The following is a 57671-nucleotide window of genomic DNA, read 5'->3' as shown; positions in this document are numbered from 1 at the left end:
ATTGGTGACAGACTGCACGGTAATGGCAATGAATCGACGCCCAATTTACAGCTCACCTCATGTTACTTAAACTTTATCTGCCCAGTCACCCATCAAGATAAGGTGTTTGAGCTACCACAAGCTTATCGACCTCACTTTAAAACAAGTTGATAAAACTAAGGCCACGGCTATTAAGCAGTGGCCTTTCTATAATAAAAAACTTAGTGAATTATCATTGATGGACAACAGTTAATCGTTATTCATTTCCGTCTTCACACTTGCCTGCTATACGTTTCTTGCCTGAAAACATCGCTGAAATAATCCCTGGTTGATGACGCAACTCAGCACGTACCACACCGATGATATGCATGAGTATCAGCAGCATTAACAGATAAACGCTGTACAGGTGAATGTCGCCAGCAAGACTTTTATAAGGCTTGATGTTGGCCTTTTTATCTAAATTCACCCCAGTATCGTCGTATGCTTTTATGGTAGTCGGATCAACAGTATCCGCAGCGATATAACGAGTGACAGCGCCACCAAATGGCGGGTAATAGATATCCGTGCCAGCGCGCATTAACCCAGTTATCATGATAACAACCAACAAAGCCATTATAGCAACCACGGCAAACTTGCCGATAGGATTATGCCCAAGGTACTGAGGATTTTCACCGACTTTTAAGCGTTGATTATAAGCGGCAACCTCGTTGATTTTTGGACACATACTGGCGAACTTGGCAAAACGGCTGCCAACAAAACCCCACACCAACCGTACGAGAAGGTTAATGGCAAACAAATAGCCAATGACTGTGTGTAACTCTTTCAGTTTTATCTTTGCAGTTAAGCCGCTGATCCCAAGCTCAGACTTAAACAGCATAATTAATCCAACAAACATGAGCGCTGTAATAAGAATGACATTGACCCAATGGAAAATTCTTACCGGTTTGTCCCAAACTCGATACTCTACGACTCCATTTTCTGCTTTTTTATTACTAGTTTTATGACTCATATTATCGTCCATAGTACTTGTCAACTCCCTGGCCTGTTTAAACGATCATAAAGGTAACTCAACCGCTAGATGACTCGCGCCTAAACACCACTCTTTTTGTGGCCTTATTGCTAACAAATTGATCCAGATTGCTATCAAATAGCTAATTGTAAAAAAACCATTATAAACTTAAGGGTTTAAGTTTCAGTTAATATTCATTAATTTTTTATATAGCCGTATTTTTACTAAAAACAACTCATAAATCGCTACAACCCTTGCTGGAATGGGATTTCACGCTCAACAAAATACAAAACCCATTAAGTTTGTCAGGTGATAGTACTCACACTATTTATCATTCACCCGTTCAAGCGCTCATATAACAACCACTTACAGTTGATATTGATATCAATTCTCATTAGCATTCACACCAAGAAAGAAAACCTCCACAACATATTTAAATTAACTTTAGCCTGCGCTTAACATTTGATACGGAATATCGAGATTAGCTTATGTAAGAGCTGTCGTCGCAAAGAGCTATTAAAGGCATGACTACATGAATACTCAAGTAAAGCTAATTTCCGCGCTAGTAACAGGCATTCTTTACTCAAGTGCAGCATTCGCAACCACTGTTGATGATGCCAATATCGAAGTTATCACCGTGACCGGGCACCAACAGCATTACAAAACAGATCAAGCTCATGGCGCGATGCGCTCTGATGTATCTCTACTGGATACGCCGCAGTCTGTAGTCGTCATTCCTAAAGAGGTGATGGATGACCAGTTAGTGCGCACACTCGGTGATGCGCTCAAGAACGATGCGAGTATTTCAATTGGTCGAGTGACCACCGACAGAGAACGCTTTAGCTTGCGTGGCTTTAGTTTGGATGAAAGTACCAATTTACTTAAAGATGGCCACCAGCACTTTTCTAAGTACCGCTTACCGATGGCATTAGTTGAAAATGTTGAGGTGTTAAAAGGACCGTCAAGTTTACTCTACGGCCAGTCAACGCCGGGAGGTCTCGTTAACTTGGTCACTAAAAAGCCGACTTACGACTCATTTTTAACTGTTGGTGTTAAAGGCGATGAGCATGGCTCGGTTAGAGGCTCACTGGATGCCGGGGGCAGTTTGAATGAAGCCCAAACGATTCGTTATCGCGCCGTGCTTGAGAAAGAGCAAAATAAAAACTGGCGTGAATATCAAGATGGTAGTGCACAAGATAGTGACTTTTTTGTTGGCAGCTTAATGACTGATTTTGATATTAGCGATGATCTCACGCTGTCCTTACATTATGACAAATCTGATGAACTTGCAGGCCAAGACAGTGGCGCCTTAGTCGATGACAATGGCGACGTTGTTGGTGGCAACGAGATGATATGGGATATGCCTTGGACTAAAATTGATGCCCAAAGTGAAAACTATGGCGCTGATCTGCGCTATCAACTGAGTGACGATTGGGAGTTTGCTGCCGGTTACAATAAACAGCACAATGAACGCGAACGCTGGGAAAGTAAGCCTCAAACTGGCAGCTACGATCCGGATACAGGTAGTTATAAAAACAAGCCGTACAATAAGCTTGAAGATTGGCAGCAGCAGGCATTTTACTTCGACTTTGTTGGCTCTATCGAGCTTGCCGGTATGCAACATGACCTGCTATTTGGCGGTAACTATGTTGACCACCAATACAGTTCACTCAAAGTGAAAGGAAAAATGGACAACGGTAATATCAACACCGGTGTTATTGTGCCTCAGCCAGACTTAGACTATGCCGATGCAAAAGCCTCCAGCAAAGACTACCAATACTATGGTGTGTTTGCTCAAGATCTAATTTCACTCACCGATGAATGGCAAGTGTTACTGGGTGTGCGCTACGATCAGCAAGACAAAACCGATGCCGACAGCAATTCAGTGTTACCTAAATTTGGAGTTATTTACCACCCGGTCGACAATGCTGCTATTTATGCCAACTACAGTGAGAGTTTTGAACCACAAGGCAGCGTACTTGACGATGAAGATGGCAGCTATGGTTTAGAGCTCGACCCAATTAAAGGTAAAATGGTTGAATTGGGCACTAAATGGGAACTGCTATCAGGGAGAATCCGCTTAAACGCCGCAGTGTTTAACATCGAACGTGAGAACATTCTGACTAATGCTGGCACTTCTGATAGCCCTATTACCACTCAAGGCGGCGTGCAACGCCATCGTGGTTTTGAATTTGGCGGCATGGGACAAATTAACGACGATCTGTCTTTAATCACCTCGTTAATGTATCTCGATGCAGAATATAGCTCCCACGATGAATTCCAAGGAAATCGACCTGAAGATGTACCTGAGTGGACAGCTTCTATTTGGGCTAAATATTCACTAACCGACAGACTGGCGGTTAACTTAGGTGCATTCTACGAGGGCGAGCGCTTTGGTGACGCCGCGAATACCTTCGAAAAAGATGCTTATACTCGTGTTGACACCGGAATTAGTTACGCTATTCCTGTGGCGGGGCAAGATCTACAACTAAGAGTGAATGTCGAAAACCTATTTGACACTGACTACTTAGGTGGCGGTGAAAATGGAGAAGTCAACGTAGGTAAACCAAGAACGGTAAAGTTTGGTGTAAGTTACACTTTCTAAATATTATGTTTTCCATTTAGAAAGTATAAAGCCCAGACTCAAGTCTGGGCTTTTTCGTTGCGTCGGTAAACTGGAGTTTTTGCTACTTTCCACCGGCTAAATCTATAAATGACCCTGTCACATAAGAAGCCGCATCTGATAATAACCATGCGATAGCTTCAGCAACCTCTTCAGGTGTCCCACCCCGCTGCAGCGGTATTTGTGGACTTAACCTTTCAACGCGATTGGGCTCGCCGCCATCGGCATGCATATCGGTATGAATAAAGCCTGGTCTAACCGCATTAACCCGAATCCCGTCGGCTGCCACTTCAAGCGACAAACCTTTAGTCAATGAATCCATTGCTCCTTTTGATGCGGCATAATCGACGTACTCATTGGGTGCGCCGCTTCTAGATGCTGCCGAGGAGACATTAACGATAGCGCTGCCCGCTTGCATTTGCTTAATGGCCTCACGGCAACATAAGAAACAGCTACTGACATTGGTATTCATCACGCGATTAAACCGCGCTAGACTCATGTCGACCAGCTTTGACTGAGTAAACAACACGCCAACGTTATTCACTAAATGCCTCACTACGCCCAGCTGCTGCGCCGTTTCAGCAAAGAGCCTGACAACATCCACCTCTTTTGATACATCAGCTTGAATGGCAATAGCGTGTCCACCCGCTGACTTTATATCGGTGACAACCTGCTCTGCAGCTTGTAATTGCTTATGGTAATTCACGCACACACTATATCCTTGTGCGCCCAATAACTTAGCGGTTGCAGCGCCAATGCCTCTGCTCGCGCCAGTCACTATCACCACTTTATGTTGACTGGTACTAATATTGGTATTGGTATTGGTATTGGTATTGGTATTGGTATTGGTATTGGTATTGGTATGAATCATCAGCGCTCCTCAGTGTCAGTCAAAGCAAGCACATTTGCAGCCATTACCGCTTTTGACATCATGCTGTAAGCCTGAGGTTTGCCATCTATACGAAACATATCTGCTATTTCAGCGCACTTACTAAAGCCAGTGCGCTCATAGAGCCGGCACGCTACTTGGTTATTGGATAATACCCATAAGTCGATATACTCAATATCTGTATGGGTTGCCGTCCAGTTAAAAATGGACCCAATAAGCGCATTACCGAGTCCTTTACCACGAGCAGTGGCATCAACCCCCATACCCAATAAAGCTCGGTGAACGGTATGCGCTTCAGCATGAGCGCGTATATCGATATGACCGACGATATTACCGTCAATCAATGCCAATAACATTTTACGCCAACCTTGCTCACCTAATTCAGTCGCGATCCCGTGATTGAAACGAGATTTCATGGCGTCGCTCAAGTGAGACTCAGTTCGAGACATAGGCTGAAAAACCGGTGCACCGTCGACACCGTTTTCAGCAAGTTGACGCGAGAGGTAGCTAAAAAATGCTTGCATGTCCTTTTGTTCAGCTAATCTAATTTGCAAGGTGTTACTCCCTAGATACACATTCCATTTAATCTTTTTTATTACGGTTTATTACTGTTCATTGATGACACTGATGTGTTAATTAACTCCGGCCTGGCTCAAAGCCATCATATCGGGGCAGAGCTGCATCCAACTCATCCCAATTGGCTTTAGATGTCACAAAGTTGTGCGATATCGGCCGCTCAGAAATATCTGATTCAATAATCCCCAGCCGAACCCTTACTCGGCTAGCGTCCTCAGCATTGGTGCTATATACCGGCGAACCACAATGCTGGCAAAAATGACGCTGACGGCCAGGTTTAAATGAGAAGCGACTTAATGAACTCGCGCCCTTGGTAATGGCAAAGTCACTCGCCGCAACAAAACCATTGGTTGCATAAGCAGTGCCGCTATTTTTACGACAAAGTGAACAGTGGCAGTGAATGATCTCGCTAATCTCGCCACTAATTTTAACGTTAACTTCACCGCACAAACATTGTCCTGAGTACATACTCTTTTCTTATCCTTGATAAACGAGTTTAAATATCTGTTGGTTATTTTGCTTGCTGTAGCGCGGTAATATCAGCACCAACTATCGCCTCTAAGTTGGCCGTGATCTTCTCTGCAGTCCAATCCCACCAAGCAATATCGACCAGTTGCTTAATAATGTCTTGCTCAAATCTAAGCTTAATGAGTTCAGCGGGATTACCGCCTACCACGCCATAAGCAGGCACATCTTTAGTCACTACCGACTTACTGGCGATAATGGCGCCATGACCCACTGTGACCCCAGGCATAATCGTCGCGTCGTAGCCTATCCACACATCATGGCCAATGTGTGTATCACCTTTAAAAGGTAAATCGCCCTCTTTTGGCATCACCTTTTCCCAACCGTTGGAGAAGATTTGAAACGGATAGCTAGAAAAGCCAGACACCTTATGGTTGGCACCATTCATAATGAATTTAACGTCTTTAGCAATTGCACAAAACTTGCCGATAATCAGTTTATCGCCAATAAAGGGGAAGTGATAAAGCACGTTACTCTCGAAATTTTCAGGGCCATTGGGATCATCATAATAAGTGTAATCACCGACAATAATGTTATCGCCCTTTATGTAGTTTTTTAAATATCCCACTTGCGGGAAGCCTTTCATCGGCGATTTCTCATCGGGATTTGGACCAAACATAATGACTCCTGTTTTCGATTGTTTAACCGTTATCAATGGCGCACATTGATAAGTAATATGCGTTAAGTTGTGCGACTAAAAACAATGTCTTGCTTTGTATCTAACCACATCGGGTATTGTGTCATCACCTTACTAAACATTCGGCTCTGTAAGTAGCTATTTAACCACTGCCTTAGCTTTGGGTAAGGGGCTTGCAAATACCATTGCCGCTCTACTCGACCAAACTGACGAATAAAAGGCACCAGAGCCAAGTCGGCTAAGCTTGGCTTGTCTGACATTAGATATTGATGCAGAGTTAATCGCGACTCAAGCTCAACAAGGTAGCGTTCACATTGCTGCCTATCTTCCGTAAGCGATGGTTCATGGTAGCGCTTTGAGCTGCGATACTTTTCTAAATGCCCTTTAAACTCACTATCAAATAAGTTAATTAATTTCAGCATGTCATCCAATGCTGCAGGCTTTGAAGCGTCGAGATAATGTTGCGGATCGGACTGCGTAAATGCCCACAACATCACCGCCAAGCTCTCATCTATCACCTTTTCGTCAGCGGTAATCAGTACAGGCACCGTTCCCTTAGGTGAAGCCTGTAGCATTTCTGCAGGCTTATCGCTAAGCACTAAGTCTCGTAGGTGTACTTGCTGACCTGAGGCGTAAATCGCCATTCTAGCCCGCATTGCATAGGGGCAGTTTCTTAAGGAATAGAGTACAGGTAATGTCATGATTTCACTCATTGTTGCTCTGGCTTCTCAATTAGCAAATGCGAATAATTTACTTTAACGATATTCATTAGCAAAATATACGGGTAACATCCCCCCATTAAATTTCTAACAACAAGTGGTAACCATGGATCCAAAGATAGAATTATTAGCACCAGGCGGAGATATTGATGCGATTAAAGCGGCAATTATTGCTGGAGCCGACGCAGTTTATTGCGGCTTAGACACCTTTAATGCGCGCAACCGTGCAGCTAATATTTCCTTTGAGGAACTGGTTGGCATCATTCGCCTCGCTCACCAATATCAGTGCGAGATATTTCTCACATTGAACATTGTCATATTAGAAAATGAATTTAAAACCCTTGCCAAGCTTCTGAGCAAACTGGTTAACACCACCTTAGATGGTGTGATTGTGCAAGACATTGGTATGTTCCAGCTAATTAAAAAGCACTTCCCTACGTTAGATGTGCATGCCTCAACTCAGTTAACCACTCATAACGCTGGTCAGATCCCGTTTCTTAAAAAGCTTGGCGCATCGCGAGTTAACCTTTCAAGAGAGCTTAATTTACGTGAGATTACTTCGCTAACGGCAACCGGTCGTGAACATGACATCACCACCGAGGTGTTTGTTCATGGTTCGCTTTGCATCGCTTTCTCGGGTCTATGCTATTCAACCTCTGCCAGTGTCGGTAATTCAGGCAACCGTGGTCGCTGCAGCCAAGCCTGCCGTGAAGAGTACGAAACGACTGAGTCTGGGCACAACTTCCCGCTAAATATTAAAGATAACTCGGCCTTTTTCGATCTACCCGCATTAATAGAAGCTGGCGTACACTCTTTTAAAGTGGAAGGTCGTATCAAAGGTGCAAGTTACGTTCACACCGTTATTGATAGCTTCCGTAAACAGATAGATGGTTACCTAAAAACCGGTGAACTACTTGAAGATGGCGAGCGCCTTTATAAAGTATTCAACCGTGATTTAACGAACTCTTTTCTAAAGGGTGACTTAAATCAATCGATGTTTATCGATAACCCACGTGATAATTCAAAGAATCATCTCAAAGACAAACTGACTCAAAACGGCACTCAGTCTATTTCCGTGGTGCAAATTCATGATGCAGAGCAAACACTGCAACAGGAAAAAAGCCAAATCCAAGCAACAGTCGATGACAAGATTAAACACTTAAGTATCGCTAAATTGCCACTAACGTTGGCATTCTCTGGTCAAATAGACGAGCCGCTATCAATCACAGTAAGCACCGAGGATTTTGTTGTCGGCCAAACTCAGTTAGTCGACAAAGTCTTTACTGTTCAATCTCGTAGCTTACTCAGTAGCAGTGATGATGCCAGCATCGATATTAGTGCGATTGAAAAACGCTTCAAGAGCTTAAACAATGCAGAGTTTGAACTGACACTACAAACTGACGCGCTAGCACCAGGCTTAAGTGTTCCATTCAAAGAATTAACCTCCTTGAAAAAGCAGGTGTTGTTAACGCTTAATCACGGCGAGGCTGTATTACCAGTAATAGAACTACCAAAATTAGAGAAACATCCAAAGCCTGCAGCTGAAGCCCCTAAGTTATCATTGCTTATCTGTGATGAAGCCGATATTGCCCTTGCCGACATCACAGAGGCAGACATTTACTTCAAGCTGCCTGACGCCTATAAGCGTGGCTGCACTAAATATGTCAGCTTCTTTAAGCAAAACCCAAGACTGATCCCTTGGTTTCCATCGGTATTAATTGGTAAAGACTATGACGCTGCGTTGAACATTTTGGAGCAAGTACAACCGCCGCTAATTGTGACCAATAACACCGGTATTGCTAATCGCGCCTATGAGTTAGGGATAAAATGGATTGCCGGGCCGTTTTTAAATACCACCAACTCCTACGCGCTACTGGCGATGCAGGAGCAGTTTGATTGCCACGGCGCATTTATCTCCAACGAGATAAATCAGAGCCAGATAAAGCACATTGCCCGCCCTGCAAACTTCAAGATGATGTATAGCATCTATCACCCTATCTTGTTGATGGCCAGCAGACAGTGTTTTTTCCAGCAAAGTGTCGGCTGTGAAAAACCGCGTATCGACAATGGTTGTATGCTCTCTTGTGATAAATCCACCAGCATCACTAACCTTAAAGGCGATGAATTTGCCATTGATAAACAAAAGGCTGGTTACCCAAGTATCTACAATCAAGATCAGTTCTTAAATACTGAGATTATTAACGATTTAGCCCACCTGTTTGACGGCTTTATGGTTGATCTCACCAACATAGGTGCTGGCGACAAACCTTCTCCAGATAAAGCGCAGTTAATTAGCCAGTTTGAACAACTGCTTGCTGGTAATCACAGTGCTATTGCTACGCTTGATAGCATGGTGACGCAATCAACAGTATTGCAGTACCACAACGGGTTATAAATTAACGGACAATTGCAAAAAAGCCAGGAATAATACGTTGTTCAACTCTGGCTTTTTTGCAAGCTCTCTATCCTTGAACATAGACCTAAAGCAATTCTTAAGTCTTTATTAAGCACCTTGTTTTATCCTCACATTCCTCATAGAGTAATCAGATAGTTATATCTCATTCGCACAAACAATAAAGGTAGCCATTTTTGTGGACAAGATAACGTTAGTCGTCGACTTCTTTCTCGAGCATAAGCTCTTATTAACCGTGTTAATCATCATGCTTATCTCGCTAGTGAAGCGTTTTATCATTTCACGGATTAGAGGCGACGTCGCATTCCTGTCTGATGTACAACGTAAATGGATGTCACGCACCAAAAACAGCACCTTTTTTATCATCGTCATGATCTTATTCATGCTGTGGCAAACCGAAATCAGCAAGTTTGCCCTGTCAGTTACCGCGATTGCTATCGCATTTGTGGTCGCTTCTAAAGAGATTATCCTTTGTTTTACCGGTTCGATTCAGCGTGCAAGTTCTCGCTCATTTGTAATCGGCGATTGGATTGAAGTTGGTAAGATTTGCGGTGAAGTCATAGAGCACAACTTAATGGCGACGGTGATTCAAGAGATTGACTTGCACCATGGTCAGTACCATTTCACAGGAAAGACTGCGACCTTGCCTAACAGCATGTTTTTTACCTACGCCGTAAAAAACCTAAACTTTATGAAGCGCTATGTTTATCACAGTTTTAACATCACAGTGGTTGAGTTTGTTAACCTTTACCCGTTATTTCCAGCGCTTACCAGCCAAATAGAGCAGCATTGCGAAGACTTTAATGAAGTCGCAAAGCGTTACAACAATATAATTGAAAAACATGCTGGCGTGGACTTGCCTGGCAGCGAACCCCATATCCACATTAACAGTGGTCCTGCAGGCGAGCAGATTGTGCATATCATGATTTTCTGCCCGACTGAGCGCGCCATTCATTTAGAGCAACAGATTAGAGAAGATTTCATGGTTGCCTACCATCAAGCTTTTTGCCCAAAAGAACCACATACTGAACTATCAACGACTGTTGAATAGCCTTTATTACTATTGCCATCTTATTCAATAAAGATATATTGATCAGTCTTTATACTTACAAAATAGCTGGGAACTCGACTGATTTACTCAGTTCATTCAGCAGCACCAAAGGATAGCAAGGGATTCAATTATCGCTGCTCAAATACTTAAAAGATAAAACAAAGGAATGGATATAAGATATTTGCTGCTTGTCGCGTTAGCGATGATGACAATATCAACAACCAGTTTCGCTAGGAGTAAGAATGTTTACGGGGAGGTGCTAGTAACAAACATCAGCCCAGCCGATAATGCTCTTTGGAAACGCGAAAAAACAGCCCCCCTCATTATCCGATGGAGCTGGCACGTGAAGGACTTCAAGGCTGCACGGTGTTATCTTTTGATATTTCAGAATCTGGTAAAGCTAAGAATATAGAGGCTATTCAATCAGTACCGCACAGAAGCCTCGGAAAATATTCTAGAAAAATGCTAAAGAAGTGGAAATGGATTCCAGTTTCAACAGCGGGTGAAGCTAAGACAGAAAAAAGAACATTACGACTCGACTTCTGTATAGATGATCAATCATCCGAACAAACACTACAAATGTGCCAACAGCGAACTCAACTTGCCTGTAACAGTAATTAAAAATATCAAATCAACATAAGCACACCAAGTCTTGTAGCGCTCCCTTTAAAGCTAAGCATCTAAAAGGGAGCAAAGCTAACGTTACCTGCACCATAAATGCCTTGATTAAAGTCCATTAAACTCCCACTGAACCCTGCATCTTCATATAGAACGGGTATACTACTGTTTATACATTCTATTTATCATCAACATCGAGTACCTAATGGAAGCCGAGCTACTTGAAATTAGAAATTTCATTCGCCAATACCCACCGTTTGATCAGCTGCCAGAAGAGGCATTAATCGAAGTATCGAAAAGTGTCGAGATATCCTATTACCGCGCAGATAACATGATCATCGAGTTTGGTGATGAGATCCATGACTTGTTTATGATCCGCAGTGGTGTTGTTGAAATATATCGTCGTACTGGCGAGCTCTATAACCGACATGATCAAGGCGGCTTATTTGGGCAGATGGGACTGTTGACCCGTAACAAAGTGCGCTTTCCCGCAAAGTCAGTAAAAGACACTTTGCTGTACTGCATACCTGAAAGTGTCTTTGGTGAGCTTTGTGAACAATACGACGCCTTTGCAGACTTTGTCGAAGTAGAAGGCAGTATTCGATTACAGCAAGCTGTTGAAGATAATAGTGATGATGCCAACTCACTGACCACCTCGAAAGTAAAAACCTTACTCAGTGGGGCGCCAGTCATGCTGCCGATTAACACCACGGTTCAAGGTGTGGCGAGCATCATGTCAGAAGAGAATGTATCGGCTGCGATTATCCATGATCCTAATCTTGCTGATGAGGGCGGTAACAGCTTTGTAGGCATTATTACGCAGCGAGATCTCTGCGCTAAAGTGATTGCTGAAGGCTTAGACGTTGATACGCCGGTAGTTGAAGTGATGTCGACTGAACTTATCTCTTTAGATCACAACGCCTATATTTTCGAAGCAATGCTATTAATGCTTAGGTATAACGTCCATCACTTGCCGATATTAAAAAACAAGCAACCTATTGGCTTGATAGAAGTCACCGATATTATTCGTTATGAATCTCAAAACAGTTTATTGATTGTCAGTAGTATATTTCAGCAAAACAGTATTGATGACCTCATCGTGCTCTCCAGTCAGATCAAAGATTGCTTCGTGCGCATGGTAAACGAAGATGCCAACTCACACATGGTTGGACGCGCGATGTCAGAGATTGGCAGAAGCTTTAAGCAGCGGTTGTTAGAGTTAGCCGAAGAAAAATTAGGCGCACCTCCAGTCCCTTACTGCTTCTTGGCTTTAGGCTCGATGGCTCGCGACGAGCAGCTGATTGTAACCGATCAAGATAATGCCATTATTCTCGATAACGACTACTCAGAATCGCTGCATGGTGAATACTTTAGAGAGCTTGCTACCTTTGTATGTGATGGATTAGCCGCATGCGGCTATACCTATTGTACCGGTGATATCATGGCCACCAACCCTGAATATCGGAAAACACAATCGCAATGGGAGGAGTGTTTCGCCGATTGGATTGAAAACCCAAATCCACAAGCTTTGCTTAATAGCTCAATCTTTTTCGACCTTTACGGCGTCTACGGCAGGCCTAAATGGGCTGAACAGTTAAACGCCTTTATCTTGAGAAAAGCGAAGAAGAATAACCGCTTTTTAGCCTGCCTTGCTAGAAATGCGATTAACCGCACGCCACCACTGGGATTTTTCAAAGATTTTGTGATGGAAAAAGATGGTAGACACAACAACTCCATTAACTTAAAAAGGCGCGGTACAGCGCCATTAGCGGATCTCATTCGTGTGCATGCACTTGCTATTGGCTCTCAGTCACAAAATTCTTTTGATCGGCTGGAAGACATCATTGAAGCAGGCATTTTGCCGCCACTGAAGGGCAAAGATCTACAGCATGCAATGGAGTTTATTTCGTTAGTGCGTATCCGCCATCAAGCACTCGATATTGAGTCAGAACAAGAGCCTGATAACAATATTGAACCTGAAAACATGTCCGACTTTGAAAGACGAAATCTAAAGGATGCTTTTTTGGTATTAAGCAGCGCGCAAAACTTTTTAAAGTTCCGCTACAGTGCCAACAGTATGCAGGGGTAAATGATGCAAAATTTCACCAACCAAGAGGTATTGAACTGGAAAGCATTCCTGCAAATTAAAGCACAAGAAAGTAAAGATAGTCGCCTGACCCATTTTTACAATGTCAGCACCTATCATGGTGAAACCGAACTGAAAGATATTGAGTTTGTCGCCTTAGACTTTGAAACAACCGGTCTCGATGCCAATGAAAATAGCATCATCAGTATAGGTTTAGTGCCATTTACTTTGCGCCGTATTGCCTGTCGCCAAGCTAAACACTGGTTCATAACTCCAGAAGATAAGCTCAAGGAAGACTCTATCATCATCCACGGGATCACCCATTCCGACCTGAAAGGCGCGCCGGATCTGCTGCGTATATTGGAGCAACTCTTAGACGAGCTAGCGGGTAAAATAGTCGTGGTGCATTACCGCAGAATTGAGCGAGACTTTTTTGATGCAGCATTGCGAAGTCTAATCAATGAAGGCATTGTTTTCCCCGTTATCGATACTATGCAAATTGAAGCAGATGTTCAACAGGCTAAACCAAAAAGCTTTTTAGATTGGTTTAAAAAAGGTCGTCCCGAATCCATTCGTCTGGCCAATAGCCGTACCCGTTATAACCTGCCGACCTATCCACCACACGATGCGCTAACCGATGCAATTGCCACCGCTGAGTTACTGCAGGCGCAGATCTATCATCATTTCAGCCCTGAGACTCCTATCAAAAAGCTTTGGCTATAATACCAATTGCATTAAAAGTTTGACTATTCAGCGGGTCAAATACTTAACACAACGGGTATAACAACTCGATATTAAGCCTATAAAAAACAAAAAGGCCGTGTGATTAATCACACGGCCTTTTTCATGAATCTGCGTTCAGGTTAATGAAAGCGTTTCTCTGTACGTAGTCCCAAGATCAAACTGACACACATCACCAACAAAATAATAGTAAATGGTAAGGCCGTTGAAATGGCTCCAGCTTGTAAAGCTTCAATGGCTTCTGTACCACCAACCCAAACAAGACCTGCAGCAATTGCTCCTTCAATAAAGGCCCAAAATACGCGCTGAGGCACTGGTGCATCGACTTTACCACCGGAAGTAATACTATCAATCACTAGTGAGCCTGAGTCCGATGAGGTCACAAAAAAGACCAATACCAATACCACAGCAAGTAAAGACAAGATATTACCCATAGGCAAAGCATCAAACATTTGGAACATCGCCAGTGGTACTTCAGTTAAGCCTTTCTCGCCTAAGGTGCCAACTTTATTCGTGATCTGATCAATCGCAACACCACCAAACACAGACATCCAAAGTGTGGTCACCACGGTAGGAACAATCAGCACTGCCGTCATAAATTCACGTATTGTACGTCCACGTGAAATACGTGCGATAAACATACCAACAAAAGGAGACCATGAGATCCACCAAGCCCAGTAGAATACTGTCCAGCCATGCATCCAAGCTTCATCTTCTCGGCCGCTTGGGTTACTCAATGGAATAATATTTTCAATGTAGCCCATTACTGTTGTCGGAATGGTGCCCATAGAGACAGCAAATGTCACCAAGGCGACAAACAGCACTAAGGCCGCAGCTAATAGCATATTGACATTACTGATGATTTTTACACCACCATCAATACCACGAATAACCGATACAACAGCCAGCAAGGTCACAATAAAGATAATTGCGATTTGCAACATTAGGCCGTTATCTATGCCAAACACATGATGGAATCCACTTGCAGCTTGTTGAGCCCCAAGCCCTAAAGATGTTGCTAAACCAAACAGGGTCGCAAGCACCGCTAGAATATCGACAACATGTCCAGGCCAACCCCATGTACGGTCACCCAAAATCGGGTAAAACACCGAGCGCATAGAGAGTGGCAAGCCTTTGTTGTAAGCAAAAAATGCTAACGACAATGACACAACACCGTATATGGCCCATGGGTGCAGTCCCCAATGGTACATGGTGGCACCGAGTGCTAATTTAGCGGCTTCTGGCGTATTTGGAGTGACATTCAGTGGTGTTTCATACCAACCGGTAAAATAAGCTGCAGGCTCTGCAACCCCCCAAAACATGAGGCCAATACCCATACCAGCAGCAAATAACATCGCTACCCAGGACATCATCGAATAATCCGTTTTAGCTTCGTCGCCACCTAAGCGGATTTTACCAAATGGAGAAACAATCATGGCTAAACAGAACACCACGAAAATATTGGCTGACCACATAAACAAACCATCAAAGGCGCCAATAATTTTCCATTTGATGCCATCTAATGCTGCTTTAGAGGTTTCTGGATCAACCACTAATATCGCAATTAAGAACAGTCCAATTAAGGAAGCGCTGATCCCGAAAACAGGGTTGTGAACATCGAATCCCCACTTTTGAATGTTATCTTGTCCGACTGTGTAATCGGTATTATCAATACTATATTTATCTTTTTTAATATTCATTGATCCTCGTTTAGAACGAATTTCATTCGAAAAATGTAGGTTTATTTTACTTTATTTGACGATAACTTGCAGCTTATTGCTTCCTAACAAACGCGTCACATGTCACTTTACAGACTATAGCTTAGCAGTTGTGAGTTAATTGATTTAGTTTGATTTAGTTTGATTTAGTTTGAAATACTAAAATATTTTACTTTAAGACATGTTAAATCGGTGTATATACGCTAAGTCATACTTAGCTAAACCGACAAGTATGCCTATCAGTAATACTAAAATTGCGGTTTAGATAGTCTTAACAACAAACCGTTGAACGACCAACCCAGCTTCGGTGATTTCAGAATCAAGCTTTCCGCCGCACGCTTTTATCATATTCGCTGAAGCGAAGTTGTGTTTATGACAATGAATATGAATAGACGACACATTCATCTGGGCTAGATAGTGAATAGACATTTTCATTAGTTTTGCACCAATGCCCTTACCTCGGTATGAAGGCCTTATGCCTAAACCAATATGACCGCCACAGTATTTGATTGCATCATTGAGCCGGTGCCGAATATTACTGACTCCGACAATCTGTTCATCATCCACTAACCACAGCGTAGAACTTTGTACATAACCATCGGGCAAGTTACGGCCTTCAGCAAAGTCATTTAGTCGTGTGAGCAATGGCTCAAAATCATTATATTCGAAATCGAGAGGAAACGGATAACGCTCTTCATCGCCCAACTCTTTAATGTATTCTCGATAACTCTGTTCATAAGCGGCTGATGGGATAACAAGCTTCAATAGCACCTCCGAGATTAGGCTTAGTTAAATGTACAATTATTTGATAATCACATTGGGCTGCTAGCAGCTGCAGCCTTAACTTCTTGTTGAGCAATATCTTTAAATACAATTGTTGAGACTGCTAATGTATTTTCACCTTGGTAGACAGCAACATCTCTAGCCCCTGCGCCTAACGCCATTTCACGCAGCGCTCTAATTTCAATCATAGTTAAGCCACCCTCTGTTTTTTCCATGGGATGAACAATGACTACCGGCGCCGAGATGGTGAATTTTTTGCCGCTCAGTTTTTGCATTATCTGTTTCAGCAAAAGCTCAGCAATAAAAAAATCAGCTAAAAGTGCTCTGGGGTGAGAAAATGGATTTACAGCATCAACGTAGGCTTGGTTACCAAATGCGACAACGTCCATTTTTCCATTTTTTAAAGTGTTAAATTGGAGTAACGGTTGCTCATCAAACACCTTATTGCTATCTACATCGACAACTCTAATGCGATTTTCCCATATTTGAACATATAGAGTAGTGCCGAGTTTGTTGATAAAACGGCTAAACATAAATCAATCCTTTGCTGCAACGAGACTATCTACAATATCGACTGGCACCATTTCCACAACTTTCTTAGCAAAAATGAGAACTGCGGTTAGTGGCTACTTTGGTGACCACTTAATTTGAAACTCTATCTCTTCTTCATCGTCACTGCGCTCATGTTCGACAGTGTACTCGGCGCGAACAGGCACATAAACTCGCTCACCCGCTATCTGTATTTCAAACTTCTCACCAGTCTCTAATGCGTCGGCTAGACGCCTTAATTTGGCTGCGAACTCTGTGTTTGTGTAGCCTTTCTCAATATCTCTTTTAGGTTTAGCACTCATCATTTATTCCCTTATCTTTGTTGGCTAATTCAATATTCAGCAGTCAATCTAGTTTCTTCCATAACTCTTGCTCTTTTAATTCACCGTTTTCAATCCGCTTAGTTTGCCACTCATCGCCTTTTATCTCATAAGTGAAAGCAAAAGGCTTATCTGGTGCCACGCCAAAGGAGTTTAGCTGTGGGTATTCAACATAATCGATTTCAGTGAAGGTGTAGCTACCGGTTCCTGCAGCCCAAAACTCCTGTTTTGGTTTATCGAAAGTGCCGATATTCTTCATGGTGGTGAAGCTAAAATGGTTGGCTGAGATAACTTTAATGGCAGTCAACTTTAGCTCACTGTAATGCACCCACTTACCTTTACCGTCAAGGTACTTGCCAGACACAAGTTGCCAACTGCCAACAAAAGGGTTGTCCGCCGCAAGCGTTGAAGTTTGAACACCAAGTAATGTTGCTATAACCAACATCATTCGTAAATAGCGGTATTTCATTTTATTTCCTTAAAATGCAGCAGCACATAAAGCTCTATTAGTCATAAACTTCATCAATTCCTTGCAGCTTTACCCAATCATGACAGCGGTCTTGATAAACCACCACACTTGGCGCTGCAAGCTGGGATTTATGCACCGCATCATCGGCAAAATTGCCTAAAGGAATAGCAATCACATCCGGCATAATATCCATAGTGAACCACAGATTTCCGCCACAATGAGGGCAAAACTCAAAAGTGATCGTCGCGCCATCATCGCCAACACGTTGATAATGATGACTGACACCAGTAGAAGAGACTTGCTTTAATGGATAACGAGCTTGCACACCAAAAGCGCTGCCAGTACGTTTTTGACAGGCATTACAATGACACACGGAAACCCGAATGGGATCACCGCTTACAGATAGGGATAATTGGCCACAATTGCAGCTGGCTGTTTGCATAACTCTACTCCTTGAGTTGCGACTTGAATGAAACTCTAAGCTAACGACTTTTTAAGCCGCTGCATACCCTCGTCAATACTTACAATCGCGTTGTAGCCTAGATCTGCCTTAGCAGCTCCAATATCAAAATAGTGACTCGTTGAAAGTTGTCGGGCGACAAAGCGAGTCATGATAGGCTCTTCTGTCTTACCCAATAAGCTATATATCGATTCAAGCAACGCGCCCACGCCATAAGCCAGCAAAGTAGGTACTCGCTTATTAACAGCTGGCAGGCCTTTGCAATCGAGAATTTTATTTAACATGGCAGCCATAGTAATGGGCTGATCATTACTCAAGTAATAGGCTTTACCCGCACACTGAGCTTGTACGCCCTCAAAGCTTGCCTGGCACAAGCGCTCAGCGGCTAAAATATGGGCATAAGCGGCATTACCCACATAGATGGTATCAACCAATTTATCTTGCTTACCCACAAGCTTTAAGCGCCCCGCTTTGGCACGCTCAAGCACCCGCGGTACCAAATGTGGATCGCCCGGTCCCCAGATAAGATGCGGCCTTAACGCGACTGTTTGCAGCTTATCGCCTGCAGCAGTGTCATCGCCATTGGCATTTATCATCATCTTTTCGGCAACCGCTTTTGATTCACCGTAAAAATTGAGGTACTTATCAGCATAAGGCGCAGACTCATCACAGCCATTTTCATCAACGCCTGCAAAGGTCACACTTGGGGTACTGGTATAGATAAGCTGACTGATATTCGATTTCTTACAGGCACTGATGATGTACTGAGCCCCATCAACATTGGGTGAGTAATAGCTTTGCTTACTGCCCCATATTCCGGCTTTAGACGCAACATGAAATACAATGTCACAACCTTGCATGGCAGCCAATATAGCAGACTCATCAGCAAGATCGCCCTTGACCATCGTCACTCCCATTGCACAGAGCTGCGGGTAATCACCGCGAGCAAAGCCTGTCACTTTTATGCCGATAGCCAGTAAACGCTCACAAATGGCTTTACCTAAAAAGCCACCCGCACCAGTGACAAAGGCATGGGATGCGTGCTTTTTTAAATTGGTGAGTGCAACTTGTTCGGCTTGAGCAAAATCACTTAAAACGGCAGTATTTGCGTTATTGTCAGACACAATCAACTATTCCTTGATCTGTTTCTGGGCCCAAACCGCCAATTTCTCTCTAAATATTTTGGCGTTATGGCGAATATCAACCGGGAAATCGGCATGGATAAGAAAACGTTCTATCCCTTGGGTGTGGCTATGTTGCTCTGCCAGTTGTCTAAGCTCAGCATAAAGTACCGCTGAATTGGCGCACGCCAAAGACTGATTCAGTTCAATACAAACTAAAGGTGTCATTTTACCTGCAACAGTGACCCCCACTAGCGCACTACGTTTAATATCAGGGTGAGTATTAAAAATACGCTCAGTTGGAATAGAGTAGTAACGTTGTAAGTTATCATCAGCAGTTTTAGCATCAACTCGGTGCGCCTTGCGGCCACACATCCATAACAATCCATTGTCGTCAAGATACCCTAGATCGCCCATTCGGTGACGAACATTATCGCCATCACTGATTTTGGCGGCCTGAGTGGCACTATCTCGTTGATAATATGCGCGGCTCACCATGGGGCCTTTTACCACTATTTCACCGATGTGATTGGCCGCAAATGTTAGCTCATCATGCCACTGGTTAATCGGACTTTCATCAATATCAATAATAGTAATATCAACGCCAGCAATCGGGCTACCCACACAGATCCCACCACCATTGTCAGTGACACCCGTAGTCTCAAATAGCGCCTTGCTGCCAATTTTACTTAACGGTAGCGATTCTGTCGCACCATAAGAGTTAAGCACTTCAACATCGTGATTAAGCATGCTGCTAAAACGTTTTATGGATGAAATTGTGGCAGGAGCTCCCGCAGAGATAACCCGTTTAATGCTGGCTAATTGATGATGAGTCAGACTTCCGGCTTGCCCTAAACGCTCTATCAGCGCGGGGTTCACAAACATATTGCTGCATTGATACTTATCAATGGCAGCAAAGATAAAATCAGGGTTGGCGGTTATCGGCTTACTGGCATCCATATCAGGCACAATAGAAGCCATGCCAAGAGCTGGACCGAATAACGAAAATAACGGGAACGTGGCTAAATCACGCTCTCCAGGTTTGATGGCGTAATCATATTTAAGTGCGCTAATTTGCGCTTCAAACATCTTATGAGAGTAGACCACGCCTTTTGGGGTGCCAGTACTACCGCTGGTAAACAAAATTGCCGCCATCGCATCTTCTGCTAACCATTTAAGCTCAAAGTTTTGATTTGGATTTACTTTACTGACAATTTTCTCAAGGCTAATCGCACCAGTGAAGGCATTAACGACTTTGCCACCACCTACGGTGATCAAGTGTTTAACGCTACCCTTTCCCCAACCAAACAGGCGTCTGGCAATATGGGCTTTGGGTATGCCGATAAATACATCTGGTTTGGCTTCAATAAAACACTGTTTGAGGTTATTAACCCCCATACCAGGGTCGACCAAAATAGGAATGATGCCAGCTTTAAACAACGCAAAGGTCAAACAGAAAAAATCGATACTCGGTGTCACCATCAACACCGCTTTCATACCGGGCTTTAGCCCATACTGAATCAGCGCCGCCGCAATGTGGTCACTTTTGGCATTAAGCGTTTGAAAGTCCATCTCTTCATAGCTTAAGCCCGCGACTGATTGGCCACTTGAGTGTTGCACTGCAACTGCGAGAGAGTCAGGAATATTGTTAGCAGCATTAACCAAGTGACGACAAAGGTTAGCCCTTGACTGCTGACTCTCAAGCGATTTGTTCATCGTTTTTTATGCCACCGAGTCTTGGGCAACTTCAATGCTGTTTTCATCGATAAAGGTTTTTATATGGCTGATAACTTCATCAGCCGCATCTTCTAAAATGTAATGACCACAGTCTGCAAATTCATGCACGGTTGCATGAGGCATTCTCAGTTTCCACTCATCGAGGAAGTGCTTATCAAACACAAAGTCTTGCAGTCCCCAACAGATAACTGTTGGCACCTTAGCAAACTGATCTAAACTTGCAGCAATGTCAGACACCATTTCGTAATTACGGTCACCCGGCTTTAACGGGATATCCTGTACAAAACGTAAAGTAGAGATACGATTAGCCCAAGAGTTGAATGGCGCGACATAGGCTTGTCGAATATCTTTATGCATAGGCTTACGCTTAACGCCAACATAGGATGCAGCAGATGAGAAAGCGTTAAAACCACGCACTAAACAAGTACCGAGTAAAGTATTACGGCAAATTGATAGCGCCCATGGAAAAGGTTTTGCTTTAGGCAGATGGAATGCACCAGTGTTTAAAATCACCAAACGCTTGATGCGCTCAGGATAACGGGCCGCATAACCCATACCAATCATTCCACCCCAATCGTGAACCACCAGCGTGATATTATCTTTTACATCAAGATGCTCAAGCAGCGCTTCAAGATCGTCAATACGACTCTTAAGGGTATAATCATAGCCGCTATCGTCTGGCTTATCAGACAAACCACAACCAATGTGGTCAGGGACAATACACTGATGCTTATCGCTTAATGCGCTAATAAGATTTCGGTAGTAGAACGACCAACTCGGGTTACCGTGAACCATGACGACTGGATCACCAGAGCCTTCGTTCACATATTGAAGTTTATTGCCGTTTCTATCTAAATAATTGCGTTTAAATGGGTGCAGAGTGTCTAACATGACGCTTCCTATAATTCTTTACTGAGCTTAACTATGTAGGGCTAGCTAGCAGTGTTTAGTTGCTAGTGTGTTTACTTACCACTTCAGCCCTAACATCATGCAGTTTAAGCCACTGCCTATACCTAAAAAGCTCACTTGGTCGCCACTTTTCAAGAAACCTTGATCGTGCGCCATAGCAGCGGTAACAGGCAATGAAACCGTGCCCATATTGCCCAATAGCTTATAGGTAGGAAACTCTTTCTCTTCAGGAATATTGAGCGCTTCAAGTACATTGCGGCGATTCGATGAGCCCACTTGGTGACAAATCACCTTATCGACTTGCTCTACCAACCAGTCACGCTGATCTAAGAAGTGTGTCCAAGTATGACGTGCAAGTTCAACACCTTCTTTAAGCAATGCTACGCCATTGGTACGCATAAATTCGCGATACAATTGAGGACCAGCTTCTTCCAGTCCCCACTGACATAAATCGTAATGCTGCGGTGCAGACAAATGACTTGCACCTAACAACTGATGCTGACGAGCACCTTTTAAACCCAAGCTACCATCTGTCAGTAACACAGCGACAGCACCTGAACCACCAGTCAGCGTGGCCAATGACTGAGCAAAGTTCTGCATGGTTGGCTCAGCCAGCATTTTGTCGATAGTAATATCAACAATATGACGAGCTGACTCACAAGAGACCACTAGGCCTGCTTTTATCTGCCCCAGCTCGATACGGTTGGCAATATCAAGAATGCCCGACAGTACGCCTAAACAGGCGTTACTTATATCGTAAATGGCTGTGTCTTTGGAAACCCCTAATTCAGCAGCGATACGACATGCTGTTGCGGGCTCATGTTGATCACGACAAACACCAGTGTAAACCACTGCGCCTAAATCGCTGATCTGAACATCAGTTTCATTGATTGCCTTATGCGCCGCCGCTAAAGCTCCATCAGAAAGTCGGTGCCCTTTTGGCCACCAGCGTCTTTCATGGATCCCAGTCAATGCAGCAAGTTGCCCCATCGGGATACGAAACTTTTTGTATAACGGCGCTAAACGAGATTCAAGCTCTGAAGTCGAAACAACTTCAGGCGCTAATTCGTAGGCCATGCTATTGATAAAAACGCGGGAATATTTCATGAAACTTAATTTAATCGCTCACTGCATTGGTCAAATATCAACCAACATAGATAATTATTTATTATTAACCAGCCATTTGAGCAAGAAAAAGCCGATGATTCAATAAAAAACCTCATATCTGAGACCTTTTAATACGCTATATCATCGGCTTTTCTATAAAAATGGCACTACTTTTACACCTAATTCAATCACAGCAGACTTAATTACAACTTAATAAACAATTTGTTACGCACTTATTAAATTACAAATCTACAGTTTTTCTATTTAAATGCGCTAATTAGCGCATTTCGAGGGCTAACACTGTTTGCACAAAATTCACTCAACTCAACTCGGTAGCCGCTCTCTTCAAGATAGCAAACGCGGTCAAGTAATAACCACTTTTCGAGTACCGCTCGAAACAGATGCGCCACTATATCTATACGGCGAGTCAGTCGCTGTCGCTCATATCCCAATGCTTGGTAATGTGTCCAATCTATTGACTCATTTAAAACCACTTGTTTGCTAGCTGCTGCCCATCGACAAAAAGCCTCAAAAGAGCCGCTTAGCTGACTCTGTTTTATCGACGGGACAGGCAGATACTCATCAACTTGACGCATTTCTCGTTGTAATGAATCAAAAGCTAATCGCCAAGCAATTTCTTTTAAGCGGTATTGCTTGTGTTTCTCACTCGCTATCGTGCTTTGCTGCAGTGGCAACTGCAGGTCGGCACGGCTCAATAAGAGCTCAGTCTCTTTAGCGACGTTAGACAATGGCTGATAAAACTTAGCCTTTATAAGGTGGTAGCAACATGGTGATATCACCAACTGCTTAGTTCCAGCTTGTCTAGCATGTTTAAGCAAAGTGACATGTAGATCGCCACACGCATGTAACGCCACTGCAAGTTGTTCTTTTTTAAGCTGCTGTTGCTGCGCATCAAATGCATCAGCACAGATAAATCGCTGTGGCAGCTGCCATTTATCGGCAAACTGTTGGCCAGCATCACATAAGTTCTGCTGCCACTCTAAACTGGTAACACTGCGCTGATTTAACTTAGCAATTAAGCGGCCTAGATGTCCTTTACCTGCGCACCATTCAAGCACTGGTAGGTTACTTGCAGGGATCTTCGCCGAAAATGCAGTTATTTGATGCCATTTCCGGCCCTTAATATGTGCGCTGAAATGCGCCATATCACCAAAATCAAGCAAGGGTTCGGTAGCGGTATCAGTTGATGTATTAACTTCAGTATCTGCTGCTGTAAGCGAGTTCGGCAACAGTAAACTTAAATTCCAATCTTTACCCGCTGCCAATAAATCCTTACGCAGTGATGGTAAAAGCAACACATTAAGACGTGACTGACAAGCATCAATTTCATCGAGTTCAATATCTGCCAACTGCCACACCGTTTCAGCAAGAGCCGGAAAAGCCTCCGACCAAGGTAACTGTGCACACTCAAAACTACGATTCTGCCACAGTGGACGACTGGCACAGAGTAAGCGTTCAAGTTGCTTAAATTGAGCGGCAAATGCGACTGTGTGACTATTATTTTGCGGCATATTCAATAATGGTTAATTCAACGCTGATAAGTGTAATACTGACGACTTCAATACTGATACCTCAATACTGATACTTCTAATAAAGAGTACTTCGATATTCACCACTTCTATACTTGTTAATATATAGGTCAGTAGCAAAGACAATAAAAGGAGACACAGACTGCGTCTCCTTTTATTAGTAACGCTACTTTACCACAGCTATGCGCTAGGTTTTACAGCCTGCTTCTCACTGTTTCGAATTTGCATGCGCTTACCCAACCACACCCCGAGCCCAAGTGGTGCAAAAAATACCACCAGCAAAAACAGCACAAAATAGAGTATTAAACTTTTTAAGGTTTTGCTGAGCTCTTCAAACACCACTTTAACGGTCTGCTCCGAGATTGCTTCTAAGTCAACAGCTGCCGCGGCTCTTTCTCTGGCAACCATAGCTTCAAGAGCAACCCGCTCATTTCTAACCATCAATTCCAATGCTTGTCGCTCAACTGAAAGCTGACTAAGTTTATCGTCAGTAGTCTCACTTAACTGCTCAAGTAGCGGTGTAAGCTCTCGGCGCAGATCAACGGCCAGTGCTTGCATCATTTCAGGGCTTTGAGCCATCAACTGCTGGAACTTCGCCGAAGTATTACTGATACTCATCAAGGTTGCTTGTACCTCTTCAGCGTTGATATTAGAGTGCAAGGCATATAGCTCCGCTTTCCACCCTAGTATTTTTGGCATCTGCTCGGCAATCATTGCCATTCTGTCAGAGATATCGCTCATCACCTCAGGCACGGTGCCAAACGTGGTTACCGCATCAAACTCATTGATCTCATTATATTCAAGCCAGTTGGTAAATGCAGATTGGCGAGTAAACGACATATCTTTAATCGGGTACTTGGCCACATACTGTTTTACGAAGGCTTGATTTTTCTTAAAATTGCTGGCACCGAAATTTTTAATTGTTCGTTCAAACTGATTTCTCAAGCTATTGCTGACATCAATCGCAGCTTGTTGCTGCTCACCAAATACATTTTTGCCTGCACCCGCTTCAAAAAACTGCGCCATCTGTTCGGTGAATACCCATGTATCAACCATCGCAGCGGTCGGTGATGCTTGAAAGATAGTATGTTGCAAGTTTTGCTCTGCGTTAATTTTCCACATCAAAGCGTTCGATTTGATTGGGATACTATCGCTATTTCGCTCTATCATATCAGCCGCACTTTCCACTTGGCTGTAGAATACAGTACTAAAATCGCGACTAAACACGCGCATGTTTAACTGATCTTTTGGCAATGGTTCAATACCGCTCTCAAGCTTTACCTCTAATAGCGAACAACCAGCCACTAACACGCCAATAACACTGACAAAGCAAAAGCGATACATCGCTCTCATAAAGCCTCCAAAAAGTTGCAACATACTGAATATTATATCTAAAGTTTGATTTCCGCGAATTCTATCACTGGTTAAGCTTGAGCACTACGTGTAAAGTTATGTACCCATAAATTTTATGCCATCAAGTCGTAAATAGTCAGTTGTTACTAGATTATAAATCACAGAGATAACCACTCACTTGTAACTCAATTCTAGCTAACTTACACTTCGACGCAAATTCGAACAGGTGTACAATATAATGCAATCACCCTGCGTAGCTCGTTGTGGGCTAAATGAAGATGATTACTGTATGGGATGCTATCGCCACATTGACGAAATTGTCGGTTGGGGTAACGCCAGTGAAGAAAGAAAAGCGCAAGTCTGGTCTAAGCTTGAACAACGTAAAGCTGACATGGCCGATGGTGAGAATAGCGCCATTTTGAGCCGAGCCAAATGGTTAGAGGCTGAAGCTAGAATAGCCAACACTGACAACAGCTCAACATAAAACAAAAAAGCCGCGTTATGCGGCTTTTTCTATATTGTATGACTCTACAATAAGGTCGGTTATTTCTTAAGCATGCTTTTCAAATCAGCGAATGGATTGTAGGTTGCTGCATCCACCTTGGTTTCAGTGGTTGCACCGTACTGAATCAACTCTTCAAACTTCGAATGTTCGTTGTCATGACAATACAGACATAACAATTCCCAGTTCGAGCCGTCCGATGGGTTGTTATCATGATTATGATCACGATGATGCACCGTTAATTCTCGTAAGTTCGCATTGTTAAACTCGCGAGTACAACGACCACAAACCCAAGGATAAAGCTTAAGCGCTTGCTCTCGGTAACCGGTTTCACGTTTAGCCTTATAATCTCGAGCTTCGGCCAGTACTTTATCTAACTTACTTTGTCCTGGTGCAGGCATTCACTTATCTCATCTTGAATTAACACTTATGAGCTGGATTCTAACACTGAAAGTCATCTATACCCAAGCTTCTGAAGATGCTCTTATCAGCTGATTTAGCTGTAAATGGCACTGGCTTCAAATCTACTGCTTATCTTTGATGGTACAAATATTCCTCGACACAGTTGTATCGAGGAATTATCTGAATATAAACAATGTTACTTTATCTCTTCGCCCAAATATTCAGAGCTAGAAAGATGCAGATAGTGTAAGTACTTTTCGTATTGAGTCACAACGTCAGCTAACACCTGCTCCTGAGTAAAGCCCATGACATCGTAGTGTTGTCCGCCGTGCTCTAAGAACACTTCAACGCGGTAGTACTCCGACCCACCCTCAGCAACGTCAGCAACCTCACTTTCAATCGGGTTGGTAATACTAAATGCCCGGATCCGTAAGCCATAAACAAAGTCATTGTGTTCTTCATTAGCAATGACGAATCGAATTCGGTTTTCAAAATTCAACAGCTCTGCCGAGACGCCTTTGCTGTTAAAGGCTTCACAGGCTTTATTCAGTGCTGGTTTGGCGACTTTATCTAAAAAGCCGAGCGCTTCATCTTCACTTGGATGCGATACTAAAACGTCAATATGATCTTCCCAGCTGACATTGGTTTTAGTGAACTGCACACTGGTGTTATGTGACTGCACACTGTTGATTTTCAACCAATCATCTTGCAGGGCTTTAAACAGTCCAAAGCACATTAGTAACATGACAATTAAGAACGGTAAGGCGCTAGCGACGGCAGCCGTTTGCAGTGCTTGTAAACCACCCGCTAGCAATAGCACTGATGCAACAACACCTTGCAGCAGAGCCCAGAAAATACGTTGCCATACAGGCGCATTATGATCGCCACCGGAGGTTAAGTTATCAATAACCAATGAGCCAGAATCCGATGATGTCACAAAGAATGTCACCACTAAGCACAGAGCGATAGTCGACAATAATGTAGAGAATGGCATATGTTCAAAAAACACAAACAGCGCCACTGATACATCTGAAGACACCGCATCAGCAAGATAAGTTGCACCTTGATTCATAATGGCGTCAATCGCCGTATTACCAAATACAGTCATCCACAAGAAGGTGAAAGCCGACGGCACAAATAACACACCGATTAAGAATTCACGGATAGTTCGACCACGTGAAACACGCGCAATAAAGGTACCAACAAATGGTGACCATGAGATCCACCAGCCCCAATAAAGCAGGGTCCAACCGCCGATCCAATCGTTCTTTTGCTCATAGGCGTAGAGGTTGAATGTCTTACCCACAATATCGCTTAGGTAACCACCTGTGTTCTGCACAAACGACTGCAACAATTCAACTGTTGGGCCGAATATCATAATAACAATCAACAACAGTATAGCGAGGCCAAGGTTCAGCTCACTTAGGCGTTTAACCCCTTTGTCTAACCCAGAGAATACCGACAAGGTCGCGATAATCGAGATACCTATAATCAAACCAACTTGCACGTATGAGTTGACTGGTACACCTAACAAGTAATTAAGGCCTGAGTTAACTTGCAGCACACCAAAACCAAGAGACGTTGCGACACCGAACATGGTGCCCAATACCGCGAAGGTATCTACCGCATGACCGATTGGGCCATATATACGCTCACCAATTAACGGATAAAGCGCACTGCGTGGCAACAGTGGCAACTTGTGACGATAAGAGAAATACGCCAAGCTTAAAGCAACTACCGCGTAAATAGCCCAAGCGTGTATGCCCCAATGGAAGAAAGTAATTTTCATCGCATCTTTAGCCGCTTGAATGGTCTCTGGTGTGGCATCTGGTGGCGCAAGATAATGCATCACCGGTTCAGCAACACCAAAGAACATCAAACCAATACCCATTCCCGCAGAAAACAGCATTGCAATCCAGCTTTTATAGCTGTAATCGGGTTCAGAATGGTCTGGGCCGAGTTTAATGTCACCAAAACGCGACACCATAACGAAAATAACAAAAATTAGAAAAATCGCTACACCTAAGATGTAAAGCCAGCCAGCTTTCAACTCAAACCAGGATTTAGTAATAGAGAACACTTCTTGGGCTTGTGTTGGCCAAATTGCACCAAACAGCACCATAACAGTAATAAGAAAAACAGAAGAGAAAAAAACAGGTGGATTAATACTCGATTTAATCGACATACAGTTACCGCAGTTAATGAAGTACGCGCCTCTATCTATCTCGGCACATACGTGGCCTACCAGAGATAAGAAGCTTATAGATTAATATAAGAATACACTGGCGGGATTATCATTTTGTGGTTAGGCCCGTGAGTTGTACTCACCAAAGTAATGCTTATGAAACCAATAGCCTGCAACTGTGTGAGCTTAGGTATTGGGCAACTTACATATTCCAAATTGCATTGAATAGCTCAACCCCCAATCTGCCTAGGCGGCCTGATCCAGCTATTTAATAGAATTTGTCTTTGATGATTAACGGTCACAAAATTCATCAACGATAATATATTATTTCCTGAGTTGAGATTTTCGTCCAGATCTCAAATACGAAAAAAACAGCAAAATGCTGTTTTTTCGAATAAAAAACCAGCAGCAACAATCAATCTGTGGCACTGGTCTCATATTTGGGTCGGTCGTGTCAGATGCAATCTGGCCTGCAAAACGCCAACATTAAAAATTGAGGTCTTTTTCCATCTCTTCATAAGAGATATGGCGTACATCTTTACCTTTAACGTAATAGATGATGTATTCGCAAATGTTCTGACAGCGGTCACCGACACGTTCAACAGCGCGGGCAGCCCAAAGTACGTCTAACACTTCTGGGATAGAGCGTGGATCGGCCATCATATAGGTCATCAATTGACGAATAATGCCTTCATACTCTTTATCCAATTTAATATCTTCTTTATGCAGCTCAAGCGCCACATCAGCGTCCATGCGGGCAAGTGCATCAAGTGTTGAGTGCAAGGTGCGAGTCGCATGACGCCCCATATTCTCGATACTCACCAATAGCGGTTGTTGATTCTTAGAGCGCTTATCCATAGCTGCTTTGGCAATCTTCACGCAGGCATCACCAATACGTTCTAAGTCGGTAATGGTTTTAGAGATAGCCAGTACTAAACGTAGATCGCTAGCAGCAGGTTGACGCTTAGCAATAATGCGGGTGCACTCTTCATCAATGGCCACTTCCATACCATTGACTTTATGGTCACCCTCTATGACTTTTTGCGCCAATTCAGAATCAAGTGCAGCTAACGCATCAAGCGATTGCTCAAGTTGACGCTCAACCAAGCCGCCCATGGTTAATACACGGTTGCGAATATCATCTAATTCAGCATTAAACTGACCAGAGATATGTTTATTTAAGTTCATGTTTTCCATTGCAATAAACCTCAATCAGTTCAATTTATCCGTAACGACCAGTAATGTAATCTTCGGTCTTTTTCTTACGTGGCGTAGTAAAGATGGTGTTGGTGTCGGCATACTCAACCAGCTCGCCCATGTACATGAAGGCGGTTTGATCTGACACCCTCGCTGCCTGCTGCATGTTATGGGTCACGATAACCACGGTGTACTTAGATTTAAGTTCAGTGATCAACTCTTCAATGGTTAATGTAGAGATAGGATCAAGTGCTGATGTCGGTTCATCGAGCAGTAACACTTCAGGTTCAATCGCAATCGCTCGCGCAATCACCAAACGCTGCTGCTGACCACCTGACAGACCAAATGCATTGTCATGAAGCCTGTCTTTCACTTCATCCCAAATCGCTGCGCCACGCAGCGAGCGCTCAGCAGCATCATCTAAGTCACGACGATTATTTACACCTTGCAGGCGCAGACCATAAACCACATTTTCGTAAATTGATTTAGGGAACGGGTTTGGTCGTTGGAATACCATGCCGACATTACGGCGCAGCGCTGCTACATCGACTTTTTTGTCGTAGATATTCTGACCATGCAGTAAAATTTCACCGCTGGTATGGCAGTTATCAACCAAGTCGTTCATGCGGTTAATACAGCGCAGTAGCGTTGATTTACCACAACCACTTGGGCCAATAAAGGCGGTGACCTTTTTCTTAGGGATATGCATAGACACATCAAACAGCGCCTGTTTATCACCATATTTAAGGTTTAAGTCACGGATCTCTAATGCCGTATCTTCTTTGCTTAAGTTTTCTAGGTCTAGCATGTCAGTCTTCATTACCGATTGATCTATTGAAATCATGTTGTTTCCTATCACTAAGGATAATCGTCAATTAATGCTCAAGCGAACGATATTTTTCGCGTAAGTGGTTTCGGACAGCAATGGCAGTTAAATTTAACGCCACAATCACCGAGACCAAAAGGAAGGAAGTAGCGTATACCAAAGGACGCGCAGCTTCTACGTTAGGGCTTTGGAAACCAACATCATAGATGTGGAAACCTAAATGCATGAACTTTCGCTCTAAATGCACAAATGGGAAATTCATGTCGATAGGCAATGTTGGCGCCAGCTTTACCACGCCAACCAGCATCAAAGGAGCAACCTCACCCGCCGCTCGCGCTACCGCTAAAATAAGACCTGTCATAATGGCAGGACTTGCCATTGGAATAATAATTCGCCATAGGGTTTCAGCTTTCGTCGCACCCAGCGCCAAGCTACCTTGACGTACCGAGCTAGGAATACGGCTCAAGCCCTCCTCGGTCGATACAATCACCACTGGCAGCGTCAAAATCGCTAGCGTTAATGCCGACCAGATAACACCTGGCGAGCCAAAAGTTGGCGCGGGTAACGCTTCAGGGTAAAACAGTTGGTCAATCGAGCCACCAAACATATAAACAAAGAAACCTAAACCAAATACACCGTAAACAATAGAGGGGACACCCGCTAAGTTAATCACCGCGATACGGATCATCTTAGTAACTGGCCCTTTCTTAGCATATTCATGCAGGTAGATTGCCGCAACTACACCAAAGGGGGTCACAATCACTGCCATCAACATCACCATAAATACGGTGCCAAAAATCGCTGGGAATACGCCACCTTCAGTGTTGGCTTCACGTGGGTCATCACTAACAAACTTACCGATACCGATAAACCAATGACCAATTTTACCCAAAGTCCCAAGGCGGTTTGCGTAGGTGACATCTAAAATAGTATCCAGTTTAAGCGTCACCTCTTCACCACGCATATCTCGAATGATGACTGAGTCACGACCCGCTTCAGTTTTAAGAGCAAAGAACTCTTTTTCGACTATTTGATACTGGGCATCAAGCTTTGCTCTTTGCGCTTCAATCTCTGCTTTACGACTTTCAGTAAGCGCATTATTTAGCTCATATTTACGTGACTTTAAACGCAGATTTTCAAGCTCATAGTTTATGGTGCCAATATCGCCTTTTTGAATATCCAACGCTTTATCGTTAAGCGCGACAGCGCGTTCGATATGTTCAGCAAAAGCAGTTTCAATATTCTCAGGCGTTAAACGTTGACCATCTTCAATAATCCCTACCGGATAACCATAGAAGTCGCCATTTTTGCTACGTTCAATCACCGCGATATCATTAGGCTTGGAGCGCGAAATGATATCAGTCTCCATAACCCAGCGAAAATCTAAGCTAACGAATTCACGGTTACCGGTTTTAATCAGGTAACGAGTCACCGTATCGCCCACATCAGCATCAAAAGTGTGCCCTGCAGACAGCAAGCGCTCAACGGGCACCTCTTCTCTATCGTAGACTTCACCGATAATGGTAGAGCGCACATTATTTTGATCTTCTATCTCCCACTGATAAATATCAGCAGGCCAGAAGTAACTTAATCCGCGCCATGCGATAAGCAACAGCAAGCCAAGAACTGCGATTAGACATACGCTGACAGCGCCGCTGGTCATCCAAATCCACGGAGAACCAGACTTAAACCACTTACCCATTAGCTAAACCTCTTACGGCGACAAGCGACTTCTTATTGATTAAAAACATATTCAGTATCATCTCAACATCCATATAAATAAGCGGTTACAGTGAGCTATAGCGTTCACGTAGACGTTGTCTCACCACTTCTGCAATCGTGTTGAAGAAGAAGGTAAAGATAAACAGTACAAATGCAGCAAGGAACAGTACACGGTAGTGCGAACTGCCAATAGCAGATTCCGGCATCTCAACCGCGATGTTGGCAGCTAGCGTTCTCATCCCCTCAAAAACACTCCACTCCATAATCGCCGTGTTACCGGTGGCCATCAGCACAATCATGGTTTCGCCAACGGCACGGCCAAGTCCCATCATTACCGCAGAGAAAATACCAGGGCTAGCAGTTAGTAATACCACTCTTGTTAGTGTTTGCCATGTGGTTGCACCTAACGCCAAACTTCCGTTTGAGAGGTGACGTGGCACAGAGAACACTGCATCTTCTGCGATTGAGAAAATGGTCGGAATCACTGCAAAGCCCATGGCAATACCAACGACTAAGGCATTACGTTGGTCGAAGGTGATACCAAGCTCGTTGGTAATGAACATACGGGTATCGCCGCCAAAGAGCGCTGACTCGAGACCAGGGCTTATGGCGAAGGAGAACCAACCAATGAACAGAATCACTGGAATGAGCATGATCTCTTGGTAAGTATCAGGTAGACGTTGTTTCCACTTTACTGGCAACTTATGCCAAGCAAATGCACTCGACAGTACCGACACCGGCAGCAATACCAGCAAGGTCAATATACCGGGCAAATTATCTTCAATCAGCGGAGCTAACCAAAGGCCCGCTAAGAAGCCAAGAATCACGGTTGGCAGTGCTTCCATAATTTCAATGGTTGGTTTAACAATGGCACGTACTTTAGGTGACATGAAATAAGCAGTGTAAACCGCGCCAGCGATAGCCAATGGTGTAGCAAATAACATCGCATATAACGCGGCTTTCATGGTACCAAATGCTAACGGCATTAAGCTTAATTTAGCCTCAAAGTCGTCTGAACCAGATGTTGATTGCCATACATATTTAGGCTCTGGATAACCTTCGTACCACACCTTACTCCACATCGCACTCCACGACACTTCAGGGTGAGTATTGGAAACACTAAACAGGTTTAGCTTGCCATCTGCTTCAACGACCAATGCATTTGAACGTGGGCTAAAGCCAATAGTGCCAGGGTTTTTAAGGTCAAATTTTTCAGAGAACAGCTCACGTTGACTGGTGGTGTATAGTAGGCTTAGGTTGCCATCATCGGTGATAGTGACAAAGCTTTTACGATAAAACTCTGAAGCAACGCTCTTAATGCCTGCATGATTGTCGAAATCACGAATTTCTTGATATTGACGTCCCTGATCACCATTAACTTGGAAATACTGCTGCACGAGACCGCTGTCGTAACTGACCAACAATGAGCTTGCACCTGCCAATAGACTAACGTTAGTGACTTTGGTTTTAGCACGTCCCAGCTCTAATACTTGTCTAAGGCTGACGGCTTCTGCATCACGAATATCATAAACAAACAGCTTGTCACCGGAGCTCAATATTAATTGGCGTTGATCTGGCGTCATCAATTGCTGCTGCACATTCACAGGAGCATCAGGGATGGTACCTGCATATGATACCCACTCGACCTCTTCGGTCATCATGTTCTCTTCGCCTTCTTGACGAGAGATGCGCCATACTTTGTTTTCATCTTGATAAACAAAGCTCATTTTATCACTGCTGTAATCGAATGCTAAATGGTTAAGTGCATGTCCATCAGCATCTACGGTTAATGGCACATTGCCATTAGGAAAACGCAGTTTAGGAGTAATAAGGCGCTTGTTATCTGGGTAAGTCACCCCGAACTCAACAGCTGCGACAATGACTTGACCATTACTTAAACCAAGTGCAAAACGCTGCTCACTCGGCATTGCCGCAGAACTACTCACCACATGAGAGCCAGCAGGCGTATTTATCTGTTCAGTTCTAATTAGCTGCGATGTTTGTGTATCAAAGAAGTCCACTTTACCCAGTTGCGATACACGGTACATCACTTCATTTTGTTCATCGCTGCCAACCATTAATGCTGGCTTGCTATCATGATAGCGAGCGCTAGCAACAGGGGCTACCTCAGCGCTGTCAAATATTGGCTTAACCACATAAAGTAGGTAAAAGAAGATCAGTAGCAAGGCCACAAATACCATAGTACCACCTACGGTGACACCAACTTGGGCTGCTTTGTCCATGATTGCTCTGCGCGAAGTACCATTGTTTATCAATAGGTTTTTTGCAGCAGATCCAGGCTGAGATACCTGAGTTTCCATTAAGAACCTCGATTATTAAAAAGCCAGCAAATTAAACTGGGCTTGTATCAACGACTATGCTAACTGTAGTGTTACTAAATAAGCACTACAGTGACGTATTCTAATGTGGTGCATTATATGACGCAAAAATGACACTAGTGTTACAGCGGTTAACTTATTAATTAATGGAGCTATATCAGTATGTTAAGGTATCTAGTTACGCTACAAGCAACAGATAGAGAGGGCTTAGTCGAACAAATAGCCCATGCAGTAAGTCATCATGGCGGTAATTGGTTAGATTCTGAACTGCGCCATATCGATGGCATCTTTGCTGCTATCTTATTACTTGAGGTACCTTCTGCTCATTGGGATGACCTCATTGAGACCTTAGAAAGTTTGGAAGGCGTGGCATTAACCTTCGCCAAAACAAAAAAGATTGCCGATAAAGTGACCCACCTCAGTTACTCTTTAGTCGCCTATGACAGACCGGGGCTTGTGCATGAGATATCAAATAAAATCAGTGCGCTAGGGATCAACATAGAACATATGAGCACTCGTTATGAAAGTGCAAGCCATACCGGTATTGCGCTATTTAGAGCAGAGTTTAATGTCGGCCTTAAAGACACAAGCCATGAAGATAAATTAACCGAAGCATTGCATGCGATTGGCGATGATGTGGTATTGGACAAACTTAGCGCTTAATTGAGCCAGTAAGTTCATCCATTTAGCAGCTCTTATAAACAAAAGCCTACTCAAACGTAGGCTTTTTTTTAAGTAAAACCAGCACAGTAGTGCAATACAACTGTGCGTCCCGCTAACCCACGACTTAAGTAATTTTAAAATTTTGATAAGCAAAAATATTGGTTAAACAAAGTCTATATTACTGCCTATTTATTGGTTTGCCTTACACTCGACACCTAAGTCTTTACAGATCTTCAGCACAGCCTTTAATGGAGTCACTTCATTATCTGAGGTAATTCCTGAGGTAATTGCCAACTGAGAAAGTTCTGAGTTTATTGCAGTGACTTTAATACTGCCATCGTTGTCATTTTGACGCAGCTCAACCAGCATATAGTCATCATCTTTATCGACAAGCACTACATTAGGATTGTTTTTTACAGCCTTAAGCACTGCGGCATAGACATTCTTTGATGGCGCCTTTATATCAACGGTAGCCACTTCATGATTTTGACTTTTATAGTACATAACGCTGCCAACCGTTGCGACTGCAACACATCCGGAAACCGAGTATGCAACTAACAGGATCATTATCAATTTTTTCATCTGTCCTCCCCTCTTTAAGACATGTAAACTTAATACCAAACATGACATGAATATCTAAAAATACCAAGATATTATGTAGCCTTACCGATTTAAAGCATAAAGTAACTTATCTATTCATGTGCAACACAATAAACAACCTTTTCATGCTTATATCTGAAAACGGATAAACTGACCCTTATTGGTTATTGATAATCATCTAAGAACAAAAGACCCATTGATAGCATACAAAACTGATCGCAGCGTTCACTTTAGCTTCATTTGTAAAAGTTCAACAAAAAACGCTATCGGTATACTGCTCTTTATTCCCTTCAACAATCGATAAAACCATTCCAAATAGCAACAAACAATCTGTTAGACTGTTCGAAAACCTAATAAGAAAGTAATGTCATGCTTGGAACACTCAGAAAAATGCGTAGCCACCTTGATGAAAATCAACAGGTGCAATATCAATTACCCGTCGGTGAAGAGTTGCTCGATTTAAACCCACTTATCGGCTCTGAATTAACCCTGACACACACCGGCAAAATACTCTGTTGTAATTGCGGAAAAAAGACCAAGAAGAGTTATTCGCAAGGCCATTGCTACGTGTGTATGCAAAAGCTTGCCAGTTGCGATATGTGTATTATGAAACCCGAAACCTGTCATTTTGCCGCTGGGACATGTCGTGAACCCTCTTGGGGCGAAGCAAACTGTTTCGTGCCGCATTATGTTTATCTATCTAATACTTCAGGCGTAAAAGTGGGGATTACCCGTCATACGCAATTACCTACTCGTTGGATAGATCAAGGCGCAACCCAAGGCTTACCGATCTTTAAGGTCGAAACGCGTTTAATTTCAGGTCTCGTTGAAACCGCATTAGCTGAGATGATTGCCGACAAAACCAACTGGCGCACCATGCTTAAGGGCAATGCAGATGATTTAGACCTTAAAGCCCAAGCGCAAACACTGATCCCACAGATAACTGAGCGTCTAGCTGAAATAACAGCGGAACACGGTGAATTTGCAGTGACTCAACTTGATGAGCCCATCCAGCAGATCCATTTCCCAGTAAGCGAATTTCCAACCAAAATCGCGTCGCATAATTTCGATAAAAAACCTGAAGTATCTGGTGTGTTGAAAGGCATTAAGGGACAGTACTTAATCTTTGATACCGGCGTAATTAATGTTCGAAAGTTTGGCTCTTACGAAGTCAGCGTGGCTTATTAATACCAATACTGTGCTGTGAGCATACAAAAACGCCCTGTTCTAAGACCAAACGGTAAACAGGGCGTTTTATTTATAATGTTTTAAGCCACTAAACGGTAGGAATTGGTTTCAACATCGTCGATAGTAATTGCTCAAAGCGCTGCTCTCTATTGGCCGGATTTTTATCTAACTCTGTAAAGCCTTGTGCTAATACGCGCCAGATAGGTTGCGGATTATGAGGAGAGAACAGAGCCACCAGCACCGAGCCTTTTTCGTATTTATCATCCACACCTTGAGTCGATAAACCCGGCACTAAACCCGCGCGCTTTAATATCTCTTTATCACTCATCTCCGATTCCAATGCTAAGCCAAACCCAACCAGTATATTTGGTGTTTCATGCGCTGTTGCCTGTCGATAGCCTTTGGCTAGCATAGCTTTTGAGATGGCACTTTTCATATGTGCAACCACCACTTGCTTATTCACTTCATCATTTGCATGAACCGCAAACATGGTTGGATGCCAATCGAACACTTTGGTGGAGCTATTGATAAGAGACAGATCGCCAGAGGTAACCATTGTGGTTCGAATGACCTGCAACTCTTCTGTAGGTTGAGAGCTACAACCAGTCAGCGCCATGAGCCCAAGCAATACTGCGGTAATATAGTGTTTAATCATGTGTTTTAAAATCCATCTCTTAATTTACGTCACAGGTTAACATCTGAAACATTAACCTAACCTGACCTAATAACAATTGCACCTATTATCTCTGTTTAGCGATTCTGGATTAATACAGGTACATGGCTAATTGATTGGTATAAATGCAGGGCAAAAGGAAGCAATAGAAAAATGAAATTGTTTCTATTTAGTTTCAAATAGCGCGGCTTAAAATAAAAATAAAAAGCAAAAAGCCGGCTTATATCGCGCCGGCTTTAATACAGGGTGAGTTCTCTTTAGTGGTTAGTTTTTCACACTAACAACCAAGCTTGCCCCAGTGCTAGATGGCGCTCCTTCAGCACTGATGTAATACCAACCTTCTGCTGGAGCACTAATCGTCAAGCTTTCGCCATTACCTTGGTTTTCAGACTTAACTTCATACGAGCTTGGGTTTGCCCATGTTTGGCTATTGCCATAAAGATTAACATCGCCGCTACCGTGGCCACTTGCAACACTCACTTCTTCTGTTCCAGCTGGAACATAGAAGTAGTAGCTAGAGTGACCATCTTCGATACAAATCGCTTCACCAAACTCGACACCGCCATAACCGTATGGAGATTGTGTTGCACAAGCATCAGCAACAGCTACCGGAGTGGTTCCTGTATCGCCGCCTTCTGTAAGGCTAACTTTAAGGCTTACACCATTAAAATCTTGGTTCGCTAGTAAGCTGATATATACCCAACCACGGTTAGCTATCACGCTTAGCGACTCTTCGTTACCATCATTTTCTGATCTCGCATCAAAGTCTAATGGCTTAGCCCAAATATCTTGGTTAAAGAACAAATCAACATCACCTTCACCACCCGATGTTGTGATATAAAGCGGCGTATTATCTTCTTCAACATAGGTGTAGAAGTAATTAATATCGCTGCCTTCAACACACTCAACATTTTCTTGAGTTAGCTTGCCATCTCTAATAGTGGCTGCGCCGCAATGCTCAACTGGGTCAACTGGCCCATCAGTATCAGCGTTGTCACCAATTCCATCACCGTCAGAATCAGTCCACTCAGTAGGATCTGTTGGGAAGACATCAGCGTTATCACCTACGCCGTCACCATCGGTGTCTGACGTTTCAGTTGGATCGTTCGGGAACGCATCTTGACTATCAGGTATGCCATCGCCATCAGAGTCAACTGGCGGAGTAATACCGGTGTCAATTGAATCATCATTACTGGTCACTGATCCCAACCAAGAATTCCATTCACTATTATAATTTTGGCCAATCGTATTATCGATATAAGTTAACCAGCCATCGACATCACCGCCACGCGCTAGCACCAATAAGGCATCGACATCACTTCTGTGGTTTTCGAATAGGAAACGAACCGCTAAGTAACCCCAGGCGTAAACACGGTCCGAACCACTGTTATAAGTATTCGCCAAAATCTCACTTAGGCTGTAAGCCTGTGAGCGCCCCATATCAACAGCCCCATCGTTACGATTTTGCTTAGAAATATACTCGGCTAAACCTTCAGTCCACCAAACTGACTTACCCGTATCAATATCAAAGTAGTTAAATGCGCCATAGAGGTTAAAACGACCATCTAGATAATGAACATACTCATGCTTGAGGTTCCACACCAAGATCTCATCAGTCCAAGTTGCTTCATGAGCAATAAATCGTGCCTGGTTGCCCTCTTGCGACGGCGTACCTTCTAAGTACATCCCACCATTGTTAGTGTTAATTCCAAAGATGACGCTGGCATACTGCGCATAATCATCATAACTATCGAAAATATTGACCTCAAGACTCTCATTTAAGTCATCAGCAACAGGCTGGTAGCCAGTAGCGAGTACATTATGGAATAGTGTTTCTTCACCGCCCATCAAATCACATGATGCTTGAAGCTCATCATTGGTTAACTGTTGCGCACGAATATAGATAGTGTCACTACAGTTGTAGTTTATAGGTAGAGCCGTTTGCTCAAGCTCCTCTTCCCAACCACAAATACCAAACTGCTCACAGTCACCTGAATTGTAATAATCAAGGTAACCCGCGGCGTCAGCCCACTGTGCAGACATGCGCTCAAATTTACTCATGTAAAGTTGCACACCGTCATTAAGACGTGTTTTTAAGCTTTGAGGTAGATCCCAATAGGCTTGATACTCATAGAAACGACCAAATTCATGAAAGGCGTCCGTTGATTCATATTGGTAATTAGAGTTTATAATGTAATCGGCTGTCGCGATATTCAGCAACGCATCAATCAGCTCACCATGTTCCATGGCTTTACTGTTGTAGTCTTCTTCCCAGCTACCGTAATAAAGCGTAGTTAGGGCACTGGTCATTGCTGCACGGTGGCGATTGCTTGCCAAAAAGTCTGCATTAAACCTTTGTAAGTAATCGGTGATCACTGGCACGCTTTCTAAAACACGATCGGCACTCGCCCATGAAGTGAAAAACTCCATCAAGGTGTCACCGGCAGTCGAGCTTAAATCAAACAATTTGGGGTTTTTCGAATACTCAACTAACGCCCCATAAACTGCATCAGCCGCCTGTGTATCACCGTAGGTTAAATCATCATTATAAAACTCAATATAAAAGGCGCCGCGTAAAAAATAGAACAGGTTACGCATTTCATTGCCATTGCTGCTGTCATAGGTAGCGGCAATATTTTTTACCTGGTTCGCAACAGAAACTACATTTGCAGTTTGGTAAGCCGCAACCGATACCGCATCATTTCTAGAATAAAGCACTGAGATACAAGAGATGTCGGCTTGTCGAACAAAATCAAATAATGCTTGGCCACTTAAATCGGCAAGCTCACGACTACACATGTTCTCTTCTGCTTCAGCTGCAGGGCCTACAGCCCCCATTGGGCCTTCAACTTTCTTTTGTTTATTTTTATCTATGTTCTGACGCTGGGTCTTTTCAGCATTTTGTTGCTTACCAGGCACATTCGCGCCCTTTTCAAAACGACTTTTTAAGTCATTACCGTGTGCCGCTTTGGTGGTTTCTTTCGCTGTTGGCGCGACTTCCCCAGATGCTAATGCAGCACTAGGAAAGAGTATAGCAGTGCAAGCTAATGCTAAAGCATGTACTTTAAAAGTACCTTTGTTAGCTTGTACTTTAGATGATTCTATTGACATATTTGACTCCAATTATTATCGCGACTTTGTCGTAAAACCACCTAAAGCTTCAAAGTGATCTATTAACCCGTATTCGGTAAGGTCTTGCACGATTGAGATTGTATTATTCTTATGTTGTTAATCTTTTGTTAAAAAAGATTGATTAATTTATAATTTATACGATATCCACAATCAAGTGATAAATATGGGTGAGCATGCATATAGAGCGCTATTTGATGAATGAACATTCAAGAGTCAAAGAAGTGACGATCCCATTAACAATGACATTGCCTGTAGGTGAGCCTAGAAGGTACGTGGGTTGGTATAAAAAACAGCCAGCAGCAAAGACTAAACCGTAAGTATTAAGCCAATCGAATAAGCGTAAAAAAGCTAATCTTAAAACGATAAAGTCTTCATTCAATAACAAATTAGAAGCAGCAGACAAAATACACAAAAGCGATATTAGACGCTCCTTTGTTATCGAACACTCCCCCTTTCAATCTGAGATAAAGAGCGCTTAACTTCCAATTCATGTTGCAGATATTAACAATATAAAAATGAGTCAAATAAAAAAAACGCCTAAAGATTAAGCCTAAAAATCTGCTTTTAACGACTAAATATGCAAGTATTAAGCTTTGATTACACGGGGTATAACAAAAAAAGATAACTTATAACCTTTTTGTAACAACATCCTGATTACAACCTCGCTAGATAATATTTTCCTCCTGGCTGACTATCACGCTAGAATGCATTTTCCTTTAGTTTGTTCTCTGTTACTCGTTTACGGGGCCCTTTCAGGTTTAATATTATGGAACTCATTTTCACCATCGCACTGTTCGCGTTTTCATCAGGGATCACCCCTGGTCCAAATAATATTATGTTGATGTCATCAGGTGTAAACTTTGGCATCAAGCGTAGCTTGCCGCATCTATTCGGGATCTGCTTTGGATTTCCAGCCATGGTATTAGCCATAGGGTTAGGTTTAAGCACAGTGTTCCAACTCTTCCCTGTGTTGCATGTCATCGTTAAGTATGTCGGGATCACCTACCTGCTCTATCTAGCTTGGTTGATTGCCAACAGCAGTAATAAATTAAAAGGTAAAAATACTCCTGCACCTTTTAACTTCATTCAAGCGGCTGCTTTTCAGTGGGTGAATCCTAAAGCTTGGATTATGGGCATAGGTGCAATCGCCACGTTTACCACTATGGATCAAGCTCTCACGCCGCAAGTCATCACTATAGCGACCGTGTTTTTCTGTGTTGCGCTGCCAAGTGCCTTTATTTGGCTCGGGTTTGGTGTTGTGCTAAAACGACTATTAAAGAATCAAAAACAACAGAAAATATTTAACGTCACCATGGCGCTCTTGCTTGTACTCTCAATCATCCCTATGATCGCGCCATAACCAACACAGGCAGTATGCAATGACCAATCATATCGACCCAGAACTGCAAGAGTTTGCAACCCAAACAGAGAATTGGGTTAAGCAAGTGATAATGAAGTACAACATTTGCCCTTTTGCTCGTCGTGAAGTCGAGCGTGCTAGCATTCGTTATGCCGTCATTGACGAAGCTAAATTGCAGTTGGTATTAGAAGCATTAATCCAAGAGTGTGTATTCCTTGATGAACATAAAGAAGTCGAGACTACCCTGTTTATATTGCCTCGTGGTTTTGAGGGCTTTTATCCCTATTTAGATCTGGTAGATATTGCGACTGACTTGTTGTTTGAACAAGGTTATGAAGGACAATACCAACTCGCGAGTTTTCATCCTGATTATTGCTTTGATGGCGAGCCACAAGATAGTGCCGCCAACTTTACTAATCGCTCTCCTTTGCCGACATTGCACATTATTCGTGAAGCAAGTATGGAGCTAGCCTTAGCCAATTACGACGACCCTGAAACGATCCCTGAGCGCAATATCGCCTTTGCTGAACGTAAAGGAAGTGAGTTTTTTGTAGAGCTACTCGCTCAGTGCAAAAAACCACAATAACTCTGCCCATAGCGTATTAAATTCGAGGAATAACAACAGATGGCAACTAAGTATTATGTGGTTTGGGCAGGACGTGAAACAGGTATTTTCACCAGCTGGGACTACACAAAAAAACAGGTAGATAAATTCCCGCAAGCTAAATATAAGTCGTTCAAGACCAAAGCAGAAGCAGAGGCTGCGTTTAAGCGTGTACCGAGTTACGGCGGTGCAGCGCAAAAAAAATCACAGACTAGCACAAAAAGTACAGCCACAAAGGTTGAAAAAGCTAGTAAAACAATGGATTTAAGCCAATTTGAACTGTCTATCTTTACCGATGGCGGCTGCGAGCCTAATCCAGGAAAAGCAGGTTCTGGTGTTGCCGTTTATCGCAGCGGCGAACTAAGTGAACTTTGGTATGGCTTATATAATGCTAATGGCACCAATAACTCAGCAGAATTAAATGCATTACACCAGGCGATATTATTAGCCGATAAAGGCATTAAACTGGGGCAAACAGTACAAATTTTAAGTGACTCGCAGTACTCAATTAACTGTATTACCAATTGGGCTTATGGCTGGAAAGCTAAAGGCTGGAAGCGACAAAAGCCAGGTGATATTAAAAACCTCGATATCATTCAGCAGTCTCATGAGTTGTATGACAGCATTAAAGATAAGCTATCAATCAAACATGTGCCGGCACATGTGGGAATTGAAGGCAATGAACTCGCCGACCGAATGTCTATCTACGCTATAGATAAAAAAGACAGCCAATTCTGTCGTTACCCTGAACCCATCGAGCTCTCCGCTATCCTTAGTCTGCGCGCTGGTTAACCGCCAAAATCTACGGTCAGTTTAAAAACCAACTAAACTGACCTAATATCACATAATTTTACCTTTAATTAATAGGCTTAAGACTAAGGCTATGCGACAATCGCGCCCATGAACATATACCTGCTTATACACAAAGCCCCTATTCGCGTTCTCCGTATTGGAAGACGTCGTTTTTGGCTGCGTTTAAAACTGGATATGTTGGTTGTGAAAGAAGCCTTATCTCAAGAGAAGCAAGAAACCAAAGAGATGTTGGTCACCTACAAACGCTATACCCGCAAACAAGCAAGTAAAGATGAATTAGCCGATGCTAACAAACAATTTGCAGACCTACTAAAAGGCTTAGGTCTTGGCGTGTTTGCCGTTTTACCCTTTGCACCATTAACCATTCCATTGGTGTTGAAGCTTGGCAAAATGGTTGGGGTAGATGTGTTACCAAGCTCGTTTAATAACATGTCTGAGCGTAAAGCCAATGCACGCCAGCTTTCAAGAAATAGCGCCAGAAAAAACCGCATTAAAGCCAGTAATGCTGGGCAATAACGCCAACCTAATCGCGGAAAGCCTTGCACAGCAATAACGTTACATATCCTCGTAAAATCATCTCTTTGCTTTCTAGATAGACTCCAGCCTGATATTCTTATAGCTATCTTTTTAACTAATCGTTATTACTATAAAGAGTCCCTACATGAGCAATATCATCGTTTCAGGTGTTTCAGGTATTCCCCTTTCTATTTTCAACAGCGAAACATTTGCACAATGGCGCGATAAGCAAGCTAGCAGTGTGACTAACTGGCTGAAGACTACACAGTTCTCAGGCAAAGGCATGAGCCTTATCCCAAATACCCAAGGCGAACTCGCTGAAGTTATTTTTGTGAGTAACAGCGACGATTCCTACTGGCTTTGTGGAGATTTAGTTAACCAACTGCCTGCGGGTCAGTATCAATTAAATGCTGATGATAAGCAGATCAAAACCGCCGCTTTTAGCTGGGGTTTAGGTACATACCAGTTTGACCGTTACAAGAAAAGTGACAAGCAGCACCCGCAACTTATCGTGCCAACACAAGCACAAGCAGATGAAGCCAACAAATTCATCCGCTCAGTCTCTTTAGTGCGTGACCTAGTCAACACCCCAGCCGCCGATATGATGCCGCAACACTTAGCTCAAACTATGACGACAATGGCTGATGAGTTTGGCGCTAAGCTAACCCAAATAGTCGGTGATGAACTGCTTGAGCAAAACTACCCAACTATTCACATGGTTGGTCGTGCGAGTGAAAATACACCAAGACTTATCGACCTCACTTGGGGCGACGAATCAGCACCAAAAGTTACATTGGTAGGTAAAGGAGTCTGTTTCGATTCAGGTGGACTCGACTTAAAACCAGGCGCTGGTATGCGTTTGATGAAAAAAGACATGGGCGGCGCCGCTCATGTTATTGGTTTAGCCCAACTGATTATGGCTAACAACTTACCAATCCGCCTGCGCGTATTGGTGCCAGCCGTTGAAAATGCAGTATCAGCAAATGCCTTTAGACCCGGTGATGTGATCACTACTCGCAAAGGCATAACCGTTGAGATCGATAACACTGACGCTGAAGGTCGTTTGGTATTGTGTGACGCGCTTGCAGAAGCCAACAACGACAAACCAGAACTCATGATAGACTTTGCCACGCTAACTGGCGCTATGCGGGTCGCACTAGGCACAGAGTTACCCGGCTTCTTTAGTAATGACGACCAAGTTGCAGCAGGTATTACCGCATCAGGCTTAAATGTTGACGACCCTGTATGGCGTATGCCGCTACATAAGCCATACCTAGACTTAACCGGCAGTGATATTGCTGACTTAGCCAACTGTGGTAAAACACCATTTGGCGGCGCAATTACCGCTGCACTCTACCTAGAAGCGTTTGTCGATAAAGAGATCAGCTGGAGCCATTTTGATGTCATGGCCTGGAATAACCGTAAGCTACCAGGTCGCCCTGTTGGTGGTGAAGCCTTTGGTATTCGCGCAGTATTTGATTACTTGCAAAACCGCTACGTAAAAGCCTAAGAGCCGCCTCGACAAGGTCACCCTTGAAGCCTTGAATTAGCAAATTAAGTAGTGCACTGGTTATTTACAGTGCATTATTTTCTCCCCTCCCACTCTTTGCTTCGCCAACCCATTGCAAGCCTATTAACCATTGTGCATGCCTAGGCGTTACAAGGTTACCAACAGCCCACCTTAATACTGTAAATAAAACGTTTAAGTCAAAGATGGAATGTAACAGCTTGGTTGCAACCACTAAGTGACTGGTGTCTATAGCGTTTATTTTATGAGATTAGAATCACAATATTCATCTGCATATCAATTATCCATTGAATTTTTTTTACTAATTTCCTACAGTGAAATTTCGCTTTGAAAACACTTGTATCACTTTGTATCAACTGATTTGCGTTTAGAATGACCTATTCAGCATTAATTTATTGAGAACCCGTTTGAAGAGATTAAGTAAAACTTTAGTTTACCTCCCTATTTTGATCGCCATCTTTTTGGTCGGTCAATTTATGGCAGCTAAAACCGAAGTTGACGATGTCTCGTCAATTAAGCAGTCTTTACAGCAACCCCACCAGCATGGGTTTTCGCTGTATAAGAACAAGTTTTCACTGTCTCAAGTCGCTATTGCAGCTATGTTGTGCCAAAAGATTAGCGCTACTATCGAGGGTGTATCAAGCACACTTGTGGCGGAAACCGAAGAGCTTGATATTAATTTACTCACAGCTAATTCGGCATTCTTTTGTCTATTGCTACTCTTCAGCAACTACTTAGTAATAAGAAACCTTAGACATAAGACGCCTAAAAAAATCATCAATCTGGTGTCAATTGTCCATAGCTGGATAAAGCCAATTAAAGGCTGCCCTTCCTAACTGACTCACTTTGAGTCATCAAAATGCTGCTCCGATAAACGCATAAAGCAGCAAAACCTAAAAATTAAATATCAACCGTTTGGCTTTTTAATCATTGCCAGCTAATCAACAAGTGATCTCTTAAGGGGTGGAATTATGCCGTCTAAGAATAACTGCGCCTTGCTTTCAAGCAAACGCCGACTCAGTTATCAAAAAGCACTACTTTGCACTGCCGTAATGGGCTTGAGTTGCACATTATCGTCATCAGCTCTCGCTGATAATGAAAATGTATCAGCGGCAAATAGCTCAACCACTTCCAACTGGTCAGGTTATGTCAGTGCTACCGCAACAACCAACGTGTACGGGCAATCGGAGCCTAGCTCTTATCAATCAATAAGCGGTAATGGCCGTATAGGTTATCGAGACAGTTGGGGCAGTATCCGCTTATCTGTTGGAGGAGAGGTCGAAACCCATCACGACCAATCGTACTACTACGACACATTTCTTGAGTACCGCACGCCAGCTAAAAGCTTTAACTCAGACTGGAGTTTAATCGGCAGCGCGGGAGTATTTCTGCCAACGAGCCACACCAGTCAAGAGAACAAACTGCAAGCAGCACCTCGAGTCGCTGGTTACCTATTCTATCGGCCCAATAATGTATGGAATTTCTATATATCACCAAGGTTTAGGTACAACGCCTACAAGTATGAAATCGGCCGACAGGGCGAGCACTTTGTAGAGCATCAAATCGACATATTGGCTGATGCGACTTGGCAGTTTACCAATAACTGGTATTTAGACGTCAGCGGCTCATACGGTATGGCGAAGAAGTTCAATAGTAGTCGTTATGACAATTTATTTACTGCTAGCCAAGAGATTGGCTGGGAATTTTCACCCAGTTGGATAGTCGCTGCCGGCCACAATAACAGCGGCGGATTCTATGACCCAGAAAGAGGTTCATCTCATGGATTTGAGATCTATGACAAACGAAGTTCAGTCTTTTACTTGTCGATAACAAAATATTTATAACATTAATTGGAAGAGAGGTTTACATGAAAATATCGACGATAACGCTCGCCGTTGTAGGGGCTATAGCCCTCAATGGTTGTGGCTCTGATGAGCCATATCAGGAAGTAAAAAAAGATGAGAAAATGGTCTCGGTGCAAAATCTCAAAGAAGCAACCACTGACACCAGCGTGACCAATGGCCAACAAACAACGGCCACATCCTTGTCTGAACTTGCAGTCAAACAGCCAGAGCGACTATTTCTTTATACCCGCAGCTTAGGCGATGCACCAAGGTATTCAGCCCCAATACATGGCTTCTCGCAAGGAGATGAAAAACTCGTCACCTTACGCATGACTGAAAACGGCATTCAGCTAAGGCAAATAGACCGAGATAACATCGGCCTTGGCCATGGCTCTCGTTATGACAATGAGTACAACAAAGCCCCAGTGCTCACCATTCCTGGCGAATACGTTGATTTCCAATGCCAAAAAGACAATTGGGATGACTGTACTAACAAAGAGGAAGAGATCACTGACCGTAATGTCACTTGGGATCAAAAGAAGTTCTTTATTCCTCACTTTGAAGCGGCCCAAATTGCCGAAGAGAACTATACCGATCTGGTTACCTTTAAACAGTGCACCACCGAAACAGAATCGGCGCACTTAGTTAAAGATGGCGATTGGCACGGCTATGAAATGGACTTAGCCAATGGCGTAATCAACTTTGAAATCGAGCATACCTATCAAGCTAACCCCGCTTGTTTTGGTAAGTTCTTTAAAGGTAATTTCGACAACCTGTCTTTCACAACCACTGAATACATCTCGATTGTAGCTGTTGATCAGCTCGCCAGTGATGACTTTGACGTGGTGCCATATAGTGAAGATGAAAATGGCAGCTATGGCTTTTTTAGAACTCAGCATAACTATCGTGACGGCAATCATGCCGCGGGTAAAGACGGCTATGTACGTCAATACTTGAACCACTACAATCCGAAAAAAGCGGCGATTACCTATTACCTCAGTAATAACTTCTTTGAAGATAAAAACAAGCCATTCTTAGATGCAGCCAACGAAAGCATCACCGCGATGAACATTCAAAATAAGATGTTCGAAACAGGCTTGCCGCCAATCAAGCTAGAAAAAGCAGGCAACCACCGTCACGGCGATCTGCGTTATAGCAATATTACCTTATTTGATGAGCCACTCGACAATGGCTTGGCAGGGTATGGTCCATCAGCGGCTAACCCATTAACCGGTGAAATTGTGAGTGGCCGAGTCGACCAATATAGCGCCAATCTAGAGCAAGGCTCAACTCGTTACTATCGTCGCGTTCAGCTCGATTATAACCGCGGTATGCTTGATCCAAGCTCAGTAAAAGCACTCACTGGTGTCGACTACACTCCAGCTGCTGAGGCGATTGCTCGAGCCAATGAAGTGGCGGCCAACAAGTTGGTTGCCCAGCAAACAGCGACCAGCGATAACTCAATGAGCAGCCAGCCGCTACAAACTGAGTTACCGCAAGCGCAAATCCCAACACTTTCAACTGACACAGCCGACAATGCACCGCTAGAAGAGTTGGTTAACCAACACAACAAAACCGATGACTTCTGGGCTGAACACAACCTAATGAGTGTTAACGAAGCATTTGGTTTAGGTGGCGGCGCGCTACGGGAACTGCCAAGAGGCCTGAAAGGTCACGAAATAGATTGGACTGATAGTGAGCTCTGGATTGATGGTGTTGTCGGCGGAAAGTTAAAAGACATCGAAAAGATGTCGACCGCTTTCCAATCAGATCTAGTCACCAAACTTGCAGCGCAGGCCTTTGCAGGCACCCTAACCCATGAACTTGGGCATACGTTTGGTTTACGCCATAACTTTGCAGGTAGTCGCGATCAAGCTAACTTCTTTAATGAACAAGAGATCAGCAAGTTTGAGTCCGCATTTGCTGCAGCGGGTTATCCTAACCTTACTGTAAAAGCGGATTTCTCAAGCCAGATGGACTATAACGCCGACCGTTTTGCCACTACCTTTGAGAAGTACGATCTAGCCGCACTGCGCTTTGGTTATGCCCGTAACGTTGAAACCATAGATGGCGCCATGGTGTCACTAAAAGAGCAAGATGCAAATCGTCGTAAAGAGCTTAGCGAGGGTAACTTAACTGGCACTACGCAATATGGTGCACTGCATAATGTCGCCGCCGAAAACGACTTAAGGTATTTTGCTTTTTGTACAGACGGTCACGTATCGTTAAACAGTAACTGTAACCGTTTTGATGCCGGTACGAACAACGATGATATCGCGCAATACTATGTTGATAGATACTTCGACAGTTACGACACCATGAACGTGCGCCACAACCGTCAAACGCTGTTTGAAGATAACGTGCTGCCTTACACCATCAATCGTCTTAGTGGCTTTAACGATATTCGTCAGTTTGTTGAAGATACCGCGACGGCGGAGGAGCTATTTGCCTTTAGTCAAAACGATCTGGCCGAGTTTTGTCCAACTCATCAAACGTACTGGTTCTGTGCATCCCAACGTGCAGTCAATAAAGCTGCTGACACATTTTTAAAAGTGGCAGGCATGAATGATATCTTCCTGCATGTCACCTACAAAATGAACAGCGATGACAGCACGGCATTTACTAAGGTTCATTCACTGGAAGATCTACTGGCGAGAATTTACCGTCTCAACGGTAATAAACTCGATGAAAGCTTAGATGTTGGTAAAATCATCACCAGCTTTGAGCAAGATCCTGAGAAGCTTAAGCAACTATTAGTAAAAGCAGATGTAGTGCCTGCCTACCAAGATCTGGTTTATGCCGATGTCACCGTCAATAAAGGACGTCTACTTAACGGTCTTAAAGCGCCACAATCAAATCCAAATCATCCTTATGTTAACGAAAGAGATGTACTGGGAATGTGGCCTGATAAGCTGTTAGCTGTGCGCCAATTGCTAACAAGAAAGTCACCTAGAAGTACCACAGGTCGTACTTACTATGCATTGGCCGATACCGCAAAAGTTCATGATCAATTACAAGGCATGCTTTGCCACATGACCATGGGCAATACTGTGAGTGATCTTAATGGTTACCTAACTAACCCAGCGCTTAAAAATGCCTGTGCCGATGTTGACCCACAATACTATAGTAGCGATGTGGATTATGCCGACCAGCAGATAGAAGCCCTACCGAGCTATGCCACATCACTTGGGCGTTACTTTGGCTTCCCGCAAAGCACTGGCGAAATGAAAGGTAAGAGCAACCTACTGCAGATGATGCTCAAGCAAGTGGTACTCGCCTCATATGACAGTGACTACCGCGGCGAAGAGAAAGCCCGAGTATGGCGTGAATTTGCCGGTATTCATTTGGCAAGTGACGCAGTCAGTTCAGTAAAAACCATCTCGCTACAGGGCAAGAACTATGTAGCCACTGACGAAAACACGCTAGCGATAGCGCTGATTGGGCAACTAGAACAGCTTGATACATTAATGACGAATAAGCCGTTGATGGATCATGTTATGAATGCCGATGGCGCTACTTTTAAAGAGTTAATCGTCGACCCTATGGTAGCCAGAGACAAACGCGTGCTGACTTACCTACCCGTATTATCGTAACGGTTAGTTTACTCATTAAGTAACTTTGCTTTTGCAAACAGCAAAAGGCCTGTATCTACAGGCCTTTTTTATTGGGAGATTAGCTTGCCATTGAATAAGTCTATAGAGCTAAGCCGCTCTGTAAAGTCATTGACTATAGCCCGAAAGGGGTTGATAAAGGGATAAGTATACAGTTTACTTTGACCCACCTATTCAGCAATTTAACAGTTTGTTATATCTCGCTATCGCTTATCATAGCCTCTGTCCTTTTACGATAATTATCTTCAAAGGAAACTAACGCAGCCATAACCCCGGATAAAAGGAGTATTCCAATTGCCGAAGGGATAAACACGATTGCACTCACAATACCTGTAATCCCTGCAGACAATGATATCAACGTAGTAATGATGGCTACAACCAAAAATAACATCCCCACCACCGCTGTAAATCGAGCGGTGAGAAGTAACAAACTTAAGTTGTGAGACTCTAGATTTTTAAACGGCTTCATAAAAAATTCAGTCCTTGAAATATAACGAATGATATAGACCCACCTTTACCAACTAGCATCGATTTAGCCAAACTAATTTTTAGTATTCATGGTAGAGATGAGTACGGTAAAGCTAAATTAAAGCAAACAGTTAAAAGAAACAAGTTGTCAAAGGAAATTGCTAATATTCCACCCTCTGCTATCAGCATGGAAGCGTGCTCGGAGGTACACTATTGGACAAGGGAATTGACTAAACTCTGTGATTAACGGTGGGTGTCTGTGTATTAGTGCTAGCCATAGACAAACGCGTGCTGACTTACCTACCCGTATAGTCATAACGGTTAGATCTGATAACGGTTAGTAGCCCTAACCAGTAGTTAAAGACTGCCCCTCAAAAATGCCTGTATCTACAGGCCTTTCTTATTGGAAGAGTATCTTGCTTAGCATTGAGTTGGCCTACTGAAGGGAGGCGCGAAGTGAAGCCATCAACTCTAGCCCGAGAGTGCTTGATAAGGGGATAAGTATAAAGTTTACTCTGACCCTGACGGATCCCCACGATTTAAGAGCTTACAAAGTTAGGAGTTTGAAATTACTGACATCACATTGGCTGTCGGCCATATAAGGCGCTACAAGATTTAGTTAGGGAACCACAAGCATCCTATTAAGTTCGTAGGGTTCCGTCAGACTCCGCCCCAATCAATTTACACTCGCACTCACACCCACTTACATTTAACGCAAATATCTGCTACAAATGTTATACATCAACCGAAAAAGAGCTTTGCCATGAAATTGATATTCAGAGCACCACTTATATACGGGTTATTAATATTATTAACTGCATGTTCAGATTCAAAATCTGTAGATTCAACACCTTCAGACTCTACACCCCATCCCCAAGCAAATTATGTCTACATCAATGCAAAAATACACACTATGGATGATGCGCAACCTAAGGCAGAAGCTCTAGCTGTATCGGATAATAAGATCGTCATGGTGGGAACAACTGAAGATGCCAAGTTGTATGTGGGGCCAAATACAGAGGTTGTGGATTTAGCAGGCAAAATGGTATTGCCTGGCTTTATAAGTGGTCACGATCACTTGGTCGCTGCAAACTGGACCAAAGCTGGGGTGAATCTCTTTCCAGCAAAAACCAAAGCAGAATATCTTCAATTGATTAAAGAGCATGCTGAGGCCCATCCTGATGATGAATTCCTCTACGGGTACGGTTGGAACTACACTACCTATGGTGGCCGCCCTACAGCCGCGGATCTCGATACCGTAGCGCCAAATCACAAGGCAATTTTGTTTGACTTCACTATCCATGATGCATGGCTTAACAGCGCTTTAATGACTGCTGGTGGTATTGATAAAAACACCAAGGATAATCAACCGGGTTTTAGTTACTGGGAACGTGATGCCGAAGGCTATCCTACTGGTAATGCTATCGAGCTAGCTTGGTTTGAAGCCTACATCGAGTCTGGGGCGTGGAACCCGAAAGTGTTAGTTACTGATAGCCAAAAAGTACTCTATGACATGGCGGCAAGCCAAGGCTGGACCGCTGTGAATAATGTCGGCTTGGTAACTCCTAATATTTCTCACGAGCAAAGAAACAATGAAGAATATGAATTTGCTATGGATATGCTGCACAAATTGGAGCAACAAAAACAATTAAAACTGCGCACCAATATGCATATGATGTATAAAAACGGTGATATTGTTCCTGATGGAGTGATAGCAAAAACCTTAGAGTTTAAGGAAAAGTACAACAGCGATATGTTACGAATCGCTTCTATAAAAATTCATCCCGAAGCAAACTGGGGCACCGCTACCTCACTATTACTTGAAGGCTATAAAGATAAGCCAGAATATAAAGGTATTCGCGGAATAAGCGCTGAGCGTGTTGATGAGATGATCAAAAAAGCCAACGCGAAAGGGGTAGATGTATCCATTCATGTTGACGGCAGTGATACGGTTAGAGCAACTATTGATACAATTTTGGCCTCACGAAAAAACAACCCTGACGAGCGTAACAGCTTGCAGCATTTTGCAGTCGTTCACCCTGACGATCAAAAACGTGCTGGCGATAATAAAATTCCCGTTAATTTAACCCCTATTTGGAGAACAGATTGGGGTAACGGCTATCAATTGGCACTAGATAAGCTGGGAGAAGATAGAGCTCATAATTATTTCCAAATGATTAATAAAATGATTGAATCCGGCACCACCGTTAGCATATCAGCCGATGTGCCTTCTACACCCGCTGAAGAGGCTGGAGCGCTATTTTTATTAGAAGCTGCAATGACAGGCATGAATCCTAACGATCCAGAGTCTAAGCCTTGGCCAAATAAAGACGGTTATATTCTCTCTTTGGAAGAAGGTTTAAAAACGATTACAGTTAACCCCGCTTGGCAGATCCGCATGGAAGACAAAATTGGTTCACTCGTTGTGGGCAAGTATGCCGACTTAGTTGTACTAGAAAAAAGTCTCTTTGATGTGAAACTAGACGAAATTGCAGATGTGAAAGTGATGGCAACAATGGTCGACGGGAAATATACCTACCGCAATGGGCTCTAACATTTTGCTAGCACTCTAGCGCCTTGGGCGGGCGCTTTTTTCACTCCCGCTCGTATCAAAATATAGAACCGATTTTAAGCCTCGACTCTCCTCGGGGCTTTTATATATCTGCTCTTTGTTAACAGTTGACGTAAACCTCAGCGAAATTGGCTACTTTTAGCCAGCCATTAATAACCAACCTGCTCTACATCGATATACAGCATTAAATGTAAGTGATTACTCCCTCTCTTTGATAGAGAATGCGTATGCCCCAACGTCGATGGCAAATGCTTCGGTTAACTTAAGTAGTTGCTCCTCAATCCAGCCTCTGCGGCGGTCGTAGTTTTTACCTGTGTATTTGTCATCACCACACACTTTTTGTTTCGACAGCATGCACGCCGAACGACGCGGCTACAGCAGTGATAATAGGGACTTCTTACCAAATAAAGAGCTCAATACTAATGGGAGTTCGTCTTGGTCTAGGCATGCAACCTCCTTGTTAAATGCTCAAATCAAGCATAGTAGGAGGTCGCGATTGATGTCATTAACTATGGCTGTCTATGTATTTCTTGGGCTTGTTCAACACTTGGGATAAGGACGCGGCTGCGAGCGGCCTATCCTTATACGTTAGAAGCCCGTTAAGACTTCCACTGATCTGTGAACTTTTCAAAATCTAGGTTGACCCATTCACTTTTCCAAAGTTTCAAGTAAGGAATATCAGAAGACGAAGGCGGCAACTCTGTCTTATCAATCTTAACAAGGGAAGGTAAAATTGCAGCATCCCCCATAAGTAACGCTTCACCTGTTTGAAGTGAAGATAAGTTAGAGGTTAAATTCCCAAAAGTATCGGGTAAAATTCTTCGAACATAATTCTGGTCATCAGGGTTAGTTAAACGCATTGCAACGAAGTTACTACATTGAGAAAAAATGGTTTCTGATATTTCGGATGGCCTTTGACTTGCTAATAGAAGGGTTACTCCATACTTACGCCCCTCTTTTGCAATTCTTTCTATTGAGTTTTTTGAAGCTTTGAATCTTGCTAAATCACTTTTAGGTACATACTTATGTGCCTCTTCAAGAACAAGCAAGATTGGTATATCATGTTGTTTCTTTTCTTTGCTACTAGCATACCTTTTATAGTTATAACCAAAGTCAAATAGTATTCTAGAAATCAGAGACACTGTAATGCTTAGTACCTCAAATGGAATTCCGCTTAAGTCGATTATTGTTACGTTGGATTCCTGTTCTTTTTTATAGCCAAGAAATTGCCTTATTGTGTCTTCGAATGAAATATTTTTAGACGCTGTTCCAAAGAGAAACTTTAGACGTTCTTGCTTATACTTTGAGGTGAATCTCGATACAAATTTATCTAGGGTACCATCAGCATAATCACCTTTCGTTACATTAGAGTTTTTAGTTGGCCTAAATTCGTATAATTTTGAAAAGTACATATCAAGCTTATCTTCGTTGGACAAGAAAATACCAGACTCTGCTGTTGTTGAACTATTCTCAGCATCTCCTTCCTCACCCGCAATCATATAGCGATCTACAGCCTTTGAGTTCTTTGTTTCACTTTTAAGGTTAATAAGGCAATTTAAAACTTCTTCGATATCAAACTTAAGTGGACTATCGTAAAATATTTTCTCAACATCTGGATTGTGTTTCTTTTTATTTTGAGTGATAACACTCCTCAATACTGAAGATTGGTTGTAATTATTGTTATCACCAGAATCAAGAAATAGATCTTCTAACTCTTCACTATTTAAAAGCCAATAAGGTAAAACTATATCATCGACACTCAATTTATTAGATGATGGGAATGCTGATGGGTATTCATCATGTATATCAAATATTATTACATGGGAGTTGTTTAACCCCTCATATTGATTGCTTTTTTGTGAAACTGCTTTTTGAAGAATCGTGGCAATAGTATGTGACTTTCCTGAACCAGTAGAACCGACAATTCCAATATGTTTGTTAAAAAATTTATCCCCATCAACGGGAACGCGAACGCGAACACCACCGTTATGTGACAGTTGAGAAAAATCAAATTTTTCTTTATCCGCTAAACCATAAGCATATATTTTTTCAATTTCACTTATTTTTGCAGGTTCAACTTTTTTAGGAGGAATTGCAATAGAATCTCCACCACGAGAGAAAATTTCATTTTTTATTACTCCTAGAGGACTTGCTTCGATAATATATTTTCTATCTCCAGTATCTTTTACTTCAATAGAAAAACTATCAATGACAGCTATTAATATAACATCATCACAATCTGCAATTCTGAGGTATGAGCCAACTTTGAGGTGCTCTTCTGCCAAGCGAAATGAATCTAGATCATCAATGGATACTTTTACTTTATCTGGGTAAACCGAAATTACTTCGGCATTTATTGATTCGGTCATTTAGTTAAATCCTTTACGTAGCTAATATCTTCAACTTTAATCTTTATGTGTTTATTCTGATCGTTAGAAAAAACACCCCGTCCTTATAGAACTGGTATATCTCAACTGTAGAGTCTTATTCTTTAATCAATGCTTCTAAACCTTCAATCGAGTCAACGAACTTGAATTTCACTTTGTTTTCAAGAGAGGGATTTGAATTAAAATGCTTTGAAGATAACTTTGAACCTTTAAACGGGTACGCATCTTTAAAAACAATCCCCGAAGAGTAAATTTGACTTTTAAGTTCAATCTGTTTTTCTGGTTCTAAACCATTAAGGTAAATTGATGGGCAAAAACATGGTTTTTGCCTTTTTGAAATTTTAGCCCACTTATTTGCTAGAAGAAGAATAGCTTCTTTAAGATCTGCTAGATTTTCATGAGAACTGCAATCGATTAAAAAGAATCGGCTAAATGCTTCCATATTAAGGCCACTTGATAAATATTCTTTTTTTACTGATTTTATATATGTAGAACGCCCCTTTCTTTTAATAAACCATGCGTCAAAAACTTCATCTTTGACAGCTATGAGTTTTAGGAATTCTCTTTTGACAAATACCTCTTATCTCTGTTTTGTTC

51 protein-coding genes and 3 pseudogenes (1 of these 54 running past the window's edge) are annotated in these 57671 nt (G+C 42.9%); 22 read left to right on the top strand and 32 right to left on the bottom strand.

Going from position 1 to position 57671, the window contains the following annotated elements; translation table 11 throughout:
* Window positions 1-150 carry the 3' end of a pseudouridine synthase gene (locus K5R16_RS06430; RefSeq protein ID WP_220736711.1) on the top strand. 696 nt of this gene lie to the left of the window's left edge, so 150 of the gene's 846 nt are visible here — the last part of the coding sequence; its start codon lies off the left edge, out of view; its stop codon occupies window positions 148-150.
* A gap of 85 nt (window positions 151-235) precedes the next feature.
* Here the strand turns inward: K5R16_RS06430 and K5R16_RS06425 are convergent, their stop codons facing one another.
* On the bottom strand, window positions 236-988 hold the full coding sequence (locus K5R16_RS06425; protein ID WP_220736710.1) for a cytochrome b/b6 domain-containing protein: 753 nt from the start codon (window positions 986-988) through the stop codon (window positions 236-238).
* Between the two features lie 532 nt (window positions 989-1520).
* Between K5R16_RS06425 and K5R16_RS06420 the strand changes: the two genes are divergently transcribed.
* On the top strand, window positions 1521-3593 hold the full coding sequence (locus tag K5R16_RS06420) for a TonB-dependent siderophore receptor (RefSeq protein WP_220736709.1): 2073 nt from the start codon (window positions 1521-1523) through the stop codon (window positions 3591-3593).
* An 82-nt stretch (window positions 3594-3675) separates the two neighbouring features.
* On the opposite strand, the gene K5R16_RS06415 is transcribed toward K5R16_RS06420, so the two are convergent.
* The 5 genes from K5R16_RS06415 to K5R16_RS06395 all read right to left on the bottom strand — a co-directional run bounded on the left by K5R16_RS06415 (window position 3676) and on the right by K5R16_RS06395 (window position 6939).
* Window positions 3676-4482: an SDR family oxidoreductase gene (locus K5R16_RS06415; protein ID WP_220736708.1), complete on the bottom strand. Its 807-nt coding sequence runs from the start codon at window positions 4480-4482 to the stop codon at window positions 3676-3678.
* Entirely contained in the window at window positions 4482-5054 is a 573-nt protein-coding gene (locus tag K5R16_RS06410) for a GNAT family N-acetyltransferase (protein WP_220736707.1), read from the bottom strand. The genes K5R16_RS06415 and K5R16_RS06410 overlap by 1 nt, the downstream gene beginning before the upstream one ends.
* Window positions 5055-5136: 82 nt before the next feature.
* On the bottom strand, window positions 5137-5544 hold the full coding sequence (locus K5R16_RS06405) for a GFA family protein (RefSeq protein ID WP_220736706.1): 408 nt from the start codon (window positions 5542-5544) through the stop codon (window positions 5137-5139).
* A 43-nt stretch (window positions 5545-5587) separates the two neighbouring features.
* Window positions 5588-6220: a Vat family streptogramin A O-acetyltransferase gene (locus tag K5R16_RS06400; RefSeq protein ID WP_220736705.1), complete on the bottom strand. Its 633-nt coding sequence runs from the start codon at window positions 6218-6220 to the stop codon at window positions 5588-5590.
* Window positions 6221-6282: 62 nt separating this feature from the next.
* Complete coding sequence (locus tag K5R16_RS06395) at window positions 6283-6939, bottom strand: glutathione S-transferase (RefSeq protein WP_220736704.1); 657 nt, start codon at window positions 6937-6939, stop codon at window positions 6283-6285.
* Between the two features lie 124 nt (window positions 6940-7063).
* Here K5R16_RS06395 and K5R16_RS22690 point away from each other — a divergent pair.
* Window positions 7064-8371 (top strand): annotated as a pseudogene (locus tag K5R16_RS22690) (peptidase U32 family protein); the annotation flags it as partial.
* 62 nt (window positions 8372-8433) lie between these two features.
* Here K5R16_RS22690 and K5R16_RS22685 read toward each other — a convergent pair.
* Entirely contained in the window at window positions 8434-8559 is a 126-nt protein-coding gene (locus K5R16_RS22685) for a hypothetical protein (protein ID WP_374758385.1), read from the bottom strand.
* Here K5R16_RS22685 and K5R16_RS22680 point away from each other — a divergent pair.
* The 5 genes from K5R16_RS22680 (at window position 8519) to K5R16_RS06370 (ending at window position 13848) form a co-directional block, all read left to right on the top strand.
* Entirely contained in the window at window positions 8519-9352 is an 834-nt protein-coding gene (locus tag K5R16_RS22680; RefSeq protein WP_374758384.1) for a U32 family peptidase, read from the top strand. The two genes, K5R16_RS22685 and K5R16_RS22680, sit on opposite strands and share 41 nt — an antisense overlap.
* A gap of 196 nt (window positions 9353-9548) precedes the next feature.
* Entirely contained in the window at window positions 9549-10421 is an 873-nt protein-coding gene (locus K5R16_RS06385; RefSeq protein ID WP_220736702.1) for a mechanosensitive ion channel family protein, read from the top strand.
* A gap of 330 nt (window positions 10422-10751) precedes the next feature.
* Window positions 10752-11042, top strand: a complete 291-nt coding sequence (locus K5R16_RS22460) for an energy transducer TonB (RefSeq protein ID WP_259649786.1) — start codon at window positions 10752-10754, stop codon at window positions 11040-11042.
* A 202-nt stretch (window positions 11043-11244) separates the two neighbouring features.
* The gene (locus K5R16_RS06375; RefSeq protein ID WP_220736701.1) at window positions 11245-13128 is read left to right on the top strand and encodes a DUF294 nucleotidyltransferase-like domain-containing protein; all 1884 of its coding nucleotides are present in this window, start codon (window positions 11245-11247) and stop codon (window positions 13126-13128) included.
* A 3-nt stretch (window positions 13129-13131) separates the two neighbouring features.
* A complete protein-coding gene (locus K5R16_RS06370; protein ID WP_220736700.1) occupies window positions 13132-13848 on the top strand; it encodes a 3'-5' exonuclease in 717 nt (238 codons plus the stop codon).
* A gap of 140 nt (window positions 13849-13988) precedes the next feature.
* On the opposite strand, the gene K5R16_RS06365 is transcribed toward K5R16_RS06370, so the two are convergent.
* From K5R16_RS06365 to K5R16_RS06310, 12 genes are all read right to left on the bottom strand, one after another.
* Window positions 13989-15566: a BCCT family transporter gene (locus tag K5R16_RS06365; protein WP_220736699.1), complete on the bottom strand. Its 1578-nt coding sequence runs from the start codon at window positions 15564-15566 to the stop codon at window positions 13989-13991.
* 279 nt (window positions 15567-15845) lie between these two features.
* Window positions 15846-16349, bottom strand: a complete 504-nt coding sequence (locus K5R16_RS06360) for a GNAT family N-acetyltransferase (RefSeq protein WP_220736698.1) — start codon at window positions 16347-16349, stop codon at window positions 15846-15848.
* Window positions 16350-16396: 47 nt separating this feature from the next.
* Window positions 16397-16900 carry a rod shape-determining protein gene (locus K5R16_RS06355; protein ID WP_220736697.1) on the bottom strand — a complete coding sequence of 168 codons (504 nt, stop codon included), beginning with the start codon at window positions 16898-16900 and terminating at the stop codon, window positions 16397-16399.
* A gap of 93 nt (window positions 16901-16993) precedes the next feature.
* Complete coding sequence (locus K5R16_RS06350; protein WP_220736696.1) at window positions 16994-17218, bottom strand: amphi-Trp domain-containing protein; 225 nt, start codon at window positions 17216-17218, stop codon at window positions 16994-16996.
* Window positions 17219-17261: 43 nt separating this feature from the next.
* Complete coding sequence (locus K5R16_RS06345; protein ID WP_220736695.1) at window positions 17262-17705, bottom strand: hypothetical protein; 444 nt, start codon at window positions 17703-17705, stop codon at window positions 17262-17264.
* A 37-nt stretch (window positions 17706-17742) separates the two neighbouring features.
* Window positions 17743-18147 (bottom strand): GFA family protein, encoded by a 405-nt coding sequence (locus K5R16_RS06340; RefSeq protein ID WP_220736694.1) that lies wholly within the window; start codon window positions 18145-18147, stop codon window positions 17743-17745.
* Between the two features lie 35 nt (window positions 18148-18182).
* Complete coding sequence (gene oleD, locus K5R16_RS06335) at window positions 18183-19289, bottom strand: 2-alkyl-3-oxoalkanoate reductase (RefSeq protein ID WP_259649782.1); 1107 nt, start codon at window positions 19287-19289, stop codon at window positions 18183-18185.
* Between the two features lie 6 nt (window positions 19290-19295).
* Window positions 19296-21002 carry an olefin beta-lactone synthetase gene (oleC, locus tag K5R16_RS06330; protein ID WP_220736693.1) on the bottom strand — a complete coding sequence of 569 codons (1707 nt, stop codon included), beginning with the start codon at window positions 21000-21002 and terminating at the stop codon, window positions 19296-19298.
* Window positions 21003-21008: 6 nt separating this feature from the next.
* The gene (locus tag K5R16_RS06325; RefSeq protein WP_220736692.1) at window positions 21009-21914 is read right to left on the bottom strand and encodes an alpha/beta fold hydrolase; all 906 of its coding nucleotides are present in this window, start codon (window positions 21912-21914) and stop codon (window positions 21009-21011) included.
* A 75-nt stretch (window positions 21915-21989) separates the two neighbouring features.
* Window positions 21990-23039 (bottom strand): 3-oxoacyl-ACP synthase III, encoded by a 1050-nt coding sequence (locus K5R16_RS06320; protein WP_220736691.1) that lies wholly within the window; start codon window positions 23037-23039, stop codon window positions 21990-21992.
* Window positions 23040-23299: 260 nt separating this feature from the next.
* The gene (locus tag K5R16_RS06315) at window positions 23300-24571 is read right to left on the bottom strand and encodes a methyltransferase (RefSeq protein ID WP_220736690.1); all 1272 of its coding nucleotides are present in this window, start codon (window positions 24569-24571) and stop codon (window positions 23300-23302) included.
* 198 nt (window positions 24572-24769) lie between these two features.
* Complete coding sequence (locus tag K5R16_RS06310) at window positions 24770-25942, bottom strand: chemotaxis protein (protein WP_220736689.1); 1173 nt, start codon at window positions 25940-25942, stop codon at window positions 24770-24772.
* Between the two features lie 238 nt (window positions 25943-26180).
* On the opposite strand from K5R16_RS06310, the gene K5R16_RS06305 reads away from it, so the two are divergent.
* Window positions 26181-26426, top strand: a complete 246-nt coding sequence (locus K5R16_RS06305) for a DUF1289 domain-containing protein (protein WP_220736688.1) — start codon at window positions 26181-26183, stop codon at window positions 26424-26426.
* 59 nt (window positions 26427-26485) lie between these two features.
* Here the strand turns inward: K5R16_RS06305 and K5R16_RS06300 are convergent, their stop codons facing one another.
* From K5R16_RS06300 to K5R16_RS06275, 6 genes are all read right to left on the bottom strand, one after another.
* Window positions 26486-26845 carry a YajD family HNH nuclease gene (locus K5R16_RS06300; RefSeq protein ID WP_220736687.1) on the bottom strand — a complete coding sequence of 120 codons (360 nt, stop codon included), beginning with the start codon at window positions 26843-26845 and terminating at the stop codon, window positions 26486-26488.
* Between the two features lie 197 nt (window positions 26846-27042).
* Window positions 27043-29031 (bottom strand): BCCT family transporter, encoded by a 1989-nt coding sequence (locus K5R16_RS06295; protein ID WP_220736686.1) that lies wholly within the window; start codon window positions 29029-29031, stop codon window positions 27043-27045.
* Between the two features lie 486 nt (window positions 29032-29517).
* The gene (gene phoU, locus K5R16_RS06290) at window positions 29518-30228 is read right to left on the bottom strand and encodes a phosphate signaling complex protein PhoU (protein WP_220736685.1); all 711 of its coding nucleotides are present in this window, start codon (window positions 30226-30228) and stop codon (window positions 29518-29520) included.
* 25 nt (window positions 30229-30253) lie between these two features.
* Complete coding sequence (gene pstB, locus K5R16_RS06285) at window positions 30254-31072, bottom strand: phosphate ABC transporter ATP-binding protein PstB (RefSeq protein WP_020913396.1); 819 nt, start codon at window positions 31070-31072, stop codon at window positions 30254-30256.
* A gap of 31 nt (window positions 31073-31103) precedes the next feature.
* Window positions 31104-32756: a phosphate ABC transporter permease PstA gene (pstA, locus tag K5R16_RS06280; RefSeq protein WP_220736684.1), complete on the bottom strand. Its 1653-nt coding sequence runs from the start codon at window positions 32754-32756 to the stop codon at window positions 31104-31106.
* Between the two features lie 85 nt (window positions 32757-32841).
* The gene (locus K5R16_RS06275; protein ID WP_220736683.1) at window positions 32842-35097 is read right to left on the bottom strand and encodes an ABC transporter permease subunit; all 2256 of its coding nucleotides are present in this window, start codon (window positions 35095-35097) and stop codon (window positions 32842-32844) included.
* A 180-nt stretch (window positions 35098-35277) separates the two neighbouring features.
* On the opposite strand from K5R16_RS06275, the gene K5R16_RS06270 reads away from it, so the two are divergent.
* Window positions 35278-35778: a glycine cleavage system protein R gene (locus K5R16_RS06270; protein WP_220736682.1), complete on the top strand. Its 501-nt coding sequence runs from the start codon at window positions 35278-35280 to the stop codon at window positions 35776-35778.
* 189 nt (window positions 35779-35967) lie between these two features.
* On the opposite strand, the gene K5R16_RS06265 is transcribed toward K5R16_RS06270, so the two are convergent.
* A complete protein-coding gene (locus K5R16_RS06265) occupies window positions 35968-36360 on the bottom strand; it encodes a DUF3568 family protein (protein WP_220736681.1) in 393 nt (130 codons plus the stop codon).
* A 387-nt stretch (window positions 36361-36747) separates the two neighbouring features.
* Here K5R16_RS06265 and K5R16_RS06260 point away from each other — a divergent pair, with 387 nt between their 5' ends.
* Window positions 36748-37566 carry a DUF2797 domain-containing protein gene (locus K5R16_RS06260; protein WP_220736680.1) on the top strand — a complete coding sequence of 273 codons (819 nt, stop codon included), beginning with the start codon at window positions 36748-36750 and terminating at the stop codon, window positions 37564-37566.
* Window positions 37567-37654: 88 nt separating this feature from the next.
* Here the strand turns inward: K5R16_RS06260 and K5R16_RS06255 are convergent, their stop codons facing one another.
* Window positions 37655-38221 carry a DUF4136 domain-containing protein gene (locus K5R16_RS06255; RefSeq protein WP_220736679.1) on the bottom strand — a complete coding sequence of 189 codons (567 nt, stop codon included), beginning with the start codon at window positions 38219-38221 and terminating at the stop codon, window positions 37655-37657.
* 282 nt (window positions 38222-38503) lie between these two features.
* Window positions 38504-41350: a M9 family metallopeptidase gene (locus K5R16_RS06250; protein WP_220736678.1), complete on the bottom strand. Its 2847-nt coding sequence runs from the start codon at window positions 41348-41350 to the stop codon at window positions 38504-38506.
* A 215-nt stretch (window positions 41351-41565) separates the two neighbouring features.
* Here K5R16_RS06250 and K5R16_RS22455 point away from each other — a divergent pair, with 215 nt between their 5' ends.
* The 9 genes from K5R16_RS22455 (at window position 41566) to K5R16_RS06210 (ending at window position 51629) form a co-directional block, all read left to right on the top strand.
* Window positions 41566-41688 carry a hypothetical protein gene (locus K5R16_RS22455; RefSeq protein WP_259649781.1) on the top strand — a complete coding sequence of 41 codons (123 nt, stop codon included), beginning with the start codon at window positions 41566-41568 and terminating at the stop codon, window positions 41686-41688.
* Window positions 41689-42137: 449 nt separating this feature from the next.
* Complete coding sequence (locus K5R16_RS06245; protein ID WP_220736677.1) at window positions 42138-42731, top strand: LysE family translocator; 594 nt, start codon at window positions 42138-42140, stop codon at window positions 42729-42731.
* Between the two features lie 19 nt (window positions 42732-42750).
* Window positions 42751-43317 carry a DUF1415 domain-containing protein gene (locus K5R16_RS06240; RefSeq protein WP_220736676.1) on the top strand — a complete coding sequence of 189 codons (567 nt, stop codon included), beginning with the start codon at window positions 42751-42753 and terminating at the stop codon, window positions 43315-43317.
* A gap of 39 nt (window positions 43318-43356) precedes the next feature.
* Entirely contained in the window at window positions 43357-44127 is a 771-nt protein-coding gene (locus K5R16_RS06235) for a ribonuclease H family protein (protein ID WP_220736675.1), read from the top strand.
* Between the two features lie 108 nt (window positions 44128-44235).
* Entirely contained in the window at window positions 44236-44664 is a 429-nt protein-coding gene (locus K5R16_RS06230; RefSeq protein ID WP_020913409.1) for a hypothetical protein, read from the top strand.
* Between the two features lie 145 nt (window positions 44665-44809).
* Window positions 44810-46174, top strand: coding sequence for a M17 family metallopeptidase (locus K5R16_RS06225; RefSeq protein ID WP_220736674.1), 1365 nt, complete (start codon window positions 44810-44812; stop codon window positions 46172-46174).
* A gap of 425 nt (window positions 46175-46599) precedes the next feature.
* Window positions 46600-47028: a hypothetical protein gene (locus K5R16_RS06220; RefSeq protein WP_220736673.1), complete on the top strand. Its 429-nt coding sequence runs from the start codon at window positions 46600-46602 to the stop codon at window positions 47026-47028.
* Between the two features lie 135 nt (window positions 47029-47163).
* Window positions 47164-48036, top strand: a complete 873-nt coding sequence (locus tag K5R16_RS06215; protein ID WP_220736672.1) for a hypothetical protein — start codon at window positions 47164-47166, stop codon at window positions 48034-48036.
* A gap of 23 nt (window positions 48037-48059) precedes the next feature.
* Window positions 48060-51629 carry a zinc-dependent metalloprotease gene (locus K5R16_RS06210; protein WP_220736671.1) on the top strand — a complete coding sequence of 1190 codons (3570 nt, stop codon included), beginning with the start codon at window positions 48060-48062 and terminating at the stop codon, window positions 51627-51629.
* A 211-nt stretch (window positions 51630-51840) separates the two neighbouring features.
* Here the strand turns inward: K5R16_RS06210 and K5R16_RS06205 are convergent, their stop codons facing one another.
* Complete coding sequence (locus K5R16_RS06205; protein WP_220736670.1) at window positions 51841-52116, bottom strand: hypothetical protein; 276 nt, start codon at window positions 52114-52116, stop codon at window positions 51841-51843.
* Window positions 52117-52149: 33 nt separating this feature from the next.
* Between K5R16_RS06205 and K5R16_RS06200 the strand changes: the two are divergent.
* Both K5R16_RS06200 and K5R16_RS06195 read left to right on the top strand, forming a co-directional pair.
* Window positions 52150-52350: pseudogene (locus tag K5R16_RS06200) on the top strand (IS110 family transposase); the annotation flags it as partial.
* Window positions 52351-52878: 528 nt separating this feature from the next.
* Window positions 52879-54669, top strand: a complete 1791-nt coding sequence (locus tag K5R16_RS06195; RefSeq protein WP_220736669.1) for an amidohydrolase — start codon at window positions 52879-52881, stop codon at window positions 54667-54669.
* 176 nt (window positions 54670-54845) lie between these two features.
* Here K5R16_RS06195 and K5R16_RS06190 read toward each other — a convergent pair.
* The 3 genes and pseudogenes from K5R16_RS06190 to K5R16_RS06180 all read right to left on the bottom strand — a co-directional run.
* Window positions 54846-55135, bottom strand: a pseudogene (locus K5R16_RS06190) (hypothetical protein); the annotation flags it as partial.
* A 151-nt stretch (window positions 55136-55286) separates the two neighbouring features.
* Window positions 55287-57056, bottom strand: a complete 1770-nt coding sequence (gene herA / locus K5R16_RS06185; RefSeq protein ID WP_220736668.1) for an anti-phage-associated helicase HerA — start codon at window positions 57054-57056, stop codon at window positions 55287-55289.
* Between the two features lie 115 nt (window positions 57057-57171).
* Window positions 57172-57516, bottom strand: coding sequence for a hypothetical protein (locus K5R16_RS06180; RefSeq protein ID WP_220736667.1), 345 nt, complete (start codon window positions 57514-57516; stop codon window positions 57172-57174).
* Window positions 57517-57671: the final 155 nt, after the last annotated feature.

Origin of the sequence: Shewanella sp. c952, assembly GCF_019654975.1 — a bacterium.
GTDB lineage: Bacteria > Pseudomonadota > Gammaproteobacteria > Enterobacterales > Shewanellaceae > Shewanella.
This window is presented reverse-complemented; position numbering and strand designations above follow the sequence as displayed.

Coding starts and splice junctions, on each gene's coding strand:
- K5R16_RS06425 (WP_220736710.1), bottom strand. CDS start 988: ATGAGTCATAAAACTAGTAATAAAAAAGCAGAAAATGGAGTCGTAGAG.
- K5R16_RS06420 (WP_220736709.1), top strand. CDS start 1,521: ATGAATACTCAAGTAAAGCTAATTTCCGCGCTAGTAACAGGCATTCTT.
- K5R16_RS06415 (WP_220736708.1), bottom strand. CDS start 4,482: ATGATTCATACCAATACCAATACCAATACCAATACCAATACCAATACC.
- K5R16_RS06405 (WP_220736706.1), bottom strand. CDS start 5,544: ATGTACTCAGGACAATGTTTGTGCGGTGAAGTTAACGTTAAAATTAGT.
- K5R16_RS06400 (WP_220736705.1), bottom strand. CDS start 6,220: ATGTTTGGTCCAAATCCCGATGAGAAATCGCCGATGAAAGGCTTCCCG.
- K5R16_RS06395 (WP_220736704.1), bottom strand. CDS start 6,939: ATGACATTACCTGTACTCTATTCCTTAAGAAACTGCCCCTATGCAATG.
- K5R16_RS22685 (WP_374758385.1), bottom strand. CDS start 8,559: ATGTCGGCAAGGGCAATATCGGCTTCATCACAGATAAGCAATGATAAC.
- K5R16_RS22460 (WP_259649786.1), top strand. CDS start 10,752: ATGGAGCTGGCACGTGAAGGACTTCAAGGCTGCACGGTGTTATCTTTT.
- K5R16_RS06375 (WP_220736701.1), top strand. CDS start 11,245: ATGGAAGCCGAGCTACTTGAAATTAGAAATTTCATTCGCCAATACCCA.
- K5R16_RS06370 (WP_220736700.1), top strand. CDS start 13,132: ATGCAAAATTTCACCAACCAAGAGGTATTGAACTGGAAAGCATTCCTG.
- K5R16_RS06365 (WP_220736699.1), bottom strand. CDS start 15,566: ATGAATATTAAAAAAGATAAATATAGTATTGATAATACCGATTACACA.
- K5R16_RS06355 (WP_220736697.1), bottom strand. CDS start 16,900: ATGTTTAGCCGTTTTATCAACAAACTCGGCACTACTCTATATGTTCAA.
- K5R16_RS06350 (WP_220736696.1), bottom strand. CDS start 17,218: ATGAGTGCTAAACCTAAAAGAGATATTGAGAAAGGCTACACAAACACA.
- K5R16_RS06345 (WP_220736695.1), bottom strand. CDS start 17,705: ATGAAATACCGCTATTTACGAATGATGTTGGTTATAGCAACATTACTT.
- K5R16_RS06340 (WP_220736694.1), bottom strand. CDS start 18,147: ATGCAAACAGCCAGCTGCAATTGTGGCCAATTATCCCTATCTGTAAGC.
- oleC (WP_220736693.1), bottom strand. CDS start 21,002: ATGAACAAATCGCTTGAGAGTCAGCAGTCAAGGGCTAACCTTTGTCGT.
- K5R16_RS06325 (WP_220736692.1), bottom strand. CDS start 21,914: ATGTTAGACACTCTGCACCCATTTAAACGCAATTATTTAGATAGAAAC.
- K5R16_RS06320 (WP_220736691.1), bottom strand. CDS start 23,039: ATGAAATATTCCCGCGTTTTTATCAATAGCATGGCCTACGAATTAGCG.
- K5R16_RS06315 (WP_220736690.1), bottom strand. CDS start 24,571: ATGCCGCAAAATAATAGTCACACAGTCGCATTTGCCGCTCAATTTAAG.
- K5R16_RS06310 (WP_220736689.1), bottom strand. CDS start 25,942: ATGAGAGCGATGTATCGCTTTTGCTTTGTCAGTGTTATTGGCGTGTTA.
- K5R16_RS06305 (WP_220736688.1), top strand. CDS start 26,181: ATGCAATCACCCTGCGTAGCTCGTTGTGGGCTAAATGAAGATGATTAC.
- K5R16_RS06300 (WP_220736687.1), bottom strand. CDS start 26,845: ATGCCTGCACCAGGACAAAGTAAGTTAGATAAAGTACTGGCCGAAGCT.
- K5R16_RS06295 (WP_220736686.1), bottom strand. CDS start 29,031: ATGTCGATTAAATCGAGTATTAATCCACCTGTTTTTTTCTCTTCTGTT.
- phoU (WP_220736685.1), bottom strand. CDS start 30,228: ATGGAAAACATGAACTTAAATAAACATATCTCTGGTCAGTTTAATGCT.
- pstB (WP_020913396.1), bottom strand. CDS start 31,072: ATGATTTCAATAGATCAATCGGTAATGAAGACTGACATGCTAGACCTA.
- pstA (WP_220736684.1), bottom strand. CDS start 32,756: ATGGGTAAGTGGTTTAAGTCTGGTTCTCCGTGGATTTGGATGACCAGC.
- K5R16_RS06275 (WP_220736683.1), bottom strand. CDS start 35,097: ATGGAAACTCAGGTATCTCAGCCTGGATCTGCTGCAAAAAACCTATTG.
- K5R16_RS06270 (WP_220736682.1), top strand. CDS start 35,278: ATGTTAAGGTATCTAGTTACGCTACAAGCAACAGATAGAGAGGGCTTA.
- K5R16_RS06265 (WP_220736681.1), bottom strand. CDS start 36,360: ATGAAAAAATTGATAATGATCCTGTTAGTTGCATACTCGGTTTCCGGA.
- K5R16_RS06260 (WP_220736680.1), top strand. CDS start 36,748: ATGCTTGGAACACTCAGAAAAATGCGTAGCCACCTTGATGAAAATCAA.
- K5R16_RS06255 (WP_220736679.1), bottom strand. CDS start 38,221: ATGATTAAACACTATATTACCGCAGTATTGCTTGGGCTCATGGCGCTG.
- K5R16_RS06250 (WP_220736678.1), bottom strand. CDS start 41,350: ATGTCAATAGAATCATCTAAAGTACAAGCTAACAAAGGTACTTTTAAA.
- K5R16_RS22455 (WP_259649781.1), top strand. CDS start 41,566: ATGAATGAACATTCAAGAGTCAAAGAAGTGACGATCCCATTAACAATG.
- K5R16_RS06245 (WP_220736677.1), top strand. CDS start 42,138: ATGGAACTCATTTTCACCATCGCACTGTTCGCGTTTTCATCAGGGATC.
- K5R16_RS06240 (WP_220736676.1), top strand. CDS start 42,751: ATGACCAATCATATCGACCCAGAACTGCAAGAGTTTGCAACCCAAACA.
- K5R16_RS06235 (WP_220736675.1), top strand. CDS start 43,357: ATGGCAACTAAGTATTATGTGGTTTGGGCAGGACGTGAAACAGGTATT.
- K5R16_RS06230 (WP_020913409.1), top strand. CDS start 44,236: ATGAACATATACCTGCTTATACACAAAGCCCCTATTCGCGTTCTCCGT.
- K5R16_RS06225 (WP_220736674.1), top strand. CDS start 44,810: ATGAGCAATATCATCGTTTCAGGTGTTTCAGGTATTCCCCTTTCTATT.
- K5R16_RS06215 (WP_220736672.1), top strand. CDS start 47,164: ATGCCGTCTAAGAATAACTGCGCCTTGCTTTCAAGCAAACGCCGACTC.
- K5R16_RS06210 (WP_220736671.1), top strand. CDS start 48,060: ATGAAAATATCGACGATAACGCTCGCCGTTGTAGGGGCTATAGCCCTC.
- K5R16_RS06205 (WP_220736670.1), bottom strand. CDS start 52,116: ATGAAGCCGTTTAAAAATCTAGAGTCTCACAACTTAAGTTTGTTACTT.
- K5R16_RS06195 (WP_220736669.1), top strand. CDS start 52,879: ATGAAATTGATATTCAGAGCACCACTTATATACGGGTTATTAATATTA.
- herA (WP_220736668.1), bottom strand. CDS start 57,056: ATGACCGAATCAATAAATGCCGAAGTAATTTCGGTTTACCCAGATAAA.
- K5R16_RS06180 (WP_220736667.1), bottom strand. CDS start 57,516: ATGGAAGCATTTAGCCGATTCTTTTTAATCGATTGCAGTTCTCATGAA.